Source organism: Thermostichus sp. MS-CIW-36 (assembly GCF_054059035.1).
Map to the genome: position 1 here is coordinate 224,655 of NZ_JBSSBR010000001.1, position 47,216 is coordinate 271,870.

The 47,216-nt window shown below is 58.6% G+C and carries 46 protein-coding genes and 2 pseudogenes (1 of these 48 only partly in view); 24 read left to right on the top strand and 24 right to left on the bottom strand.

Features of this window, described 5'->3' with window-relative positions:
* The 8 genes from ACVWVQ_RS01105 to ACVWVQ_RS01140 form a co-directional block, all read right to left on the bottom strand.
* Nucleotides 1–280 carry the 5' portion of a hypothetical protein gene (locus ACVWVQ_RS01105; protein WP_414413414.1) on the bottom strand. 26 nt of this gene lie to the left of the window's left edge, so only the first 280 of its 306 coding nucleotides appear in the window; its start codon is at nucleotides 278–280; the stop codon falls past the left edge of the window.
* Nucleotides 281–308: 28 nt separating this feature from the next.
* Nucleotides 309–1,121, bottom strand: a complete 813-nt coding sequence (locus ACVWVQ_RS01110; protein WP_457506419.1) for a hypothetical protein — start codon at nucleotides 1,119–1,121, stop codon at nucleotides 309–311.
* 110 nt (nucleotides 1,122–1,231) lie between these two features.
* The gene (hisD, locus tag ACVWVQ_RS01115) at nucleotides 1,232–2,545 is read right to left on the bottom strand and encodes a histidinol dehydrogenase (RefSeq protein WP_457506421.1); all 1,314 of its coding nucleotides are present in this window, start codon (nucleotides 2,543–2,545) and stop codon (nucleotides 1,232–1,234) included.
* Nucleotides 2,539–2,712, bottom strand: coding sequence for a hypothetical protein (locus ACVWVQ_RS01120; protein ID WP_457506423.1), 174 nt, complete (start codon nucleotides 2,710–2,712; stop codon nucleotides 2,539–2,541). The genes hisD and ACVWVQ_RS01120 overlap by 7 nt, the downstream gene beginning before the upstream one ends.
* Nucleotides 2,713–2,778: 66 nt before the next feature.
* On the bottom strand, nucleotides 2,779–3,522 hold the full coding sequence (locus ACVWVQ_RS01125; RefSeq protein WP_457506425.1) for a hypothetical protein: 744 nt from the start codon (nucleotides 3,520–3,522) through the stop codon (nucleotides 2,779–2,781).
* Nucleotides 3,523–3,634: 112 nt separating this feature from the next.
* Nucleotides 3,635–4,810: an LL-diaminopimelate aminotransferase gene (locus ACVWVQ_RS01130; protein ID WP_457506427.1), complete on the bottom strand. Its 1,176-nt coding sequence runs from the start codon at nucleotides 4,808–4,810 to the stop codon at nucleotides 3,635–3,637.
* A 49-nt stretch (nucleotides 4,811–4,859) separates the two neighbouring features.
* Nucleotides 4,860–5,444 (bottom strand): TolB family protein, encoded by a 585-nt coding sequence (locus ACVWVQ_RS01135; protein ID WP_457506429.1) that lies wholly within the window; start codon nucleotides 5,442–5,444, stop codon nucleotides 4,860–4,862.
* Between the two features lie 58 nt (nucleotides 5,445–5,502).
* Nucleotides 5,503–5,787, bottom strand: a complete 285-nt coding sequence (locus ACVWVQ_RS01140) for a DUF427 domain-containing protein (protein WP_457441517.1) — start codon at nucleotides 5,785–5,787, stop codon at nucleotides 5,503–5,505.
* 242 nt (nucleotides 5,788–6,029) lie between these two features.
* Here ACVWVQ_RS01140 and ACVWVQ_RS01145 point away from each other — a divergent pair.
* The 10 genes and pseudogenes from ACVWVQ_RS01145 to ACVWVQ_RS01190 form a co-directional block, all read left to right on the top strand.
* A pseudogene (locus ACVWVQ_RS01145) lies at nucleotides 6,030–6,237 on the top strand (hypothetical protein); the annotation flags it as partial.
* Nucleotides 6,238–6,321: 84 nt separating this feature from the next.
* Entirely contained in the window at nucleotides 6,322–7,731 is a 1,410-nt protein-coding gene (locus ACVWVQ_RS01150; RefSeq protein ID WP_457506484.1) for a DUF697 domain-containing protein, read from the top strand.
* A 48-nt stretch (nucleotides 7,732–7,779) separates the two neighbouring features.
* Nucleotides 7,780–8,544: a proteasome-type protease gene (locus ACVWVQ_RS01155; RefSeq protein WP_011431739.1), complete on the top strand. Its 765-nt coding sequence runs from the start codon at nucleotides 7,780–7,782 to the stop codon at nucleotides 8,542–8,544.
* A gap of 52 nt (nucleotides 8,545–8,596) precedes the next feature.
* A complete protein-coding gene (glyQ, locus tag ACVWVQ_RS01160) occupies nucleotides 8,597–9,583 on the top strand; it encodes a glycine--tRNA ligase subunit alpha (RefSeq protein ID WP_457506431.1) in 987 nt (328 codons plus the stop codon).
* Nucleotides 9,584–9,733: 150 nt separating this feature from the next.
* A complete protein-coding gene (locus ACVWVQ_RS01165; protein ID WP_011431737.1) occupies nucleotides 9,734–10,261 on the top strand; it encodes a low amplitude/bright protein LabA in 528 nt (175 codons plus the stop codon).
* Between the two features lie 331 nt (nucleotides 10,262–10,592).
* Nucleotides 10,593–12,404: a translation elongation factor 4 gene (gene lepA / locus ACVWVQ_RS01170; RefSeq protein WP_414328663.1), complete on the top strand. Its 1,812-nt coding sequence runs from the start codon at nucleotides 10,593–10,595 to the stop codon at nucleotides 12,402–12,404.
* Complete coding sequence (gene yqeK / locus ACVWVQ_RS01175; protein WP_457506433.1) at nucleotides 12,397–13,032, top strand: bis(5'-nucleosyl)-tetraphosphatase (symmetrical) YqeK; 636 nt, start codon at nucleotides 12,397–12,399, stop codon at nucleotides 13,030–13,032. The genes lepA and yqeK overlap by 8 nt, the downstream gene beginning before the upstream one ends.
* A gap of 12 nt (nucleotides 13,033–13,044) precedes the next feature.
* The gene (gene rsfS / locus ACVWVQ_RS01180; protein WP_011431734.1) at nucleotides 13,045–13,416 is read left to right on the top strand and encodes a ribosome silencing factor; all 372 of its coding nucleotides are present in this window, start codon (nucleotides 13,045–13,047) and stop codon (nucleotides 13,414–13,416) included.
* A 596-nt stretch (nucleotides 13,417–14,012) separates the two neighbouring features.
* Complete coding sequence (locus ACVWVQ_RS01185) at nucleotides 14,013–14,333, top strand: hypothetical protein (protein WP_011431733.1); 321 nt, start codon at nucleotides 14,013–14,015, stop codon at nucleotides 14,331–14,333.
* A 57-nt stretch (nucleotides 14,334–14,390) separates the two neighbouring features.
* On the top strand, nucleotides 14,391–15,302 hold the full coding sequence (locus ACVWVQ_RS01190; protein WP_457506435.1) for a histone deacetylase family protein: 912 nt from the start codon (nucleotides 14,391–14,393) through the stop codon (nucleotides 15,300–15,302).
* Here the strand turns inward: ACVWVQ_RS01190 and ACVWVQ_RS01195 are convergent.
* The 6 genes and pseudogenes from ACVWVQ_RS01195 to remA all read right to left on the bottom strand — a co-directional run bounded on the left by ACVWVQ_RS01195 (nucleotide 15,299) and on the right by remA (nucleotide 20,750).
* A complete protein-coding gene (locus tag ACVWVQ_RS01195; protein ID WP_011431731.1) occupies nucleotides 15,299–16,450 on the bottom strand; it encodes an NAD-dependent epimerase/dehydratase family protein in 1,152 nt (383 codons plus the stop codon). The two genes, ACVWVQ_RS01190 and ACVWVQ_RS01195, sit on opposite strands and share 4 nt — an antisense overlap.
* A gap of 93 nt (nucleotides 16,451–16,543) precedes the next feature.
* On the bottom strand, nucleotides 16,544–17,482 hold the full coding sequence (locus ACVWVQ_RS01200) for a fused MFS/spermidine synthase (RefSeq protein WP_457506437.1): 939 nt from the start codon (nucleotides 17,480–17,482) through the stop codon (nucleotides 16,544–16,546).
* 119 nt (nucleotides 17,483–17,601) lie between these two features.
* The gene (gene speD / locus ACVWVQ_RS01205; RefSeq protein WP_011431729.1) at nucleotides 17,602–18,060 is read right to left on the bottom strand and encodes an adenosylmethionine decarboxylase; all 459 of its coding nucleotides are present in this window, start codon (nucleotides 18,058–18,060) and stop codon (nucleotides 17,602–17,604) included.
* A 96-nt stretch (nucleotides 18,061–18,156) separates the two neighbouring features.
* Nucleotides 18,157–19,515, bottom strand: a pseudogene (locus tag ACVWVQ_RS01210) (RNA-guided endonuclease InsQ/TnpB family protein).
* Between the two features lie 210 nt (nucleotides 19,516–19,725).
* Nucleotides 19,726–20,373, bottom strand: a complete 648-nt coding sequence (gene gmk, locus ACVWVQ_RS01215) for a guanylate kinase (protein WP_414388593.1) — start codon at nucleotides 20,371–20,373, stop codon at nucleotides 19,726–19,728.
* 107 nt (nucleotides 20,374–20,480) lie between these two features.
* Nucleotides 20,481–20,750 (bottom strand): extracellular matrix/biofilm regulator RemA, encoded by a 270-nt coding sequence (gene remA, locus ACVWVQ_RS01220; protein WP_414330335.1) that lies wholly within the window; start codon nucleotides 20,748–20,750, stop codon nucleotides 20,481–20,483.
* 366 nt (nucleotides 20,751–21,116) lie between these two features.
* Between remA and ACVWVQ_RS01225 the strand changes: the two genes are divergently transcribed.
* The 3 genes from ACVWVQ_RS01225 to lipA all read left to right on the top strand — a co-directional run bounded on the left by ACVWVQ_RS01225 (nucleotide 21,117) and on the right by lipA (nucleotide 23,736).
* The gene (locus tag ACVWVQ_RS01225) at nucleotides 21,117–22,130 is read left to right on the top strand and encodes a phosphotransferase enzyme family protein (protein WP_457506439.1); all 1,014 of its coding nucleotides are present in this window, start codon (nucleotides 21,117–21,119) and stop codon (nucleotides 22,128–22,130) included.
* 46 nt (nucleotides 22,131–22,176) lie between these two features.
* Nucleotides 22,177–22,674 (top strand): DUF4079 domain-containing protein, encoded by a 498-nt coding sequence (locus ACVWVQ_RS01230; protein WP_414355504.1) that lies wholly within the window; start codon nucleotides 22,177–22,179, stop codon nucleotides 22,672–22,674.
* Between the two features lie 207 nt (nucleotides 22,675–22,881).
* Entirely contained in the window at nucleotides 22,882–23,736 is an 855-nt protein-coding gene (lipA, locus tag ACVWVQ_RS01235) for a lipoyl synthase (protein WP_457506441.1), read from the top strand.
* Here lipA and ACVWVQ_RS01240 read toward each other — a convergent pair.
* Nucleotides 23,733–24,977: an Era-like GTP-binding protein gene (locus ACVWVQ_RS01240; protein WP_457490632.1), complete on the bottom strand. Its 1,245-nt coding sequence runs from the start codon at nucleotides 24,975–24,977 to the stop codon at nucleotides 23,733–23,735. The genes lipA and ACVWVQ_RS01240 overlap by 4 nt on opposite strands.
* A gap of 134 nt (nucleotides 24,978–25,111) precedes the next feature.
* Between ACVWVQ_RS01240 and ACVWVQ_RS01245 the strand changes: the two genes are divergently transcribed.
* The 3 genes from ACVWVQ_RS01245 (at nucleotide 25,112) to aroQ (ending at nucleotide 28,361) form a co-directional block, all read left to right on the top strand.
* Nucleotides 25,112–25,261, top strand: a complete 150-nt coding sequence (locus tag ACVWVQ_RS01245; RefSeq protein WP_011429585.1) for a hypothetical protein — start codon at nucleotides 25,112–25,114, stop codon at nucleotides 25,259–25,261.
* Nucleotides 25,262–25,636: 375 nt separating this feature from the next.
* On the top strand, nucleotides 25,637–27,625 hold the full coding sequence (locus ACVWVQ_RS01250; protein WP_457506443.1) for an acetate--CoA ligase family protein: 1,989 nt from the start codon (nucleotides 25,637–25,639) through the stop codon (nucleotides 27,623–27,625).
* 238 nt (nucleotides 27,626–27,863) lie between these two features.
* A complete protein-coding gene (gene aroQ, locus ACVWVQ_RS01255) occupies nucleotides 27,864–28,361 on the top strand; it encodes a type II 3-dehydroquinate dehydratase (RefSeq protein ID WP_049749607.1) in 498 nt (165 codons plus the stop codon).
* Between the two features lie 17 nt (nucleotides 28,362–28,378).
* On the opposite strand, the gene ACVWVQ_RS01260 is transcribed toward aroQ, so the two are convergent.
* The 3 genes from ACVWVQ_RS01260 to ACVWVQ_RS01270 all read right to left on the bottom strand — a co-directional run bounded on the left by ACVWVQ_RS01260 (nucleotide 28,379) and on the right by ACVWVQ_RS01270 (nucleotide 30,953).
* Nucleotides 28,379–29,389 carry an alpha/beta fold hydrolase gene (locus ACVWVQ_RS01260; RefSeq protein ID WP_457506445.1) on the bottom strand — a complete coding sequence of 337 codons (1,011 nt, stop codon included), beginning with the start codon at nucleotides 29,387–29,389 and terminating at the stop codon, nucleotides 28,379–28,381.
* Entirely contained in the window at nucleotides 29,386–30,312 is a 927-nt protein-coding gene (locus tag ACVWVQ_RS01265) for a fatty acid desaturase family protein (protein WP_414399867.1), read from the bottom strand. The genes ACVWVQ_RS01260 and ACVWVQ_RS01265 overlap by 4 nt, the downstream gene beginning before the upstream one ends.
* A gap of 104 nt (nucleotides 30,313–30,416) precedes the next feature.
* Entirely contained in the window at nucleotides 30,417–30,953 is a 537-nt protein-coding gene (locus ACVWVQ_RS01270; RefSeq protein WP_457506447.1) for a thioredoxin domain-containing protein, read from the bottom strand.
* Between the two features lie 191 nt (nucleotides 30,954–31,144).
* Between ACVWVQ_RS01270 and pheT the strand changes: the two genes are divergently transcribed.
* Nucleotides 31,145–33,622, top strand: coding sequence for a phenylalanine--tRNA ligase subunit beta (gene pheT, locus ACVWVQ_RS01275; RefSeq protein WP_457506486.1), 2,478 nt, complete (start codon nucleotides 31,145–31,147; stop codon nucleotides 33,620–33,622).
* A gap of 295 nt (nucleotides 33,623–33,917) precedes the next feature.
* Here the strand turns inward: pheT and ACVWVQ_RS01280 are convergent, their stop codons facing one another.
* Together ACVWVQ_RS01280 and ACVWVQ_RS01285 are read right to left on the bottom strand one after the other, a co-directional pair.
* The gene (locus ACVWVQ_RS01280; protein ID WP_457506450.1) at nucleotides 33,918–34,646 is read right to left on the bottom strand and encodes an SDR family oxidoreductase; all 729 of its coding nucleotides are present in this window, start codon (nucleotides 34,644–34,646) and stop codon (nucleotides 33,918–33,920) included.
* Between the two features lie 84 nt (nucleotides 34,647–34,730).
* On the bottom strand, nucleotides 34,731–35,966 hold the full coding sequence (locus ACVWVQ_RS01285) for an anion transporter (RefSeq protein ID WP_457506452.1): 1,236 nt from the start codon (nucleotides 35,964–35,966) through the stop codon (nucleotides 34,731–34,733).
* A gap of 301 nt (nucleotides 35,967–36,267) precedes the next feature.
* On the opposite strand from ACVWVQ_RS01285, the gene thrB reads away from it, so the two are divergent.
* Complete coding sequence (gene thrB / locus ACVWVQ_RS01290; RefSeq protein WP_414355493.1) at nucleotides 36,268–37,194, top strand: homoserine kinase; 927 nt, start codon at nucleotides 36,268–36,270, stop codon at nucleotides 37,192–37,194.
* 24 nt (nucleotides 37,195–37,218) lie between these two features.
* On the opposite strand, the gene ACVWVQ_RS01295 is transcribed toward thrB, so the two are convergent.
* The 3 genes from ACVWVQ_RS01295 to eda are packed head-to-tail and all read right to left on the bottom strand — an operon-like array spanning nucleotide 37,219 to nucleotide 38,978.
* Nucleotides 37,219–37,764, bottom strand: coding sequence for a diacylglycerol kinase family protein (locus tag ACVWVQ_RS01295; RefSeq protein WP_457506454.1), 546 nt, complete (start codon nucleotides 37,762–37,764; stop codon nucleotides 37,219–37,221).
* Nucleotides 37,748–38,239, bottom strand: coding sequence for an rRNA maturation RNase YbeY (gene ybeY / locus ACVWVQ_RS01300; protein WP_457506456.1), 492 nt, complete (start codon nucleotides 38,237–38,239; stop codon nucleotides 37,748–37,750). Before ybeY ends, ACVWVQ_RS01295 begins: the two co-directional genes overlap by 17 nt.
* A gap of 25 nt (nucleotides 38,240–38,264) precedes the next feature.
* Nucleotides 38,265–38,978 carry a bifunctional 4-hydroxy-2-oxoglutarate aldolase/2-dehydro-3-deoxy-phosphogluconate aldolase gene (eda, locus tag ACVWVQ_RS01305; RefSeq protein ID WP_457506458.1) on the bottom strand — a complete coding sequence of 238 codons (714 nt, stop codon included), beginning with the start codon at nucleotides 38,976–38,978 and terminating at the stop codon, nucleotides 38,265–38,267.
* A 462-nt stretch (nucleotides 38,979–39,440) separates the two neighbouring features.
* Between eda and ACVWVQ_RS01310 the strand changes: the two genes are divergently transcribed.
* Nucleotides 39,441–40,565 carry a murein hydrolase activator EnvC family protein gene (locus ACVWVQ_RS01310; protein WP_457506460.1) on the top strand — a complete coding sequence of 375 codons (1,125 nt, stop codon included), beginning with the start codon at nucleotides 39,441–39,443 and terminating at the stop codon, nucleotides 40,563–40,565.
* Here ACVWVQ_RS01310 and ACVWVQ_RS01315 read toward each other — a convergent pair.
* On the bottom strand, nucleotides 40,556–41,206 hold the full coding sequence (locus ACVWVQ_RS01315) for an ABC transporter ATP-binding protein (protein ID WP_457506487.1): 651 nt from the start codon (nucleotides 41,204–41,206) through the stop codon (nucleotides 40,556–40,558). The genes ACVWVQ_RS01310 and ACVWVQ_RS01315 overlap by 10 nt on opposite strands.
* A 168-nt stretch (nucleotides 41,207–41,374) precedes the next feature.
* On the opposite strand from ACVWVQ_RS01315, the gene ACVWVQ_RS01320 reads away from it, so the two are divergent.
* From ACVWVQ_RS01320 to ACVWVQ_RS01340, 5 genes are all read left to right on the top strand, one after another.
* Complete coding sequence (locus ACVWVQ_RS01320; RefSeq protein WP_414352125.1) at nucleotides 41,375–41,557, top strand: DUF3285 domain-containing protein; 183 nt, start codon at nucleotides 41,375–41,377, stop codon at nucleotides 41,555–41,557.
* Between the two features lie 300 nt (nucleotides 41,558–41,857).
* Nucleotides 41,858–43,039, top strand: a complete 1,182-nt coding sequence (locus ACVWVQ_RS01325) for a histidine kinase (protein ID WP_457506462.1) — start codon at nucleotides 41,858–41,860, stop codon at nucleotides 43,037–43,039.
* 236 nt (nucleotides 43,040–43,275) lie between these two features.
* The gene (locus ACVWVQ_RS01330) at nucleotides 43,276–45,774 is read left to right on the top strand and encodes a peptidase U32 family protein (protein ID WP_457506463.1); all 2,499 of its coding nucleotides are present in this window, start codon (nucleotides 43,276–43,278) and stop codon (nucleotides 45,772–45,774) included.
* 164 nt (nucleotides 45,775–45,938) lie between these two features.
* Nucleotides 45,939–46,463, top strand: coding sequence for an acetolactate synthase small subunit (gene ilvN, locus ACVWVQ_RS01335; protein ID WP_011432604.1), 525 nt, complete (start codon nucleotides 45,939–45,941; stop codon nucleotides 46,461–46,463).
* Between the two features lie 74 nt (nucleotides 46,464–46,537).
* Nucleotides 46,538–47,119, top strand: coding sequence for a hypothetical protein (locus ACVWVQ_RS01340; protein WP_457506465.1), 582 nt, complete (start codon nucleotides 46,538–46,540; stop codon nucleotides 47,117–47,119).
* Nucleotides 47,120–47,216: the final 97 nt, after the last annotated feature.

Genomic DNA, 47,216 nt, shown 5'->3' on the forward strand with positions numbered 1-47,216 from the left:
GATCGCTGGGCCCTGCCGGCGAGATCAGCTCAATGCGCTTTTCGCCAGGGTAGGTGCTGGGATCGATCTCGAAGGTAACCGTCAGGTGCTCGGCACTGGCCTGCACCGGTTCCTTAGAGCGTCCCAAGGGATCCCCAAAGCTGACTCGGATCCCTTTACCCGCCGGGCTGACCCGGATCTCCGTCACCTGATCCAGATGGGATCCCTCTAGGGTACAGACGATTACATCCCCGACAAAGGCCTCCAGAGGCCAGCCCCGCCGCACCACCGGTTTGGACATGGTTGTCGCTCCCACAGGCTTCTGCATCTCAGTTTAATTTTTCATTTTCCCCTCCCTGCTCCAGCCCAAAACGGCTTTGGTGGCAGAGAGGCTCTCCCCCCTTGGGCCGGATCTCCTGCCACCCCTGTAGAGAAGAGGGAGTTGGGGAAAGGGCAACGGCAGGCGCTCGCAGCAACACCTGGCGGTCTGGGCCCACGCTCACCAAGCGGGGCATCTCTCCAAGGCTATCGGCCACCGCAAACAGCACCCGCTCTCGCGCCTGGGGATCCCAGCCCAGCAGCTCAGCATACCCCAGCGCCGGCGGCGGATCCCAGATTTGCACCGGTGGGATCCCTGTCGAGCCAGTGGGCAAAGGCCAGACCACCGCCCGATCCCAGCTCAAATCGGTTTGGAACCAGCCTTCGTACTCCCGCGCCAGCAAAGTGTTCCCCTGCCAGGCCAAAGGCAGGATCATGGCAAAATCCAATGGCTCGGCAGGGTCGTACACAGACGCCGAGGCTTGATAAACGACTTGCAGGGCTTGAGTACGGGTGTTCTCGGCAAACAACACACTGGTCAACCGACCAGCCTCGGGTGTAGCCACCAAATCCAGCCGTGTGTACACCTGCCACTGGGGATCTGGCGCCGGCAGGGGATCGCTGCGCAACAGGCCAACCACCGTGCATTGCCGTTGCCGGGCTTGCTCCTGCAACCCATACACCCAATCCCAAGGGATAGAAACAGCAGAAGAAGAACTCCGTTGCACCGACAGAGCGGCGTCCTGTTCGCGACAGCAGTGGGGAGAAGGGATCCTGCCGGAGGAAGACACTGCCGGATTCGCCAGCAACAGAGCCCAGCTCATCCCAACTGCCGCAAGCCCCCACTGCCCCTTTCGCCTGACCCAACCCGTCATCCTGCCCTCCGGTACGCGACCACGGCTGTAAGGCTTGAGACAAGGCTTTTGCAAACCCTCTAGCCTCCTTCTGCCAACCGCACCTGCACCGACTGGCCATGGGCAGGCAACCCCTCCGCCTGGGCGAGGGCCTGAATTGCGCTGGCCACCTCCCGCAAAGCCGCTGAGCCGTATTGAATCAGACTGGAATGCTTTAGGAAAGTTTCTACCCCCAGAGCCGAGGCGTAGCGGGCTGAGCCTGCCGTAGGCAGGGTATGGTTGGGGCCGGCCAGGTAATCTCCCACCGCCTCTGGGGTATGGTGGCCCAAGAAAATGGCCCCCGCATGGCGAATGGGATCCAACAAAGCCCAGGGATCTGCCACCTGCAATTCCAAATGTTCTGGCGCAAACAGGTTGGACAAAGCCACCGCCGCCGTCAGATCCGGCACCACCGCAATCAGCCCGTAATTCACCACCGACTTTTCCACCATCAGACGGTTGGGATGGGCCTCCATCTGGGTGGCCACCGCCTGCTGCACCTGCTGGGCCAGCTTGAGATCGGTGGTCAGAAGGATGGCCGCCGCCAGGGGATCATGCTCGGCTTGGGCCAGCAAATCGGCAGCCACATAAAGGGGGTTGGCGCTCTCGTCGGCGATGATCAACACCTCCGATGGCCCGGCCAGCGAGTCGATCCCCACCGTGCCGTACACCAGCTTTTTGGCCAAAGTTACGTAGATGTTGCCGGGGCCGGTGATCACGTCCACCTTGGGGATGGTCTCGGTGCCGTAGGCCAAAGCCCCTATTGCCTGAGCCCCTCCAACGCGATAGATGGTGTGGATGCCTACTTCTTGGGCGGCCACCAAAATGGCCGGGCTAATCCCCTTGCCCCCCGAGCCGTCGGATCCCGGTGGCGTCACCATCACAATCTCGGGCACCCCCGCCACCTGGGCCGGGATGGCGTTCATCAACACCGTGCTGGGGTAGGCGGCCCGCCCCCCCGGAATGTATAGGCCGGCGCGATCCACAGGGCGGTATTGCTTGCCCAAAACGATCTCAGGGCCGGGAAAGCTTACCCAACTGCTGGGCACCCGCTGCCGGTGAAAAGCCTCAATGCGCTGCTTGGCCAGCCGTAAGGCTGAAAGCAATTGCGGAGACACCGCCTGGTAAGCCGCCTCCAGCTCGGCCCCAGACACCTTCAGTTCGGCAACGCTCAGCTCCACCTGGTCAAACTCAGCCGTATAGGCCAGCAGGGCACGATCCCCCTGACGGCGTACCGCTTGCAGGATCTCCCGCACGGTTGCTTCACGGTGCAGGTTCTGGTCAGCCTGAGTGCGCTCCGAGATCCGTCTAAGCTCGGCTTCAGCCTCGGCTAGCTGGGTGACGATTCTCAGCATGGCAACTCCTTCGCATAGCGCGCCGTAACCCCATAGTAACGAGGGATCCGGCGGCATCGCGGTAGCAAATGCAGATCTTCGGCTGCACCGGTTTCGGCGACAAGAGGAAACATCTCCAAGCAGGGATCCCGTCTGCACCTGGCGCGATCCGGGTTGATCATGGTCATAGCTTAGCCTGGATTTTCCTCGACCAAGCGCCGATAGCCCTACTCAGGAAAAAGACTGGCCCCTTTTCATAGGCGCAGTTCTGACGATTTGATCAAGTTGCGAAAATCGTGGATCACCTCCTCACAGCGACGGAAAAAAGCCAGCACCCAATCCCGTAGCACCCTTTGCTGAGATTCGTCCAGTTCCTTGAGGGATCCCCGGTAGTGGATCTGGCCGCTGCGCTCGATCTCGAACTGGTTCAGCCATTCTGCTTGGGATCCCTGGCGTTCCACCACTTCCTGCCGTGCTGCCTTCCAATAGTTGACGATCACTGCCTTGCCCAAATAGCCGGTTGTAATCTGGCAGAGACGGTTCAGAGATTGCACGAAGACATCCATCTCCATGCGCGGGCCCGCCGCAGGAGCGGAACTGGGCTGGGTAGCGTTCCGGCCTGCCTCCGCCTGGCTGGTAAATAGACGAAAGGTGGCCAAGCCCTTTGGCGTATCCTGCTGCAGCTCGGCTCGCAGGCGGTTCACGGCCAAGGTGTAAACCGGCATCACCAGCTCGTCATTCACCGCCACCAGCAGCGCCCATTCCGGCCCAAGGGGGTAAACGAAAACCCGCTGCTCGGCAAACTGAAAGTCAAAATAGTCAAGTCCTGGGGGCATGGTCTGCAAAACTTGAAACAGCCCTTCGGTGAGGGCCTGTTGCTGTCGGCTATCCAAATCCTGAAAAGAGCGGTAGAAAAAAGGGCGACCTGTCCGACTCAAGAGCGCCACCCCCATCACCCCGCGGATGGACAAAAAACTGTCGAGCGTTTCCTTCTCCATGCCCACTCAACTTGGGTAACACTCTTATCCTGACTTAGATTGCCCGAGGATGGACGAGCACAACCAACCGCAGTTGCGAGAGGTGGATGCTCGATTTTGGGATTTAGGAAATTCACTGGGACAAAAACGCCTCGATCCGTCCCACTGCCTCCTCCAGACGGGATCCCTCGACCACCAAAGCAAAGCGGACATAGCCTTCCCCACTGGGGCCAAAGCCAGAACCCGGAGACAGGGCAACCCCTGTGGCTCTCACCAAGTCCAGACAAAACTGGGCAGAAGAGCCGCGATAAAACTCCGGCAGAGGCGCCCACAGATACATGGTGGCTTCTGGCAAGGGCACAGGCCAACCGATGCGGTGTAGAGCCGCCACAGCTATATCCCGTCGCTCTCGGTACACCTGCCGCCAGCGCTGCAAAAAACTATCGGGAACTGCCAAAGCCGCTGCTGCCCCCCGCAGAATGCCCTGGTACTGATGGAAGTCGATGGTGGATTTCACCCATCGCAGGGCTCGGATCAGCTCTCGGCTGCCAATGGCGTAGGCCACCCGGAACCCTCCCATGTGATAGGACTTGGAGAGAGAAAAAAACTCGATGGTGCGGGTTTTATCGGGATCCGCCTGCAGCGCAGAAGGGGCCACCTGGCCGTCGAAGCGCCAGTCCACATAGGGAAAATCGTGGGCCAGAACGATGTCGTACTGCTGACAAAACTGCAGGGTTTCTTGCCAAAACTCCGGGGTGACGGTGGCAGTGGTGGGGTTGTGGGGGTAGTTCAACACCAGCAGCCGCGCCTGCCGGCAGATCGCTGCCGGGATCCGATCCCAGCGGGGCAAGAAGCGGTTTTCCGCCCGTAGGGGCAGGTAGTAGGGGATCCCGCCCGCCAGATGGATCCCGCCCGCATGAGAGGGATAGGCCGGATCGGCGACCAAGGCAACATCGCCAGGATTGAGCAAAGCCAGGGGCAAGAGGGCCGTCCCCTGCTGGGATCCGATCAACGGCAGCACCTCTGTTTCCGGATCGATCTCCAGGCCGAACTTCCCCATGTACCACTTGGCGCAGGCAGACCGAAAGTCCGCCGTGTCGTGAAACAGCGTGTAGCCATAGGTAGAGGGATCCGACAGAGCCGATTGAATGGCCGCCAAGGAGTCTGAAGGTGGGGGCAGATCGGAGGATCCCAGAGACAGATCGATCACATCCAGGCCAGAGCGACGAGCCTCTCGCTTGGCTCGATCCATTTGGTCAAACACATTGCCGCCGAGGGGCTGAAGTCGCTGGGCGAGGGGAATCGACATGCAACAACTCTTGCAAAGCAGGGGGGTCTATCCTAGCTTGAGGATCCCCTCAGGGATTGTCGTCAGCATTGGGGGAAGAAGGTGAGGTTGGACGCGTGCTGGCCGCCGGCCCCCGGTCGAAAATCTCGATGTGCCACTGTCCTTGGCCGTTGCTCTCAAAAGCGATAAACCGGCCATCGCCGCTGATGGTGGGGTTGCGCACATCTCCTGGCACCCGGCTGCTGATGTTTTCTATCCTGCGAGTTTCCCGGTCGTAGAGGAAGATCTCAGACTTGCCCAGAGCATTCGACACGTAGACGATGTAGCGGCCATCAGCGCTGATGTCGGGCGAGGTAGCCGCCACGTCGCTGGAGTTGAGGCCGGGCAGATCCACCAAGCGACGTTCCACCGTGTCGTAGAGAAAAATATCCTGGCTGCCGCTGCGGGCCGAGGAAAACACCAGGTAGCGACCATCTCCGTTGAAGGCAGGCTCCCCATCGGGGAAGATGCTGTTGAGGCCACTGTTGGTCAGGCTGGGACGCGGGGTGCGAAAACCTGCGGGGCTGCAGCCCAACAGCACCAAGCTCAATCCGGCCAGGCCCAGCTTTCCCGCCCATCGGGCCGGGCTGAATGGGATCCGGCCATCGGTCAGCATGGCATCGCTTCTCCAACCCACTTTTCCCATCATACCCAGTTGACAAACTTGGCTCTGGCTAGGTTTCCACCTTGACACCCTTCCAGAAGGCCACATAGCCGCGGATGTTGGCGGCAGCGGGTTTGGGATCCGGGTAGTACCAGGCGGCATCTTTGTTCTCCTGGCCGTTGACCACGAGGGTGTAGTAGCTGGCCTCCCCCTTCCAGGGGCAGGTGGTGTGGGTAGAGCTGGGCTGGAAGTATTCCCGGCGCAGAGATTCCGGCGGAAAATAGATGTTGCCTTCTACGGTTTCGTAGCGGTCTGTCTCCGCCACCACTACCCCATTCCAGATAGCCCTGGGCATGGAAAACCTCCTCTTGCCAAGTTTTGGATATCGGATTTTTGAGTTGCGGATCCCGGCGGCTGAGGCCGCCTTGCTTTGAGCTTAACTCTTCCCTTCCTCTTATGATCGTCTTGTATTGTCCCTTGTATTGTCCGATGAGAAGCTCTCTGTCCGGTGGGGAAGCCTGCCGATCCCGAGAGCAAAGTGGAGCATGACTCTAGTCAATAATAAGCTCAACTATACTGAAAATAATGTATAATATGTTCAGTACGGATTACTACCAGTTGATCTTTCTGTTTACTTTCGAGTCTGCCAACATGGTAACCAAAGCAAAGCAGAAAATTGGTAGTAAGAGGACACGGAAACTGCGCTTTGGGTATTCTACTCAAAGCTTTGCGGGATACCGCCATTCTGTTTGGACTCCGTCCCGCTAACGCGAATGGAAACAAACAGAATGCTATCGCTGCATAGTTGAACAGTGATGTTCAGCAGTGTTCAGCGTAAATGTATCAGTCTTTTAAGGGCTGCTTCCTACCGCTATTGAGCGCTACGGCTATGGCTCGCCGCAACACCCTACAAGATGACCTCAACTACCAACAAGCCAAGCGCAGCCTGCGCCAGTGGGTGGCCCAACTGGATCTGCGCCCCCAAGAGGTCGCGGGCTTAGAAGGGGAGTTGGAGAGCTTGCAAGCGCTCTTGGACAAGCTGGAAACCGAGGTCATCCACATCGCCGCCTTTGGTCTGGTGGGGCGAGGCAAGTCTTCCCTGCTCAATGCCCTGCTGGGCGAGCCAGTCTTTGAGACGGGGCCCACCCATGGCATCACCCGTACCCAGCAAGCGGCAACTTGGAACATCAGCTGGGAAACCCGCCCCCAGTCCTCCTTCTCTGGCACATCCCTGCAGGGATCCCGCCTCCCCCCTTCCTCGGTGCAGTCGGTACAGGTCGCCCATTGGCAGGGATCCCGTCTGGAGCTGATCGACACCCCCGGCCTGGATGAAGTAGACGGCGAAGAGCGGGCGCGGCTGGCCCGAGAAGTGGCCCAGCGAGCGGATTTGATCCTGTTTGTCGTCTGCGGGGATCTGACGCGGGTGGAGTTTGAGGCCCTGGCCACCCTGCGGGAGGCGGGCAAGCCTATGCTGCTAGTGTTCAACAAGATCGACCAGTACCCAGAGGCGGATCGCCAGGCCATTTACGACAAGATCCGCAACGAACGGGTGCGGCAGCTCCTTTCTCCCAACGAGATCGTCATGGTGGCGGCCTCCCCTCGCGTACCCCGCCTGGTGCAAAGGCCGGATGGGAGCTTTGCTGCCCAGATGGAAGTGGGATCCCCGCAGGTGGACGAGCTGCGCCAGAAAATCCTGGAAGTGCTGCATCGGGAGGGGCGCTCGCTGCTGGCGTTAAATGCCCTCTTGTTTGCCGATCGCGTTAACCAGCAGGTGATCGAGCGCAAGCTGCAAACCCGCGCCCAGCAAGCCCAAGATCTGATCGCCTCAGCCGCCCGCACCAAAGCGCTGGCGGTTGCCCTCAACCCCATCACCCTGCTCGATACCTTGGGAGGGCTGGCCATCGATGTCACCCTGATCCTGCGCCTGGCCCGCCTGTACGGCTGGCCCATGAGCACTGCAGGAGCCACACAACTGCTGCAGAAGATCATCCTCAGCATGCTCAGCCTGGGCGCCGGCGAGTGGGTGGCGCTGTTGGGCCTGGGATCCCTGAAAACCTTGCTGGGGGGATTCTCTCTGGGAGCCTACGGTTCCGTGGCCCTGACGCAGGCGGTGTTGGCCGGGTTTTCCTGCTATGCCATCGGCGAGTCCGCCCGCCGCTACCTGGCCCAGGGAGCCAGTTGGGGGCCAGAGGGGCCCAAAGCCGCCATAGCCCAGATTTTGGCCGATTTGGACGAAGCCTCGATTACCGCCCGCCTGCGAGAGGAAATCCGCCACAAAATCGGATTTGCTTTCCCCTGAACCTCTACAATCGCCTCTACCATCAGAGAGCCGAGCCGCATCGTTCGCATGACCTACTGCCTTGGCATCATCACCCGCTTTGGCTTGGTGATGGCGGCAGATTCCCGCACCAACGCCGGGGTGGACTACGTCTCCACCTACCAAAAGCTGTTCGATTTTTCCGTGCCCGAAGAGCGGGTGATCTTGATCTGCACCTCCGGCAACCTGTCCATCACCCAGGGCGTTTTGACCGAAGTGCAGCGGGATCTGCGCCAACAGGAAAGTTCCAATCTCCACACCTTCCCCCATCTCTACGACGTGGCCCGCTACCTGGGATCCAAAATTCGTTACATCCAGGAGCAAGACCGACCCTGGCTGGAAAAGGACGGTATCGACGCCCAGTGCAGCCTGTTGTTGGGGGGACAGATCCGAGGCGAGGAGCCGGCCCTCTTTTTGATCTACAGCCAGGGCAACTGCATCCAGGCCACCCCGGAAACCCCTTTTTTGCAGGTGGGGGAAACCAAATACGGCAAGCCAATCTTGGATCGCACCCTCTCCTACGAAACCTCGCTAGCAGATGCGGCCAAATGCGCTCTCCTCTCCATCGACTCCACCATGAAATCCAACATCTCCGTCGGCCCCCCCATCGATTTGGTGATGGTGCAAGCGGATCAGTTCAAGGTCACCCACCGTCTGCGCCTGCGCACCGGGGATCCCTACCTGGCCAAGATGCGCAAACTGTGGGAGAGCGCCCTCAAACAAGCCTTCGACCAAATGCCCCCCATCGAGTGGGACTACTCGGATCCAGCTGATCGGGAAGAGCTGCTCGACTGAGAAGAGGAGATTGGTAGGATAGGGGTTAATCCATCTCTGCCCAACCCCTGCCATGTCAGCCCACACCTTTCAAGACTTGATCTTTCGCCTGCAACAGTTTTGGGGGGAGCAGGGCTGCTTGATCCTACAACCCTACGACCTGGAAAAAGGCGCCGGCACCATGAGCCCCCACACGTTTTTGCGCGCCTTGGGGCCGGATCCCTGGCGAGTGGCCTATGTCGAACCCTGTCGCCGCCCCACCGATGGACGCTACGGTCAAAACCCCAATCGCCTGCAGCACTATTTTCAATACCAAGTGTTGATCAAGCCCTCCCCCGATGACATTCAAGATGTGTACCTAAATAGCCTGCAAGCTTTGGGCGTGAACCCGGCAGAACACGATGTTCGCTTTGTGGAAGATGACTGGGAATCTCCCACCTTGGGGGCTTGGGGCGTGGGCTGGGAAGTGTGGCTGGACGGCATGGAAGTAACCCAGTTCACCTACTTTCAGCAGGTGGGCGGACAAGATTGTCGCCCGGTTTCTGTAGAAATTACCTATGGGCTAGAGCGCCTGGCCATGTATCTGCAGGGGGTGGATTCGGTTTTCGATCTCTGCTGGAATGAGCATCCTTCTCTGGGACGGATTACCTATGGACAAATCTATTTCCAAAATGAGGTCGAGCAATCTTATTACAACTTCGAGTATTCCGATCCGGAGATGCTACTGGAATTGTTCCGGCTCTACGAAGCCGAGGCCAAGCGTTTGATCGAAACCACCCAACAGAAACTGCAGAAACAGGTGTTGCCGGATCGGTTGGCCGTGTCTCTGCTCCTGCCCGCCTACGACTATGTGCTCAAGTGCTCCCACACCTTTAACCTGCTCGACGCTCGTGGTGTCATTGCTGTAGCCGAGCGCACCCTCTACATTGGGCGCATCCGTAACCTGGCTCGACAATTGGCGGAGCTGTACGTTAGCCAAGCCGATCGACCGGGATCCAGCTATGCCCTGCGGCAACCGGAGCCTACCTTGGTCTACGGGGGTGCCTCTCCCCAGAGTTAACCCTTGAGAAAAGGATCCCACCTTTGGCTATGATGAGAGATTGGTGTCAGCAAGGTGCTGGCTGCCCAAATGGCTCTTGTGGAAAGTCAGTGACCTCGTTTTCATCCTCTTTTTCTGACCAGTTCACCTTACTTTTTTCGGAAAAGCTTTATGTTTTACCATCATCCCGTCACTCGGGTTTCCATCTTTATTGATGGCAATAATATGTTTTATGCTCAACAGAAAAATGGCTGGTTTTTTGACCCACGCCGGGTGCTGGATTATTTTGTTAGATCACAGCCGAATGTTGAATTGGTCAACGCCTTTTGGTACACCGGCATCAAGGATCCCCATGATCAGAGGGCCTTTCGAGACGCTCTGATCAGCATGGGCTTCACTGTGCGCACCAAGATCCTCAAAGAATATCGAGATGAAGACTCCGGTCGGTACTCCCAAAAAGCAAATCTGGATATCGAAATAGTAATCGATATGTTCAACACCGTTGGCCAGTACGATAGGATCATTCTATTTAGCGGCGATGGAGATTTTGAGCGGGCCGTCGAGCTGTTGCGTTCCAAAAACACGCTGATTACAGTTGTCTCCACCGAAGGGATGATCGCCCGCGAGCTGCGCAACGCCACCGACCGCTACATCGACCTCAATGACATTCGCCCCTACATTGAGAAGTTAGACAAGTAGTGCTTTGGGCAGGGTTCTGGACTGCTTCCTCTGCCGTCGGGTCAGACCCATAGCCTCCTGGCGAGCTTGCGACAACACCGCCCAAGCTCGTTCTGGCTTTTTCCCCTTCATGGGATCCCATCCCTGCCACACAAGCGGCACGTCTGTTGTACCGGCTCTAGTCAGCGCTGCCGGAAAGGAGCTGTCCCGGCCAATTCCAGTAGGGTGCTCTGGTGTCCGGCAGAAGAGCTGTGTCTTCTCCCCTTGGCAGCCAACTTCTGGGCAACCTCAGTTCAGGCAGGGGAGCAGAGAGGCTAGCATTGTAAAAAATCTTTGCCCTGATCAGGTTTTTATGACCGGCGTTCCTGTCTCCCGTATTCGCAACTTTTCCATCATCGCCCACATCGACCACGGCAAATCCACCCTCGCCGATCGCCTCCTGCAGGAAACGGGCACCGTTTCAGCTCGCGAGATGAAGCCGCAACTGCTGGACAGCATGGAACTGGAGCGGGAACGGGGCATTACCATCAAGCTGCAAGCGGCCCGCATGAACTACCGTGCCCAAGACGGCCAAGATTATGTTTTGAACCTGATCGACACGCCGGGGCATGTGGACTTCACCTACGAAGTCTCCCGCTCCCTAGCCGCCTGTGAAGGGGCGCTGCTGGTGGTGGATGCCTCTCAAGGCGTGGAAGCCCAAACCTTAGCCAATGTGTACCTGGCCCTGGAGAACAACCTGGAAATTATTCCGGTGATCAACAAAATCGACCTGCCGGGGGCCGAGCCGGAGCGGGTCATTGCGGAGATTGAGCAGGTAATCGGCCTCGACTGCAGCGGGGCAATCCTGGCTTCTGCCAAGGTGGGTATTGGCATTCAAGAGATTCTGGAGGCCATTGTGCAGCGGGTGCCCCCCCCACGGGATACAGTGGCGGATCCCTTGCGGGCCTTGATTTTCGATAGCTATTACGACGCCTATCGCGGCGTGATCGTCTATGTGCGCATCATGGACGGGGAGGTGAAAACGGGGGACAAGATTTGCTTTATGGCCTCTGGCCGAGAATACGAGATTACCGAGCTGGGGGTGATGCGTCCCAACCAAGAGCCGGTGGATGCCCTACATGCGGGCGAGGTGGGCTACATGGCCGCCGCCATCAAGAGCGTGGAACACGCCCGTGTTGGGGATACCATCACACTGGTGAATCGCAAAGCTCCTGAGCCCCTGCCCGGCTACAAAGAAGCCAAGCCGATGGTGTTTTGTGGCCTGTTCCCCAGCAGCTCCGATCAGTACGCCGAACTCAAAGAGGCTCTGGAAAAGCTCAAGCTCAACGATGCTGCCCTGTACTTTGAGCCGGAAATTTCCAGCGCCATGGGCTTCGGCTTCCGCTGTGGTTTTCTGGGCCTGCTGCACATGGAGGTGGTGCAGGAACGCCTAGAGCGGGAGTACAATCTCGATCTGGTGATCACAGCTCCGACGGTGGTGTACCAAGTTACCCTCAACAACGGCTCTGTGATTCGGGTGGACAATCCCAGCAAGCTGCCTCCCCCCAACGAGCGCACCAGCATTGAGGAGCCGATTGTCAGGGTAGAGGTGATTCTTCCTGAGGAATTTGTCGGTACCGTGATGGAGCTGTGTGAGACCAAACGCGGCACTTTTAAAGACATGAAATATCTGGCGCAGGGTCGGACTACGCTGGTGTATGAGCTGCCCCTGGCGGAAGTGGTCACCGACTTTTTCGACCAATTGAAATCGCGCACCCGCGGTTATGCCAGCATGGACTACCAAATGATTGGCTATCGCGCCGATGATTTGGTGCGTTTGGACATTTTGATCAACGGCGATGTGGTGGATTCTCTATCCACAATTGTGCATCGGGACAAAGCTTTTTATGTAGGCCGTTCTCTAGTGGCCAAGTTACGAGAGCTGATCCCGCGCCATCAATTTGAAGTGCCCATTCAGGCGGCAATTGGCTCTAAGGTGATTGCTCGTGAAACCATACCGGCCCTGCGCAAAAACGTCTTGGCCAAATGCTACGGAGGAGATGTGACCCGCAAACGCAAGCTTTTGGAAAAACAAAAAGAGGGGAAAAAACGCATGAAGGCGGTGGGAACGGTGGATGTGCCCCAAGAAGCGTTTATGGCCGTGCTGAAGCTGCAGAATGACTAGGGCGATGGGCACTCAACTGGGGCGGGAAGAGGTGTTGGCCTGGCTACAGGAGCGGGTGTCTCCTCCTCGCCTCCGCCATATCTTGGGGGTAGAGGGGATGGCCCGACAGCTGGCGGCCCACTACGGGCTGGATGAGCAGAAAGCTGCTTGGGCAGGGCTGATGCACGACTTGGCCAAGGCTTTCCCGCCGGAGCAACTGTTGCAAAGGGTGGCTCAGGAACGGGAGCTGGATGAAATTGAGCGGGCCGAACCTCACATCCTGCACGCTGAGGTGGGATCCCTGGTGGCGCGGGAGCAGTTTCAGGTACAGGATCCGGAGATTTTGGCGGCCATTGCCAACCACACGCTAGGGCAGCCCGGCATGGATCCGCTCAGTTGCGTGGTTTTCGTGGCCGATGCCCTGGAGCCGAATCGGGGCAGCAACCCAGAATTGGAGCGGTTGCGGCAGATGGCTTTTGTAGATTTGTCTAAAACCGTAGTGGGAGTATGTGACTTGAGCCTAAAATTTTTGCTAGACCGGAATCAGGTGGTTCATCCGCGCACACTCATGACTCGGAATCATTTTTTGTTACATCCTTTAGAAAAAGCTGTGTCTCAAGTTAGCTCAGTCGTTTCAGGAGGGTTTTAGTTGCTACATCTCATGCCTGCCCCCGCTGGGGATCCCATCTATTGCATGGCGCTGAGTGCAGCTCGCGCGGCAGAAGAGAAAAAAGGTGGCGATATCGTTCTGCTGGATGTATCCCAAGTCTCCACTTTGGCAGATTACTTTCTTCTGGTCAGCGGCTACTCGCTCACGCAAGTCCGCGCCATTGCCCGAGCAATTGAGGAAAAGGTTTGGGACGAGTGGAAACAAACTCCGCGCCGCATCGAAGGGCAGGAATCGGCCTCTTGGATACTGATCGACTATGCCGATCTCATTGTCCATGTGATTATGCAACAGGAAAGGGACTACTATGACCTAGAGTCTTTCTGGATCCAGGCTCAGCGAGTCGATCTGCCCATAGCAGGCTAAATCTATTTGTTTTGGATCCCTGGATTTGGCAGTTCTTCAGGTCTTGGAGCCAAGGGAAGAGTTGCTCTTTACAACTCTTTAACTGCCTTCCAGGGCCTCCTTGACAGACAGAAGTTTTAGTCAATTGTCAAGAAATATGTAAGTTTCTTAATATTCCCGCAATTTCTTACACAGTCACGTGTTAGGGTAGTGAATGACAAATAGCTGAGTAAGATCTTCCTGCCTTTTGCAGTCGAGTTTCTATAGTCTTTGTTAAACGCTCTACCTTGTTTCTCTTGAACGCTGATAATTCTTTGTTGGTACTGAATACCAGCAAAAAGATTTTCCAGCTGCTGATGGCTCCTATTGGCTGCTTTCAGCGGCAAGTGGAAAGGCAAACGAGGCGAATAGAGGAGGCAAGGATTGGCTGCACAAGAGGATCTTACGAACGAAACCGCAACTTCTTCCCGACGGCAGACTTAACTGCAACCGGCTTAAATGGTCGGCCTGTAGGCAAAATCCGGTGCCAAAAGCAGCGGAGGAAGATGGGGAAGCAGCGTTTTTTGTTTAATGTCTGTTTTTAAGAGCGACAGGGATTTTTAGGAGGGACATTCATCATGGAAAAGATGTTGGTTAATATCGTCGAGTACCTGGCATTGGGAGAACTGGAAACTATCCTCTCCACTGAGCACCCCCATCAACAGGTGTTTTATGACGCTAGGGAGCGGGAAGCGATGATGCAGCAGATCCTAAACCGGGTCCCCGCCATCTACATGTGGCTGGCTGCCGATGAGTGTCCCAGCCGCGATCAACTCAATTCCTCTGAGCTGGAATTGCTGCGGTCGGTAGTGCGGGATGTGGTCAATCAAAAACTCCAACAAGCCTCTTTTGGCCTTGACCCCTATGCGGGATCCATGTCAGAGGTCTTCTACGGATAGAGGGGGCGGGCTTAAGCTACACTGCAAAGGCGTTGCCTTAGCTTGTTGCCTCTGCCCATGTTGCCTGTTTACTATTCTGATATTTTCCTCAGCCACGATACTGGGCCATTTCACCCCGAGCGTCCGGCTCGCTTGCAGTCCATTGTTAAGGCGCTGCGTGGTGCCCCTTTTGCCAACCAGTTGGAATGGCGGGATCCCCCCTTGGCGGAGCTGGCAGAGCTGGAGCGAGTACACTCGCGTCGGCACATTCAACAGGTGGCTGAGTTGGCAACAGCAGGTGGGGGACACATTGATGCCGACACTGCTCTCTCGGAGAGAAGTTTTGAAGCGGCGCGCCTGGCTGTGGGGGCTTGGGTGGCCGGCTCTGCCTCGGTTTTGACCACCGCTCAGCCAGCGCTGGTGCTGTGCCGTCCACCTGGGCATCACGCAGAGCCAGAACGGGCAATGGGGTTTTGTTTATTCAGCAACGCAGCCATTGCGGCGCTGTGGGCGCTGGATCAGCCGGGGGTGAAGCGGGTGGCGATTTTCGATTGGGATGTTCACCACGGCAACGGCACGCAGGCGGTGGTGGAGCGCTATCCCCAACTGGCCTATGCCTCCATCCATCAGTTTCCCCTCTACCCCGGCACCGGCTCCGCTCGCGAAACCGGGATCCACGGCAACCTCTGCAACGTGCCTTTGCCTGCCGGCTCGGATTGGTTGGCCTACAAAAAGGCCCTCGACGAGAAGATCTTGCCCTTCTTGCAAGCGTTCCAGCCGGATTTGCTGCTGGTGAGCGCCGGCTTCGACTGTGCCAAAGGGGATCCCCTGGCCGGTATGCAGCTAGAGCCGGAAGCCTTTGGCCGCATGGCCCGCCTTTGCCTGGAGCAGGTGACCCGCAAAACCCTCTTCGGCTTGGAAGGCGGCTATAACCTGGACAACCTGGCGCGCGGCTGGCTGAGCCTGGCCCAAGCTTGCCTGGAGAGTTAACCTTTCCACTTCACCTTGGGTAAAATCTGCCGCACATCCACCCGATCCTTGTACTTGAGAGCAAAGTTGAGCAGCGAATCCAAGAGGGAATCGGACAGATAGTGGGGCTGGAGGCCCAGGTCTAGGAGCTTGGTGTTTTTGGCGTTGTAGTAGTGCTCTTCCAGCTCGACGCGGGGGTTCTCCAGGTGGTTGATTTCCACCTTCAGGCCCATGGTGGCTCCCGCCTTTTGCACCAGCAACGCCAGTTGCTCAACACTAAATTGCTCGGTGAACTGGTTCATCACCCGGAATTGGCCCGGCTCGGCAGGGTGAGCAATGGCCAGCTCCACGCAGCGCACCGTGTCGCGGATATCCAGGAAACCGCGGGTCTGGCCGCCCTTGCCATACACCGTCAGCGGATGGCCCACGGCAGCCTGAATGCAGAAGCGGTTTAGAGCCGTGCCGAATACACCATCGTAGTCAAGGCGGTTGATCAGCACCTCGTCCATGCCGGTTTCTTCTGTGAGCACGCCGTATACCACCCCTTGGTTGAGGTCGGTGGCCCGCAGGCCCCAGACGCGGCAGGCGAAGTGGATGTTGTGGCTGTCGTGTACTTTGGAGAGGTGATACATGGATCCCGGCTGCTTGGGGTAGGGCAGGGTATCCTTGCGGCCATTGTGCTCGATGGTGATGTACCCCTCCTCGATGTCGATGTTGGGGGTGCCGTACTCGCCCATGGTGCCCAGCTTCACCAGGTGGCAATCGGGAAATTCCTCCTTGATGGCGTAGAGGATGTTCAAGGTGCCCACCACGTTGTTCACCTGGGTCATCACCGCATGCTCGCGGCTGATCATCGAGTAAGGGGCAGAGCGCTGCTCGCCAAAGTGAACAATGGCCTCCGGCGGGAAGCGGCGCATGCAGGAGATCAGGGCTTCGTAGTTGGTAACGTCGCAGACAAAGATGGGAATGTCCTTGCCGGTTAGCCCCTTCCAGCGATCCACCCGTTGCTCTAGCTGGGCAATGGGGGTCAGGGTAGAAACCCCCAGTTGCAGATCCCAGAGGCGGCGGACGTAGGAATCGAGAATGGCCACCTCATAACCCCTGTTGGATAGGTGCAGGGCTGTCGCCCAGCCACAGTATCCGTCACCACCAATAACCAGGACTTTCATCAGGGAAGCAAAATTCGGCTGCTCACGAATCTACCAAGTTATGGCACCAAAGACAAACTCTCCTGGGATCCCTTCGGGGTGCTGGATAGCCCCTTATTCGATGCGAGGCGGGTTGTCCAGGGTATAAACCGTGGTCTCGGCGGCAATGGCACGGCGCAGGTGAGCTGGGACTTGGTAGAGGCCCAGAAGGGTGATGCCATCGATGAATTGCAGTGTCCCTCGCTCGGGATCCAACTGTTGGCTCAGAATCTGGTCGATCTGCTCCGGTTCTGGCCTGGGGGAGATGGGATCCTGAGCTGCCAGGGCAAAACCCAGTGGGCCACCGTAGGTGGGGGCATAGATGGCGTAGGGCTGCACAGCGGCAAACACCGTTTTCAGGGTGCGAACAATGCGGGTGTGTTGATGAAGCTCAACCGGCCCCGTCGGCCCGGCTTGGATGGTGAAAGCCCCATCGGGCTGCAACTTGGAGCGAATCTGGCGGAAAAACTCCTGGGTGAAGAGGCGATAGGCAGGGCCGGACTCAATGGGATCGGAAAGATCGGAAAGGATCACATCCCAAATGGGGCCTGTTTCCTGGAGAAAATCCAAGGCATCGGCAATCACCACCTCCACCCGCGGATCTTCAAAGGATCCCTGGTGCATTTCCGGCAGGTGCTCTCGGCAGGCTGCCACCACCTCCCCATCGATGTCCACCATCACCACCTGCTCCACCGAGCGCCAACGCAGCACCTCCCGCAGCGTTGCCCCTTCTGCCCCCCCCAACACCAGTACCCGCCGGGGGATCCCGCCCGCTTGGACAACCTGCACCATAGCCGGATGAACCAAAGCCTCGTGGTACAGAAACTCATCCACGGTAGTGGATTGCCAATGCCCATCCAGCATCAGACCCTTGCCGAAGGCCCCCGTCTCGGCGATCAGCATCTCCTGGAAAGGGGTTTTTCGGTAGGCCAAGATGCGCGTGACGGCACGGGCGGTGTAGTCCCAAGGGGTAAAGTACTCCTGAACCCAGAAGAAACTTCTCGGGCTGCTCATAAGCACCTCGCTACAGCTTTTTCCAGCAACATAGACTGACCTCTGGGGTGAATCGGATCCCACCCAGCCTACAGATGGCCCCCATGACAGTTTGGAAAAAGCTGCGATTGGCGAAGATCTCAGCGCCTTCGTCGGGTCGCTTCACAGGTGAGCACCTCAGCCGAGTCTGGGGCCTCTTCCAGGAGTGTCGGTTGCGCGGTGCGGCGGGGCACCTTGCGCAGGGAATATCGTCGCGCTTGAAACACGTCGATCAGATATTCACAGGCCGCTTCCGGTCGGGTGTGGCGACCACAGGTGAACACATCCACCGCCGCGTAGCCCGCTTCGGGCCAGGTGTGAATGGAGATGTGGGATTCCCCCAAAAGAGCGAGGGCTGTAATCCCCTGTGGCTCAAATCGATGGCACAGCTCTCCCAAAAAGGTGGAGTTGGAGCGTCTGGCTGCCTCTCGCAAAGCCTGTTGCACCAGAGAGGCATCATCCAAAAGTTTGGCCGGGCAGTCGTAAAGCTCCAGGATACAGTGGATCCCGATCAGAGCTGGAGACCTATCCCCTAATTGGCCAGATAGTGTGTGCAGCATACTATCCCCTAATTGGCCAGATAGAACTGATTAGAACCAGAGGCTGCACAGAAAGCGCAGCTTTACCATTGTCTCACAATTGTCATACTCCCCTGCCTAAAGACAGGGAATTCTGGTTCCTGGTTCTGCGACAGCACTTACCGTGTCAGGTTGCCCCTCCACGGCAGCGGCGCTCATCGCGGCAGCGGGCCGTAGGCCTTTCTCCCCAGGCGTTCCCCCTTTCGGGGCAGTTCCCTTTTGCCCAAAGTACCGTTGTTCCACTTCTCACCCAACAACTCCAACCCTTTGCGCAGGATGTTGATGGCCGCATTCTCATCCCGGCAAAGTACCACCCCACACTGCGGGCATTGATGGGTGCGAGTGGACAGCGTCTTCTTCACCCGGTGGCCACACCGAGAACAGTCCTGACTGGTGTACTGGGGCGGCACGGCCACCACCACCTTGTTGAAGACCTTCCCGTAGGAGTCGAGCCACCCGGTGAATAAACTCCAGCTCGCATCGTGAATAGTGCTCCGCACCGCTTACGCGAGCGACTTGGCCAAGTGGTGATTCCGCACCAAGTTGCGCACCGGCAAGTTCTCATACGCCACGATGTCGCTAGACAAAGCGCTCCGCGCCGCCGTAGGCGAGCACTACGCACCGGGCCAACTTCACAGCCCAGTCTCTACGCTGGCGTTGGACTTTGAGATGCACCTTGCCCAGTCGCTTCCTCTGCTGGTGGTAGTTCTTGGATTGGGGTTTGGCCCCTCTCCGAAACTTCCGACTCAGCCTGCGTTGCTCTCGCTTTAACCTCCTTTCGGCACGACGCAAAAACTGGGGGCACTCTACCTTGTTTCCGTGGCTGTCGGTGTAGAAGTGCATCAAGCCCACATCCAGCCCCACCACCTGGCCGGTGTACTCCACCTGCTCTTGGCGTTCTACATCCAGGCAGAACTGGGCGTAGTACCCATCGGCCCTGCGTATGACCCGCACCCAGTTGATTTTCAGGGTGAGGATGTCCCGCCGTACCTCGCCGTTGCAGTAGAGGGCAAAAGTACCCGCATAGTGCTACGCACCGCTTACGCGATGGAAGCCGTCCGTGAAGGTGAGGAACATTCCATCCTGGGAGAGCTTCCAGCCGGAGATTTTGTACTCCACGGAGCGGCAATATTTCTGGAACTTGGGATAGCCCTTCCGGGCTGCCTTCTCCTTGCAGCGGCGGTAGAAGTTGGAGATGGCAAACCAGGCTCGCTCCGCACTGGCTTGCCGGGCAGAGGAGTTCAGCTTCTGGGCGAAGGGGAACTCCTGAGCCAAGTCCTTGCAGAGGGAGTACAACGTGGCCCTGTTCACCCCCTGATGATCCATCCAGTGGCGCAGGCACTTGTTGCGCACGAACTGGGCAGTCCGAATGGCCTCATCCAGGGCTTGGTACTGCTGGGCTGTGCCGTTGAGGAGCTTGGCTTCGAGGACGCGCATGAGCCTACTTTATCAAAGGTCTGGCAAGATAAAAGCCGCCCTGGTCGCGTCAGCGGGCCGTAGGCCTTAGGGCGGGGCTTCAGACCCAGTTTTTTGGTAAAGCCAAACTACCCTCCCCAGCAGCTTTTTTCTTAACCGAAAGTTAACCCTAGGCCCAATCTGGAGCCACTGCACCACCGACACCAGCGTTCCGGGAAGGGGCTGGAGAAGCTAGGGCTGCTGCTCCTTTGAAGAGGGAGAGGGGGGATAGAGCAGAGCTTCCAGCTCCTGCAGCGCTTGCTCCAGGTTGTCGTTGACAATCACGTAGTCAAATTCATCTTGGGCATCCAATTCCTTGCGGGCCTGCTCCAGGCGGCGCTCGATGCTGGCCTCTGAGTCTTGTCCGCGCTCGCGGATGCGACGTTCCAGCTCTTCCAGAGAAGGTGGACAAAGAAAGATGCGAATGGCATCTGGGTACTGCTGCCTCACCTGACGGGCCCCCGCCAGCTCAATTTCCAGCAGCACATCCTGACCCTGGTTAAGTTTTTGGAACACGATCTCGCGGGGAGTGCCGTAAAAGTTGCCCGCATACTGTGCCCATTCCAACAGCTCGTTGGCTTCAATCAAGTTGAGAAATTCCTCCCGACTGCGAAAGTAGTAGTTGACGCCTTCCTGTTCGCTGGGGCGGGGGGGGCGGGTGGTGACCGAAACCGAGAGATACAGCTCGGGGTGGCGCTGGCGCAACTGGTTGACCAGCGTACCCTTACCCACTCCGCTGGGCCCTGTCAAAACCACCAAGCGACCGCGCGGGGTAGGAGCCGGAAGGGATCCCTGCTGCTGCGTACACTCAGAGGGAACTGGGGTAGGAGAGGCTGGCATAGACAGAGACCGACGCAAGACGGCTGGGCAATTGACCAATTGACTTGTTTGGGTTGGTTTTAGGATATCTCACTCCTGGTTCCTCAGACGGCTCACAGCGATGGCTTTCACTCGGTTTCGTCTGGCAAACCGGGCTTGGCCGTGAGGAAGCGGTTGGCAACGGTTTCGGGTTGGATGGCGGAGAGGATGACGTGCCCGGAATCGGTGATAATGACAGCGCGGGTACGACGACCATAGGTAGCATCCACCAACTGGCCCCTCTCGCGGGCATCGCTGATGATGCGTTTGATGGGAGCTGACTCGGGACTGACAATGGCGACCACACGTCCAGCGGCGACGATGTTACCAAAGCCAATGTTGATTAGGCGGGTATCCATGGGGTGATGAGGGAACCTAACGGTTGTCCGGCCAGCAACCTTCATTAAGGTAGCAAATGGGGCTCTTTCGCGGGTTTGCTACAACGACACCTGAGTTCTCGGCCAATGGGGCAGTGGGTTTCGGCGACAAATCCCGTTCGGGTGAGCCGCAAAAAGGCTGTGGTCCCATAAAAAGCTGCACCCTCCCAAACAGCCTGCCCTGTTTATCGAGGATGGTAAAATCGCCAACGCCAAGCAACTTCAACAGAACTTTAAGAGAACTTTAAGCCTCAAAGGCGGTAAGTGTGATAGGCAGTTTGAGTGGGCTCGGAAAACAGTAAAGATAAAGATCGACCCAGCACCCCAAGCTTGAATGGTTCCTCGCCTATGCTTGACCTGACTTGGCTGGATCCCCTTGTCCAGCACTTTCAACTGGGGGATCCAGAGCCACCCGAAGCCATCCGAGTGGGCCTCATTCACCAAACTTGGAAACTCAACACCTCTGAGGGATCCTTCATCGTCCAGCGCCTTCACCCCCGATTTGATCCTGCTGTCACTGAAGATGGTCAAGCCATCGGCCAATGGTTGAGACAACACGGCTTCCCCGTCCCCCAATTCCGCCGCGCTCGCGATGGATCCCTGCACTTGTCCTGGGCAGAAGGGCTGTGGCGGGTCATGGATTGTCTGCCGGGATCCTGTCACCCAACTCCTCCCAATTGGGGCTATCTGGAAGAGGCGGGGGCAGCCGTTGGACGCCTGCATCGACTCTTGGCCCAGCTGGACTATCGTTTTCGCTTCCAGATCCCGCATTTTCACGATACGGCTCACCTTTGGCAACAGCTACGCCAGTATGAGCCGGCCCCAGAAGTGCAGGCAGAATGGCAGTTTTTAATCGAAACTGTGCCCAATCTTCTGCTGCCCTCAGGGATCCCAACTCAAATCATCCACGCCGATCTCAAGTTCAACAACTTTTTGTTCGATGAGCAGGGGCGATTTGTGGGCCTGGTGGATCTGGACACCTTCATGTATCACAACCTCTATGTTGAACTGGGGGATGCCCTGCGCTCCTGGGGTAAACGAGGAAATACCCTTCAGCCCGAGGCAATCCTGGCCGGGTTGCGGGGCTATGCCCAAACCGGGAACCTGCACGCCCTACAACCAGAACTCATCATTCAAGGGATCCAACTGATTACCCTGGAATTGGGGATGCGCTTTTTACAGGATTGGTTTGAAGACGCCTACTGGAATTGGGATCCCCAACGCTACCCCAGCCGCAAGGCCCATAACCTGGCCCGCTGCCAACAGCAAATTTGCCTATATCAAGACCTCACCCAGAGGGTGCCTCAACTGTTGGAGTCCATGCGCGCCCTTTGGTCTCATGAGCGGCAAAAGAGAGATTAACTTATGTTAATTTAGGGGCATCTTCCTCTTTCTTCCCGCGGTCTCTATGAGCATTCAACTTCCCCGCTGGCTAGAGCTGGCCTTGCCCTTCTTTCATCCTGTGCTGATGATTTTGGCGTTTGCGCTGGCCTTGTATGCCCTTTACCTGGGTCTGCAAGCGCGACGGGTGCGCACTGCCTCGGCAGAAGAACGCAAGGAGCTGATCAAAGGGAAGTTTGGTCAGCGGCATTTCCTTGCCGGATCCCTGTTCTTGTTGTTGATGGTGTTCGGAGCCCTGGGCGGCATGGGGGTTACCTACCTGAACAACGGCAAGCTGTTTGTTGGGCCTCACTTGCTGGCCGGGTTGGGCATTGTGGCCTTGGTGGCCAGCTCTGCGGCTCTGGCACCGCTGATGAAAGACGGGCAAAAAGTCTGGGCGCGCAACGTGCATATTCTATTGAACGTGGTGATCCTGGCGATCTTGGGTTGGCAGGCGGTGACCGGCTTCCAGATTGTGCAGCGCATCGTCGACCAAATGCTGACCACACCTCCCCAGGTGGCCTAGCCTCCCTGAAAACCCACTGAACAGGGCTGAGCGCTGTGAGGACTTTGATTCGCGGGTGCAAACCGAGAAGCTCACAGACTCAGTCCTGCCCTTTTCTAAATTCGGGGCTTCGTCATGTCAGAATGGCAAAGCAGGCGCTGCATCCTTCGACTGTAGAAGGGCGCTATCTTGCTGCTGCTACCCAGCTTCAACGCAATGGTTCTTCCCATGTCGGTTAGCCCTCTTCCCAATTGGGTCAAGCGTTCCATCGGCAAAGCCAGCGAGACTTCAGCGGTGCAGCAGGTGATCAAGCAGCGGGGCCTGCACACCATTTGCGAAGAGGGGCGCTGCCCAAACCGAGCCGAGTGCTACAGCCAAAAAACCGCTACATTTCTGTTGATGGGAGGGATCTGCACCCGCGCCTGCTCTTTTTGCCAGGTGGCCAGTGGACGGCCCGCACCATTGGATCCCGCAGAACCGGAGAAAGTGGCCGAGGCGGTTGAGCTGCTTGGGCTCCGCTATGTGGTGCTGACCTCGGTGGCCCGCGACGATCTGCCCGACCAGGGATCCGGTCGCTTTGTGGAGGTCATGGAGGCAATTCGGCGGCGCTGCCCCGGCACCCAGATCGAGGTGCTCACCCCCGACTTTCGCGGGGATCGCGAGTGCATTGCCCGTGTGGTGGCTGCCCAGCCTGTTTGCTACAACCACAACATCGAAACGGTGCGACGCCTCTCCCAGGCAGTACGGCGCAGCTCCGGCTACGACTTGTCCTTGCGGGTTTTACGAACGGTCAAGGAGCTGAATCCTGGATTACCCACCAAGTCTGGGCTGATGCTGGGGCATGGGGAGACCCGCGCAGAAGTGCTGGAAACTTTCCGGGATCTGCTGGCGGTGGGATGCGATCGTCTGACTCTGGGGCAATACCTACAACCTTCCTTGGCCCATCGCCCTGTGGAACGCTACTGGACTCCGGAAGAGTTTGCCGAGCTGGGCCAGATAGCCCGCCAGATGGGGTTTCGCCAGGTGCGCTCAGGGCCATTGGTGCGCAGCTCCTACCACGCTGCCGAAATGGTTGAGAACTAGGCCAGGGAGCTTGGCAGAGAGGCTGTGCAGTCTGTCATAGCCAACCTTTCCCGTCCGATCAAGGCACGAAGGCCCGCTTCCAGGCCGAACGCTCGGGCTGCAAACCGGCTGAGCACCTGTGGCGCCAGGGATCCCAGGCGATACAGGCTGACCCCCGCCACCAGACCCGGCAAAAGGCCGTTGCCCCAGTCTCCCCACAGCCAGGAACTCACCCCTTCCGCCAGCAGCAGCAGAGCCCCATTGAGCAGCAGCGGTCGCCACAGCCCCTCGCGAAAGGAGACTAGCCCCCTCCACAAGGCCGTCCGGGGTAGGTGAAGCCGCACTCCCAAGCCCAACAGCCAAAGGCCATCCAGCAGTGGGGCCAACAGCAAATCCAACCCCAGCGGAGCCAAGCCCACCACAATCCCCTTGCCGAGGGCGACAGCTTGGCCCCATTGCTCCACAAAGCGGGCATGATGCTGCCACTGTTTTTCCAAAATCTGAGCCTGAACCCGATCCAGCCGCTTCAACACATTCAAAGCCAGAAGGGATCCCGCCTCGGTTTGCAAAATCTGCAGAATTCGCCCCCGCAAGGCTTCAATTTGGGGTGCAGGCCGTTCCCATTCCAAAGTAATGCGGCCATCCGGCCAGTGGGTGCGGACTTTCAGGGGTTTTGGGCAAGCGGCCACGGTCAAAATCTCCTGTGGCGATACCCAGCCCAGGTGGCGGCTGATCTGGGCACAAATGGCCTGCAACTCCGCTTCGGAGTAGAGATCGCACTTGTTCAACACCAGCAGGATGGGCTTGTATAGAGTGCGCAGCTCCGAGAGAGCTTGGTATTCCAACTGGGTCAGGTCGGTGGCGATGACAAACACGATCAAATCCGCCGAGCGGGCCACATCCCAGGCCAACTGTTCGCGGGCTTCTCCTTCCACTTCGTTCAAACCCGGAGTATCCACCAGCTTCACTCGCCAAGGGATCCCTGGCCCCGGCTGCCACAGCAGGGATTGGGGCTGCTGAGTGACCCCATTGAGGGGGCCCACCTTCAATCGCTCCTCGCCGGTTAGGGCGTTCAGGACGGCCGACTTGCCACGGTTGACCAGCCCAAACACCGCAATGGAAAACAGCCGCGCGGTGAGGCGCTTGCGCAAAGTGGATAGAGCCCTGAACTCCGGTTGTAAATCCCGACGGCTGGCCAGAGATTGCCAATGATCCCAGCACCTTTGCAAAACGGTTTCGGCTTGGGTCAAGGGAGTGGTCATAGACAGGGGCAATGGACTAACCCTCACTCTAGAGGGAATTGCCCCTCAGGGCTAGCCGTTTCTCCCCCCCAGCGTGGGGAATCCAAACCCCACAAAATAGGGCATGATCACCCTAGGGTTCCGCCGAATCTCCTATGCTGTACCGCCTTCCCCAATCTCTGAAATGGCTTCGTGTGGGTGGATCCCATCGTTCTAAGCAAGAGCGCCAGATCGTGCGCAGCCTGCTGGCCTTTGCTGGGGCGCTGCTGGTTATGGATGTTGTGCTTCTGAGCGCCCTTCGCTAGTCCAACTTGGCAAGCCCATCGTTAGGTGATTCCGAACAAGTCTAAGTCTGAGGCATTCCTCTAGCACTGCTACAGGCAAGCACTCTCAGCCCCTTGCCCATTATGAGGAGAGGGGATCCCAGAATTGGCAAACAGTTGCACTGCAACTCGAAATAACCCTAACCCGATCAGAGGGTGGGAAGGGTTTTCCAAGTTACCAAGTTGCCTGTCAGGCAACTGTTAATTACCAGCAAAAGGCTAGCTGGGATCCCTTGTGCTGCGAGGGCAAGCCGCCGGGGATGGGGGCCGGATCGGGAATAATGGAAGCGGCCCCAGCCGGGAGAGCTGGGTTTTCCCCGCGCTGAGGTCGTTGTTTCCCTTCTCTTGAGGCCGGCTATGGTTTTGCAGGAGGCGGCGGGCGTGCCCCGCATCAACGCGCGCGAGTCGGATGTTTTCGACATTTTCAACCTGAAGCATTATCTCGGCCCTAACCCCTATCTCAATACAGCCGCTTTCACCTTCGACTTTGCCCTTACCCAGTGCCCACAGCCGCTGCCCATTGATGTCTACCTGTCCAAGGTCTGCTTCCATTTCCCCCAGTTGCAGGAGGGATCCTATCCTTCCTACGCCCACTTGTTTGCCCGGCTGGTGGCGGAGGTGAACCGGTTGCAGATGGATCTCCACTTGCAGAAGTGGAGCTGTCACCTGTTTCCAGAGTATGTGCGCATCGCGGTGCAGACCTTGCATGGCCGTACCACTCGTGCCGCGGTTTATTTTGCTTGGGATTGGCTGGAAGCCATCGCCCAGGGGCAGCCCTTCGACGTTGAAGGGGAGATGCGCCGCCTGCAGCAATTGTTTCGCGACTCAGTGTACGGCGGGCCGACGGTCTATGCCCTCTTGCGGGCTGCTCACGAACGCGGGATCCCTACCTACTACCTATGGGATGAAGGGGTGATGCAGTATGGCTATGGTCGCAACCAGGTGCGAGGGGTGGCCACCACCTTTCACTGCGACAGCCATCTCGACTCTGACTTCACCACCCGCAAAGACGATTGCAAAGCCTTTCTGGCGGCGCAAGGGTTCCCCGTGCCCCAGGGAGAGGTGGTCGCCTCTTTGGCAGAAGCTTTGCAGCAAGCGCAAGAAATCGGCTATCCGGTGGTGCTCAAGCCGGTGGCCGGCCACAAGGGGATAGGGGTAACAGCAGGCATTCAAACCCCGGAAGAACTGGCCTTTGCCTACGAGGTAGCCGTGGCAGCCCTTCCCCCTGAGGAGCCCATCCGACTGATCCTGGAAAAGCATCTGCAGGGCACCGATTTTCGCCTGTTGTGTGTGGGAGGCCGCTTTGTGGCGGCTACAGAACGACGCCCCGCCTCAGTGACGGGAGATGGCCAAAGCACCATCGGGCAGCTCATCGAGCAGGCCAACCGGGATCCCGTCCGTTGGGATACCCCCACTTCTCCCCTGGGGCCGATCCAATGGGATGAGGCAATGGAGCGCTTTCTGGCGGAGCAGGGCTTGACGGTGGACAGTGTGCTGGAACCGGGGCGGACGGTCTATCTGCGCAAGGTATCCAATCTCTCGGCGGGAGGAGTGAGCCGCGATGTCACGGCCACCGTCCATCCCGACAACGTGGTTTTGGCCCAAACCATTGCCCAGCAGTTCTCGCTGGTGTGCTTGGGCATCGATGTCATTGCCCCCAGCCTGGAGCGCTCCTGGAAGGAGGGATCCCTGGGGATCATCGAGATCAATGCTGCGCCAGGTGTGCTCATGCACCAAAAACCTGCCATTGGCGCGGGAGTGGATGTGCCGGGGGCAATCCTCGACCATCTGTTTCCCAAGACGGCCCGCATCCCGATTTTGACCTTTAACCGCCTCACCTTGGCGGAGGCGCACACCTTGGTGGAGCATATTTTGTCCCACCGCCCCAACGCATGTGTGGGATCCGTCTGTCGGGAGGGCGTGCTGCTAAACCACAGCTCTAGACCCCTGCAGGGCAGCCTCTTTCGCCAGGTGAAAACCCTGCTGCGCCATCCCCAACTGGATCTGCTTTTGGCGGAAGCCGACGAAGAGACCCTGGAGCGGGAGGGCTTGGCCTACGAAGGCAGCGATCTGGTGGTGCTGCGGGATCCCTCCGATCAAGAGCTGCAAACCCTGAAACGGGATCTCAACCCCGGCGGCGCCCTCTTCCTGCAGCGGGGATCCACCCTAACTTTGACGGTGGCGGGCCAGGCGGAGCGATTTGAATTGCCGGGGACAGACCTTCAGATGGGGATCCTGCTGCGCTCCATGACCCTGCGGATCATCTGCAGAACCATTAGCCAGATGCTGAAGAACTGGTCTGGCCGAGGGGTTTTGGATTTTCTTCAGATTCTTGTAAAAGGGTAGGCAAAACAAGGGATCCCTGCTGGGGAAAAAGGCCGGCCAGCCAGTCAGCTCTACACCCCTCGGAAAGAAGCGCTATCATAGAAGTCCGTCGAATAAGCTCCCTTGGTCAAACCTTGCGAGGCAGATCGGATGGATTGGGTAGAAAAAGTGCTAGAAAAGATCCGGGAATGGGTGGAACGTGTGATCGACACCCTGCTGGGGAACCCCCAGCCTCAACCTGCTCCCATTCCGGTAGAAGATGGATCCCATCGTCGTCGTTAATCCGACTGCCATTGCCCCCGGCGGCGAGCCTCTCAGCCTCTTGGTACTGCATGGCCCCAACCTCAACCTGCTGGGGGTGCGAGAGGTGGGCATCTACGGCTCAGTATCCCTAGAGCAGATCGATCAGGCTCTGCATCGGCAGGCAGAAATGCTAGGGGCGAAGCTGGAGATTCTCCAGTCCAACCATGAGGGGGTGCTCATCGATGCCATTCACCGTGCCCGCCAGCAGCATGTCGGCATTCTGATCAACCCTGGGGCCTATACCCACACCAGCATTGCTCTCCGAGATGCCATTGCAGCCGTGGGATTGCCCACCGTGGAAGTCCACCTGAGCAACATCCATCGCCGCGAGCCATTCCGCCAGCACTCTTACATTGCTGCCGTAGCGGTTGGGCAAATCAGCGGCTTCGGGGCACAAAGCTACCTGTTGGGACTACAGGCTCTGGTGCAACACCTGCGCCTGCAATCTGTGTAGGATCTGTGTAGGTGCCCTCAGCTCTCCAGGAACTCCTGCACGGCTGTGCGAATAAAAGCTTCATCCTCGGGGTTTTGATGAGGATTACCGGCCCGGTGCCCCCAAATGGAGGGGATGATCTTGTAAACCGCGTTCGGGATCCATTCTGCCTCAGCCCGACAATCTTCTGGGGTGAAGTACAGATCCGTTTGGGCGGGCATCACCAGTGTTTTGGCCTGGATTGCCCTCAAAGCAGCCCGATAATCTCCCCGGTGAATGGGGTTGTCGCTGATATCGCAGCGAATCCAGGTTTCGATCATCGATAGCAAATTCTGCGGATCCCGGCGGCGGTAATTGGCCTCCCAGCCTCGCTCTAGATAATCTTCGAGAGAGGCATACCCCAAGGATTCATAGCATTTTTGGTTGAAAAAAGGTTGGGAAACAGCCCAACTGGCGTAGATGTGGGCAAAAGCTCGCAGACCCCGCTCTGGGACACCCGTAAATCGACGACCGTTCCAGGCGGGATCGGCAGTTAGGGCTGAGCGCAAACTCTCCAGAAAAACCCGATTGTGAACTGTGGTCTTGGCGGTGCCACAGAGGGCTACGATCCGTTCCACCCGCTCAGGAAACAGGGATCCCCAGTGATAGGCTTGCTGAGCCCCCATCGACCAGCCGTAGATCAGGCGGATGCGTTCGATCCCAAAGTGTTGGCGAATCAGGCTCTCCTGCAGGCGCACATTGTCCCAGTGGCTGAACCAGAAGCCATCTTCCCGCAAGCCACAGGCTGGATCGTTGCTGGGGGAAGTGGAAAGGCCATTGCCCAGCATATTGGGAATGAGGATAAACCACCGCTCCGGGTTGAGGATGCCGTCGGGACGGATCAGCCACTCCAGGTCAGGATGCTGAGCCCCATAGGAGGTGGGGTAGAGGATCAGGTTGTCTTTTCGGGGGGAAAGAGTCCCGTAGGTGGCGTAGGCGAGCGTGATTTGGGGCAGTTGGATCCCGCACTGTAGCTGAAAATCGTTCAGGCTCCAGGTGTAGTGAGTCATGCCTGAAATTGTTCAATCACCTGACGATGAACCCGCACATACCCCTGCCCTAGATGAGCCAGATGGGGCTTGAGGTATTGATGGGCATCGGCCAAAGCATGAAATGGAATGGAGGGGTAAAGGTGATGCTCAGCATGGTAAGGCATATTCCACATCAAAAAGCGGATTGGCCAAAGGGTAAGGGTGGTACGGGTATTGGAGAAGGGATCCTCGGTTTGGCTACAGCCTGTGTGCTCTGCCAGCAAAATGAAGCGCAAGATCGGCTGCCCTACCGCCAAAGGCAACAGCCACAGCCACACTATCCAGGGATCCCCCAGCAGAAGGGAGAGCAAGCTCCCAAGGCCGTAGACCCCTAGCTGCAACCGCACCGAACGAATGACCTCTTGGCGGGCCGATTCAGGAATGTAGGGATAGCCTTGCAACTGGCCGCTGGCTATGCGGATGTAGGTCTTCACCTTGCCGATCCACCAAGTCAAGCCGCTCAGCTCGAGCAAATACTCCGGCCAGCTCTGGGGTTTGGGATCCTCCAGCTCCGGATCCTTGCCCGGAATCTGGGTATAGCGGTGGTGCCATTTGTGGTATCGGCGATAAAAAGTGCTGTTGTAAAACGAGAGCAAGCCCGCCACCCAGGCTACCCCGTCATTCAGTTTTGGGCTGGCAAAAGCGGTGCGGTGTACACATTCGTGCAAAGCAGCAAACATCGTCGCCAAACTGGCCCCGTAAACCACCAGCGCCGGCAGGGCAATCCAGCCATTGACACCTTTCTGGGTCACCCACAGGCTGCCACTCACCGCCATCACCGCCAAATGTCCCAAAAGCTGCCGGAGCCCGGCTGAATTGGAGCGGACATTCAGTTGTCTGAGGCGCTCGCTCGGGATCAACCGTTGCGGATCCGGCAAAATCGGTGTTGTCTCGACAGCCATGGCCTGTTCTTGTGAGCTACGAGAATGGATAGAAGTTATCCAATATCAAACCGAGGTCAGACCTTTTCGCCTGTGTCCAAGACAACAAACCCTGGACCAAACTCCTAACCATGACTGCGGGGATCCGGCTGATTGGGGAGGATAGGCCCGCTCCGCTCCAGCTCAGACACCGGCCCGATGTTGGTCAACTGCAGGGGCTGTCCAGTTGCCAGAGCCAACACATTGGCCCGCAAAATCGACGGCGGCTGTTCGCCAATCGCCGATCCCAGCACTTCTCCCTGCCGATCCAAAAACAGAAAATGAGGGATGCCGTTCACCCGGTAGCGGCTCAGTTCTGGCAGCCACTTCGGATTGTCCACATTCAACATGACGAAGTTGACTTGATCGGCAAATTCCTGTTTCAGGCTGGCCAGGAGGGGCGCCATCGCTCGGCAGGTGGTGCACCAATCGGCGTAGAACTCCACCAAAGAAGGCTTGCCATTGGCCTGAGCTTGCTCCCAAGGTATGGCTTCTTGGGCTAGAGCCTCTAGGTTGCTGCCCGCCTGACGACCCTGGCTGGCCAAAAACAAACCCACCGCTAAGAGCACAGCTGCCGCGGCAATCAACCCGTTGCGCAACCGTTTTGCCCAGTCTTTCTTCATCCTTCCTCACCTTGCTAGGCGCTGGATCTGACCTCAGCCCTCGCCTTCACTGTTTTAGCATCCCACCCTGTCCCACCGGTTCCGGCCAGAACCGGGTCTATGCCATCCCACGATCTTGGGCCGGGATCCCGGCTGGAGAAGAGGGCCAGGTGAGCGATAATGGGTGCGGCGTTTGCACCGATGGCTCAGCGATGCGCATCTCCTTGAAGTGGCTGCGAGAACTGGTGGATTTCCAACTTTCACCCGAAGAACTGGGAGAGGCCCTCACCCTGGCGGGGTTTGAAGTGGAAGAGATTGAAGATCGCCGCACCTGGGCAGATGGGGTGGTTTTGGGCAGGATCCTGGCTGCCGAGCCTCACCCCAACGCCGACAAGCTGCAGGTTTGCCAGGTGGACTTGGGATCCAATCGGCCTGCCACCATTGTCTGTGGAGCTGCCAACGCCCGCCCTGGGATCCTGGTAGCAGTGGCCACGCCCGGCACCCATTTGCCCGCCCTCTCCCTCACCATTGCCAAAGCCGACAAGCGGGGGGTGATCTCGGAGGGCATGATCTGCTCTCTGGCAGAGCTGGGGCTGGAGAAATCTTCCGAAGGGATCCACGAATTCCCGCCCGACTTGGATCTGGAGGTTCATCCGCTTGGCTCTGATGTGCGCCCCCTTCTAGGCTTGGACGATGTGGTGCTGGATCTCACTTCCACCGCCAACCGGGCCGATGCCCTGAGCATGGTGGGGATCGCCCGCGAAGTGGCTGCCCTCACCCGCAACCCGCTGCGCCTGCCCCCCGTCCAGCCTCTCCAAACCAAGCCCATCCCCAACTTTCAGTTGCGCATTGCCGACGCCAAAGCCTGCCCCGCCTACAGTGGCGTGTTGATCGAGGGGGTGAAAGTCGGCCCTTCCCCCGACTGGCTAAAACACCGACTGGCCGCCGCCGGGATGCGCTCCATCAACAACGTAGTGGATGTTACCAACCTGATCCTGCTGGAATGGGGCCAGCCCTTGCACGCCTTTGACTGGGAGCGCCTGCTCCAGGTCATGGGCAAGAAGAAACCCACCATCGAGGTGCGCTTTGCCCAGCCGGGAGAAACCTTAAAGACCTTGGACGGCCAAACCCGCACCTTGCAAGCCGACAGTCATCTCATTGTGGCCGGCAGCCAACCGGTAGCCCTGGCCGGGGTCATGGGAGGGGAAGAAACCGAAGTCAGCTCGACCACCACCCGCATTTTCTTGGAAGCAGCCGTATTCGATCCGGCGGTGACGCGGCGCTCGGCCCGGTCTCAATCGCTACGTACCGAGGCTTCGACTCGCTATGAGCGAGGGGTTAACTTTGCCACCCTCGATCAGGCCCGAGATCGGGCGGTGCAGTTGATCCTGGAACTGGCAGGGGGAGCAGTAACCGGCCTTACCACCTTTGACCGGCGGCCCCCCCTGGAACGCAGCCTGAAATTGCGGCTGTCGCGGCTGATCGATGTGTTGGGGGACGAGGTGCAGGCGGCGGATGTGGAGGAGATCCTATCTGCCTTGGGCTTTCAGCTCTCCCGTTGCGAAGGGGCCAATTCCCAGAGTGCCCTCTCCCCCGCTACCGAGACGGCAACCGTGGCCCGCTGCGTCTGGCAGGTCGCCGTTCCCCCCTATCGCCTGCGGGACATTGAGCGGGAGATCGACCTCATCGAGGAGTTTGCCCGTCTCTACGGCTATGACCGCTTCTCAGAAACCCTACCCACCGAGCCGCAGGTGGGATCCCTTTCGGCGCGGGAAACATTCACCCGCCAGATCCGAGAAGTGCTGCGGGGCATTGGCCTGACGGAGGTGTATCACATCTCCCTCTGCCCAGCGGAGGAGGATGGATCTTTGGTGAGGATTGCCAATCCACTTTCGCCTGAATATTCAGCCGTGCGCAATGCGCTACTTCCCGGCCTGGTGGAGGCCTTCCGCTTCAACTGGGATCAAGGCAACGGCCCGCTGCAAGCCTTTGAAATCGGTCGTGTTTTTGCCCATGCCCTTCCCCCCAACCCCCACCCTTACCGGGAAGCTGAGCATATCGGCGGTATCTTGGGCGGGGATCCCAATCCCCACGATTGGCAGCACCGCAACCGACCCATGGACTGGTTCGAGGCCAAGGGACTGCTGGTCTCCGCTCTGGAGCGGCTGGGATTTGGCCCGGAGTTTCGTCTGGATCCCCCTGAAGAGCAATCGCCGCTGCTGCACCCCGGTCGCCAGGCCAGTTTGTGGATTGAGGGATCCCGCATCGGTTTGTTCGGGCAACTGCACCCCCGCCTCTGTCAGGAAAAGGGGCTGCCAGATCAGGTCTATGGGTTTGAGCTGCAGTTGGATCCCTTGCTGGAAAGCCTGGAGAGACGGGGCATTGTGCAATTTGTCCCCTTTTCGCCCTTTCCTGCTGCCGATCGGGATATCGCCTTCTTTGCGCCACTCGACCTTGCCGTTGGTGAGATCGAGAAGGTTATCCGTCGAGCGGGCGGAGCACTTCTCCAATCGGTGCAGCTTTTCGACGAGTACCGGGGCCAAGGAGTACCTGCAGGGCAGCGCAGCCTTGCCTTCCGCCTGGTGTACCGTGCTCCCGATCGCACCCTCACGGATGCGGAGGTAGAAGCTCTGCAAAACCAGGTGAGGGCGCAGTTGACAACACAATTTCCGGTTACCTTGCGCAGCTAGCCGACCACTTTACCCCAGCCGCGGCGGGCTGCCCTTCTCTGGCAGCATCTTCATCAGCAGTTTGGCCCGGCGTTGCTTGCTTCTGTGCCGGACGAATGGCTAGGACGGTTGGTGGGGGTGTCGGGAGATCTGATCCAACGTTGCCGTCGAGAAATGAGGATCCCCGCTGGCGCTTTGGGCTGCGGAGAGCAGAATTGAGACGGGGGGAGCCTCGGAGAGAAACTCGAGCGCTTGTCTCGCCAAAAGACAGGCTGCTGCCGCCTCAACCCCAGCAAAAGGACAGCAAAACACTTGGTCAAAGGAATTGGTGGCTTTCAGGCTGCAGCACGATCTCGCTCGGTACAGCACCGGCGGGCGCTGTGAGGGCAAAGTGGATGGCTTCCGCAGCCGTGGCAGGGCTGAGCATCTTGTCTCGCTGCACCTTCAGGCTGATGGGATCCCAGAAGGGTGAGTCGATGCCCCCGAAGTAAAACAGCGTAAATCTGACTCCAAAGCGCTTCAGCTCATCGGCCATGCACTTGCTAAACCCGACCACCCCAAACTTGGCCGCACAGTAAGCAGAGGCCATCGCCATGGGATGACGTCCAAGGACGCCGGGGAAATTGAGGATGTGGCCGGATTTTTGCTCCCGCATGGGGTTGGCAGCCAGTTGGCTGGTGTAGAAGCTGCCCTTCAGGTTGACCGCTATCATCCGCTCTAGGTCTGCGGGGGTTAGTTGCGGAGCAGGTTTCAGGATCCCGGCCCCGGCCAGGTTGATCAGCACGTCAATGCGCCCATGCGTTTGCACCGTTTGGTTGACCAGTGCCTCTACCTGGGCATAGTCTGTCACATCGGTAGGGATCCCCACTCCAGAGGCAGCCCCCAGAGAGAGCGATTTCTCCACCAGAGTTCGCAGAGGCTCCTCTCGCCGAGCGGCCAAGACCAGATGGGATCCAGCCTGAGCCAGCATGGGCACAAGGGCACTGCCGATACCCCCCGTTGCCCCCGTGATCAGAATGACCGCCTGCGATAGTGGAGAAGACACGTTACGTTTCTTAAACTCTCTTTCCCATCATACACAGGGATCCCGACAAGCCAGTCACAGCCCCACTGGATCCCTCGACAGAGGTCATCTGAGCGGTGGAGAAGACAGGAAAGGCTGGTACAGCCACAACCCACTGAACCCCAGGGTTAGGAGAGTGAGGGGCAGGCCAAAGCGCAGATGTTCCCCAAACGAAAGCACATAGCCTTTTTTGGCCGCTGCCTCAACCGTGATCAGATTGGCCACCGCCCCAAATAGTGTCAAATTGCCTGCCAAAGTGGAGCCAGCAGCCAGCAACAGCCAAGCGGTGGTCTCCTGTCGGGGCAGGAACGATTGCAGCAACAGCACCGCCGGCACATTGGAGATGAGGTTGGATAAAACGGCCACACTACTCAGCAGGGCAAGAGGGGATCCCGCCAGACTCTCTGCCAAGGATCCCAAGCCCATCCCCCAAACAGTGACCAGCTCTCCCGTTGCCCGCGTTAGGATGAACAGCCCGGAAAACATCACCAGCAGATTCCAGTCCACCTGCCCCAAAAATCGCTCCGGCTTCAGCCTGCGGGTAATCAACAACAGGGCCGCCGCCACCAAAGCCGATTCTGCCAAGGGAAGTCCGGCTACAAAGGCCACAAACAGCCCCCCCGTAATCACCACGCTCTTGCGCAACAGGGGCGGGTAGAGCCGCAGCGGCAGCCAAGGCACCCGAGCAAAGGGTTTCAACGAGCGCACCTCAGGGTAGTACAACCACAGCAACCCCACTTCCAGCAGCAGCCCTACCACGGCAATGGGGGTCATCTGGGCAGCAAACTCCAGATAGCCGATCCCAGAGAAGGAGCCGATCAAAATATTCTGCGGGTTGCCGCTCAGGGTGGCGACGGATCCCAGGTTGGTGGCTGCCGCCAAGCCCAGCAGATAGGGAATCGGGTTTAACCCCAGCACCGTTGTGACCTGCAAAGTCAGGGGAGTAAACACCAGCGCCAGCGTGTCGTTGAGCAGGAAAGCCGAGAGCAGCCCGCTGCCGAACACCAGCATGATCAACAGACCAAAGGGGCTGCGGCTCACCCGAATCAAGCCCAGCAAAGCCAACTGAAAAGCCCCCCCATAGGACAAGCTGGCATTTACCACCATCATGCTCAGGAGAAACACAATCGTGGTCGGGTCAATGGCTTCCCAAGCCTGCCGTAGCGACAAGGTCCCCAAGCCAATCAACAGGGCGGATCCCACCAGGGCGATGGTGGCCCGGTTCATACGCAACCTAGGCAGGGATCCCAGTCCCAACCCGACATAGCTCAGGCCCAACACCAACCAAGACAGCTCCCGCACCCCCCGATCCCTCCCGCACTTCTTTCAGGATCCCTGATGGGTTCAGCCAATGGCAAAGGCTGGAGTTGAAACAGGCCCAACATTCCCGATACTCAATGAAGTCACAAATAAGTCACAAGAACCAATCATGGTCAGAAACCTTTCGGGATAGTCCAACAGCTCCGCTGGGCCAGCGCGTTCGCCTCGGCGAGCTGCAGACCGAGCAGAGGTGGCGAGAATATCCAAGGTCTGGCCATCGTTCGTAGGATAATGGGAGCCCGCAGACATTGAGTTACCCACCGTTCACTGAGGAGTTGTCCCCTTGGTCAAAGAACGCGTAGAGGTCATCGTCCCGGCCACCACCGCCAATTTGGGGCCAGGGTTCGACTGCATCGGTGCAGCCCTAGAGCTCTACAATCACTTCTATTTTCGCGAGATCCCTTCTGGCCTCAGCATCCACTACCGCGGCAGCGACCACATTAGCCAGAGCAAGGACAACCTGGTGTACCGGGCTTTTTGCCGCGCCTTTGAGCTGCTGAGTAAGCCTGTGCCGGGGGTAGAAATCGAAATCACCCTCAACGTGCCGCTGGCGCGGGGGTTGGGCAGTTCTGCTACCGCCATTGTCGGCGGCTTGCTGGGGGCCAATGCCATTGGGGCGCTTAACTTAGCTCCCGAAACCCTCCTACAACTGGCCATTGCCCTAGAAGGCCATCCAGACAATGTGGTGCCCGCCCTGCAGGGCAGTTGTCAGCTTTGTGTGCAGGGACAGCAGGGGCAGTGGGTGTTCTGTCCGGTGGAGTGGCATGAGAGCATTGGCATCCTGGCTGTGGTGCCCAACTTTAAGCTTTCCACCCAAGCGGCCCGCGAGATCCTGCCCAAATCCGTCAGCTTGGCGGATGCAGTTTTTTCCAGCAGCCATCTGGGCCTACTCATCCGCAGCCTGCAGTCGGGGCGGGTGGACTGGCTGAAGGTGGCCCTGCAGGATCGGCTGCACCAGCCGGCGCGTATGGAGCTGATCACCGGGTTCAAAACGGTTCAAGCTGCAGCCATGGCTGCCGGAGCCTATGGAGTGGTGATCAGCGGAGCCGGGCCTACCCTTTTGGCCCTCTGTGCTCCCGAGAATCGGGAACGGGTGGGATCCGCGATGGTCAGCGCTTGGGCGCAGTTGGATATTGAAGCAGAGGCCAAACTGCTCAATCTGGATCGGCAGGGGGGGCGGGTGGTGATCCACTCCCAGCAATCTGGATAGGAAACTTCCTGTCCAATCGGGGAGCTACCCTGCTGCCGGGAAGCCGTCTTGCAGCAGCAACACCAAAGGCGGAAGAAATAGCCAAGCCGCCACCATCAAGGACGCCACTGCCGCCATCAACACCGCTGCCGCCGCGCAATCTTTGGCGATCTCGGCCAAGAGGTGATACTTGCTGCCCAGGGTGAGATCCACCACTGCTTCCAGAGCGGTATTCACCAGCTCCAGCGCCATCACCAAACCGCTGGTTAGGCTAATCACGGCCATTTCCAGGGCGCTCAGCTGCAGGCCCAGCCCAAGGCCAAAGGCCATCACCGCCATCACCATGTGGATGCGGAAGTTGCGCTGGGTGCGGATGGCATAGACTAAGCCCTTGCCCGCGTAGTAAAAACTTTTGCCCAGGTTGTCGGCCACTTGCCAAGAGGGGGGGCGTCGCCAGGGATCCCTTCCCAAAGGCTCGGCACTGGCTGCCCGATCCGCCTCAGATGGCTGCGCTGGGTCTCTGGAATGGACGCGCCGCCGGAACACCGCCAGGCGAGAACGCTCCGGCAACCGACTAGGGCTGTTGGCCATGGGCCACCTCCCCATCCAGTTGGATGGCGGCGAGCAACTGTCGCTGTTGCTGCAACATGCGCTGCAGGGACAGTTCATCCGGGTGATCCCACCCCAGCAGATGGAGCAACCCGTGGCTGGCCAACCAGGCCAACTCTTGCGAAAGACGATGCCCCTGCGCCTTGGCTTGTGCGCGGGCGGTGGGCACCGAAATCACAATATCCCCCAGCAGGCGTACCCCCGTTATGTCTTGGATCTCAAAGGGGGCAAGCATCTCCTGTGCGGCAAAGGCCAGCACGTCGGTAGGCTCGTCGAGGTGGCGAAACTCGCGGTTGAGCTGGCGGATGTGTTCATCGGAAGTGAGGCAAAGGCTGAGCTCGCATGGCTCCTGGACTCCCAGCTCTTTCAGCCAGATCTCAAACCAATGACGCCAAGTGGCTTCTTCAACCGGGCTTGGGATGTTGAATTGCAGATAGAGATCTAAAAATCCATCCATGCGGGCCTCACTCACACCACGCCCCTTATTCTACTGGTTTGCCCAGATTGGGCCAGGTTTTGCTTCTTTGCTCCGCAAGCTGCTGCAGCGCCTGTCGTAGTCGATTCTCCAACAGATGGCAGCCTGAGTCCAAATCCTCTGTCGGGAACAGATCTCCGGCAACGCCGACCGCCCAGGCCCCTGCTTGCAGGTATTCCGCTGCCCCGGCCAAGGTGACTCCCCCGGTGGGGATCAACGGCAGGGATCCCAGCACCGATTGTAGATGGCGCAGGTAGCGGGATCCCCCCATGCTCTCCACCGGAAACACCTTCACTGCCGTTGCCCCCGCCTGCCACGCCCTCCAGATCTCGCCGGGGGTGAGGGCACCGGGCACGATGGGCAGCCCTACTTCCCGACCCCAACGGATGACTTGCTCATCGGTGAAGGGGCAAACGCAAAACTGGGCTCCTGCCTGCCAAGCCTGCTCCGCCATCTGTCGATTGAGAACAGTGCCCACCCCTATCCAACACTGCGGGTGGTCTTGCCGCAGTTGGGCAATCAACTCCAGGTATTGGGGAACTTGCGTGGTGATTTCAATGTGGCGGATCCCGGCCCGGATGGCCAGCATGGATCCCTCTAGGGCCTGGGCTGGGCTGGCACAGAGGCGGATCACCGCGATCAGCGGCTGCTGCCACAGATGGAGTAGCCAGGGGTGCTGTGACCCTTTCCCGAAACCGCACTCAAAATCCTCGAATACCATCTGTGGGGAAATACCCTCTCATCGGTTTCTCATCTTTGCCAGATGTTGAGGTCGCTGTCGCTCGCCGGTGGGTTGGGCTGCCCACCATCAGACCCATGAGATCCAAAGGTTAGTACGAGCCTAACAGCGGTGTGGTTATTTCAAACAGGTTTGAGACAGTTCCCGGTTGCCCCTCGCCCCTAACCCTTCTTTCCCTGGGAGAGGAAAGTCAAAACAAAGAAACGAATAGTTTCACTGCTCCTGAGAGTGACGCCGCTGTGTCGCTAGGGTCTTTTTCTTATGTCCTGTCGCTTCTTTCTATTTCTTGTCAAGCAGCCATAACCGGCAATAGCCAGCTCAGGCTCGATCAGATCCGTGGGGATCTTTGTATCCTTAGGGTCGATGGGTCGGTTGCAGAGGGTGTGAGGAGTGACGAGTCTGAGTCGTGGGGCACGCAGGCTAAAAGGGTGGATAGCGCTCGGATTGCTCACCCTCTTGCTGTTGGGGGGACTGGGGGGGGTTGCCCCGTCTCAGGCGCAGAATGTCAACCAATTGCAACAGCGGCAGCAGCAGATCCAGCAACAAATCCAGAGCACTCAGCGCCGCCTGGGAGAACTGCGCCAAGCAGAAGAAGAAGCCCGCCGCCGCATGGGATCCCTGCAGCAAAACATTCGACAGACCGAATCCAGCCTTCGCGACAATCAGTATCGTCTGGAACAAGCCCAGAAAGCCCTGGAGCAAGCTCAAAAGGAGCTACAGGAGCTGGAAGACCGCCTGAGACGGCAGCAACAGGGCACGGCTGCCCGTTTGCGCTACATGCAGCGACAGGGGGCCGAACATTGGTGGGCTTTGCTGCTCACCAGCCGTGACTTGAACGAGTTTTTCGACCGCCGCCACCAACTGCAACTGTTGATCGAGGCGGATCGGCAGTTGATCCAAGAGCTGCAAGCAATGGCCAAAGAGGTGGATCAACAGCGCATTGCCCTGGAGATGCAGCGCAACGAGATTTCCTTGATTTTGCAGGAGCTGGCCGCCCAGAAGAATCAACTGCAGCAGCAGGCTGCCGCCCAAGAGCAACTGGTGGGCCGCTTGGCCAACGAACGCGCGGCCTATGAAGCAGCCCAACGGCGGTTGGAAGCCGATTCTCGACAGCTCACCAGTCTGATCCAGCAACTGATCGCCCAGCAGGCCCAACAGCAAGGGGGCAGGGATCCCGTTCAAGGGACGGGCCGATTCATCGCTCCGGTGCGCGGGCCGATCACCAGTGGCTTTGGCTGGCGGGTTCACCCCATCTACCGCAGTCGCCGCTTTCATGCGGGGATTGATTTTGGTGTGCCCACCGGCACTGCGGTGAGAGCCTCCGACCGGGGCACCGTCATCTACGCCGGCTGGTACGGCGGCTATGGCTACACGGTGATTGTGAATCACGGGGGCGGCATCACCACCCTGTACGCCCACAACAGCCGCGTTGCCGTTGGGGTAGGCCAGCAGGTACAGCGGGGGCAAGCAATTGCTGCTTCCGGCTCCACCGGCCTCTCCACGGGGCCCCATGTTCACTTTGAAGTGCGCGTCAACGGCCAACCGGTCGATCCCCGCCGCTACCTCTGAAGCAAAGCCTCCGCCGCCACCGGCCTCAGGGATCCCGCCTGCAATGTCCACCGCACATCGGCAATGGAGGACAGCTCCTCCGGGTCGTGAGAAACCACCAGCACCGTCCAGGTGGACTTCAGCCGGGCCAACAGCTCGATCAACTGCCGCCGCACCGACCAATCCAATCCCGCCGTCGGCTCATCCAGCAACAGCAAAAACGGGCCACGGATCAACTGGACGGCCAGGGCCAAGCGCCGCTGTTGCCCGCCGCTGAGGCGGTTTGGGGAGGTATGTAGAGGGATCCCTTCCAATCCCACCTGTCTGAGGGCGTTTTCGATCTCTTTTCTCTGTAGCTCTGGATAACCAAAGCGCATTTCCTCCAGCACCGTCAAGCCGCAAAAGTGGCGCTCTGGAAACTGAAACACCAACCCCGCCATGCTGCGCAAGCGGTTGGGGGAAAGTTCTGCCCCTCCCCAGGTAATCCGTCCTTGGGTGGGCCGCGCCAAGCCAGCCAAAATCTCCAGCAGGGTGCTCTTGCCCGCCCCACTTTTGCCCACGATCAGCCCCAACTGGTTCAGGCCCAACTCAAAGGAAAGATCGTTGAGAATGGACTGGGAAACGCCTGCCGGATGGTAGGAAAGATGCTGAACTTGCAACATGGGGGGCAAAAGAGGGGGATGCTGTCGTTATTTTGGCACCGGAAGATCCCCGCGCGACAGCTATGGCCCTTCTTCAGCAGGAAGGTCGAAGCTTGGGAAACACCTCTATCCGGAGGAGCAGATTAAGCTAGCCTGAAGGTAGGGTAAATTATCGCTCTGGTTATCCTGATGGCGCAGCCTTCTTCTGCAGATTCTCCTTCGGTTGGGGCGGGATCCCCCCCCCAGCTGAGTTACACCCGCCTGGCCATGCGCAACATGGTGCGCAAAGGCAAGACTTCCCTGCTTCACTTCACCCTGACAGCGGTGGGGTTGGTGGCCCTGCTGGTGGGGCTGGCCTACCTGTTTCACTAAGTTTTCACTGAGTTCCGCGAGAGTGTCCTGGCTATACCCTCTTGCAGTTGTTCCTAGGGCGGGAAAGCCACACCCTGAAAGGTCTTTCTTGTTACACTCCATGTCGCTTCTTAAGCTTTTCCCAAGATTAGGTGTTAGGAAGGAACAAGCAGCAATGGCTCCTACGGTTGGACCTACGGTCCGCTTCCGCGAACGAGCGCACGGCAATCCCGGCTGCTGAAACGCCAACCTTTGGCTTTAATGCTACGCAATGTGCTACGCACCGCTATCGCGAGCGCTAACGCGACTGGATTTTGGCCTATGCAGACTTCGCCAGACCTCACCTCCGCTCGTTCTGTCATTCGCCTGCTGTTGTTTGCCAAGAGTCGAGCTGTCGTTGCCGAACTTGAGGAACATCTGCGCCAGCACATCCAGGGGTTGCCTGGTCAATACCCTGCCCAACTGGAAGTGGTGCCACTGGAGGAGCACCCCTACCTAGCAGAGCATTACAAGCTGGTGGCGACTCCGGCTCTGGTCAAGGCTGAGCCCTTGCCTGCTCAGGTTTTGGCGGGCGGAGACTTGGCGACGCAGTTGGAAGTGTGGTGGCCCCGTTGGCAAGGCCAGGCGGCTAAGGCCTCCGGCCCGCTGACGCGAATGGCTTCCCATGGACCTACGGTCCGCTTCCGCGAACAAGAAGGGGCAGGACAGGATCCCACCTCCCCTCCGACCACCGAGGCGCTGTTGCAAATGTCGGAAGAGGTGTTTTTGCTGCGGCAGGAGCGGGCCCAATTGCGGGAGCAGTTGGACTTCAAAGATCGCGTTCTGGCCATGCTGGTGCATGATTTGCGCAGCCCCCTGACGGCCACGGCTTTGGCGGTCGAAACCCTGCAACAGGGGCGCGAGGGATCCCTGGACAAAGCGCTAGAGCGGCAGTTGTTCGACCACGCGCGCCAGCAACTGCGCAAGATGGACAGCATGATCACCGACATTCTGGAGTCGGCCCGTGGCGCTGCCTCAGAGCTGAGAATTCGAGCCGTAGAAACCCAGTTGCCCGGCCTCTGTCAGGCGGTGATCGAGGAGCTATGGCCGCGCATTCAAGGCAAGCGGCTGCAGTTTCAAGCGGATATTCCCGTGGATCTGCCCTCCGTCCATGTGGATCCCGACAAGATCCGCCAAGTTCTGTTCAACCTGCTGGACAACGCCATCAAGTACACCCCTGCCGAGGGATCCATCCGCCTCGATGTCCTCCATCGCACCAGCCAAAAGGTGCAGGTGACCGTCAGCGATACCGGCCCTGGGATCCCGGAAGCCGACCAAGAGAGCATCTTCTCCGATTCCGTCCGCCTGTCCCGGGATCAGCAGCAGGAGGGCTATGGCATCGGCCTTTCCCTCTGCCGACGGATTGTGCGTGCCCACTACGGCCAGATTTGGGTGGAGTCTTCCTTGGGCAAAGGCAGCAGCTTTCATTTCACTTTGCCTGTATATCGGCTCTGCAAGCGCTAGCCGAGAGCTGGCTCCCCAGTGGTGCAAGCCCTCAGAGACTGACGGTTTTCCAGCATCAAGGAGTTGCCAACAGCCGGCAGAATAGGCACGTACGGAGTCCTGGGTTTACTGCTCGCGCTGCGCGACGCTTCCGCGTTGGAGCGGTTCCGTCTTTCAGGTCTTTTGCGTTTGAATGGGTTAAGGATCCCTTGGCTTTTTCCTCTTCATCTTCTTCATCTACAGTAAAGTGCTTCTCGATGAGTGCTTCTGGGATGAGCCCCGTAGAGACGAGTCGTTGTGCCGCTGAGCTGCCCCTACTGCTGGCTCCGGCAGGGGATTGGGAGTGTGCCAAGGCGGCAGTGGAAAACGGAGCCGATGCCATTTACTTTGGGCTGGAGCGCTTCAACGCCCGGATGCGCGCCCGCAACTTTACGGAAGCGGATTTGCCGGAACTGATGGCCTGGCTGCACCGGCGGGGGGTACGGGGCTATGTTACTTTGAATACTCTGGTTTTTCCAAGAGAGCTGACGGAAGCCGAGGGATACATCCGCTCGATGATTGCGGCGGGGGTGGATGCGGTGATTGTGCAGGATATCGGCATCGCCCGCCTGATCCGGCATCTTTCCCCCGATTTCCCCATCCATGCTTCCACGCAAATGACCATCACCAGTGGAGTGGGAGCGGAGTTTGCCGCTGAGCTGGGCTGTGAGGTGGTGGTGCTGGCGCGGGAATGTTCCCTCCAGGAAATCGCCCAGATCCAGGCCTATCTGCAAGAGAAGGGATCCTCCCTATCTCTGGAGGTCTTTGTGCATGGGGCGTTGTGCGTGGCCTACTCGGGGCAATGTCTGACCAGCGAGGCGCTGGGGGGGCGTTCGGCCAATCGGGGGGAATGTGCCCAAGCCTGCCGCATGCCCTATGAGCTGGTGGTAGATGGGATCCGCCGCGACTTAGGCGAAAAGCGGTATCTGCTCAGCCCTCAAGATTTGGCCGGGCTGGAGGTGCTGCCGGAGCTGGTGAAGCTGGGGATCCGCTGTCTGAAAATTGAGGGCCGACTGAAATCCCCAGAATATGTAGCCAATGTAACGCGGGTGTATCGGCAGGCGTTGGATGCGCTGGGAGCGGGGCAGCCGTGGCAGCCTTCGCAGCAGGAACGCTACGAGCTGGAGATGAGCTTTTCTCGCGGGCTTTATACGGGCTGGCTGCGGGGCATCAACAACCAGGAGCTGGTGCACGCGCGGTTTGGCAAGAAACGGGGGGTTTACCTGGGGCAGGTGGTGGGGATCCAACAGGATCAGGTGGTGATCCGGCTGGAGGCACCCCTCAAAGCCGGGGATGGCGTGGTGTTTGACCAGGGGCAGCCGGAGTTGCCGGAGCAGGGGGGACGGGTTTACCGCGTGCAAGAGAAGCAGGGGCTGGCCTGGATCAGCTTTGGAGAGGGGGCCATTGACCTCAAACGTCTGCGGGTGGGGGATCGCCTCTGGAAGACCAGCGACCCGGAACTGGAAAAACGCCTGCGCCAGAGCTACGCCGGGGATCACCCCCGCTTTCAGCGGCCCGTCCACATGGAGGTTCACGGCCAAGTGGGATCCCCGCTGACGTTGATCGTGCGGGATGAGCAGGGACACACGGTGCGGGTGGATTCGCCGCTGCCTCTGGAGGCTGCCCACCACCAACCCCTCACCACGGAAAAACTGCAACAGCAACTGGGCCGTTTGGGCTCCACCCCCTTCAAATTGGAATCTCTGCACAATGCCCTGCAAGGGGAGGTGATGCTGCCGGTGAGCATGCTCAACCAGATGCGCCGACAAGCGGTGGAACGCCTACAAGCTCTGCGGGCCCAGCCCCCGCGCTGGCAACTCAACCCTGAAGCTCGCTGGCAAGATCTGGTGCCTTCTCAGGAGGAGCCCGCAAGGGGATCCCCGCAGTTGGTGGCGTTGGTGCGGGATCCGGCGCAACTGCCGCCGGTGATAGCCAGCGGTATCCGGCAGATCTATCTGGAGTTTGAGGATCCCCGCCGCTATCGGGAGGTGATCCGCACAACCAAAGCCATCCATCCTGAGGTGGAGCTGTGGGCTGCCCCGCCCCGCATCACCAAGCCGGGAGAAACCTGGATCCTAAAGCAAGTGTTGGCCGCTGGGGCCGATGGCTACTTGGTGAGAAATTACGATCATCTCCGTTTCTTTGCCGGGCAGCGCTGCATTGGGGATTTTTCGTTAAATGTGGCCAATCCCATCACAGCCTACTATCTCAAAACCCGCTACAACCTAGAGCGCTTGACGGCTTCCTATGACCTCAACCATGAGCAACTGGGATCCCTGCTGCAAGCCGGCCCCGCCCATAGGTATGAGGTTACCCTTCATCAACATATGCCCCTGTTCCACATGGAGCACTGCGTCTTTTGCGCCTTTTTATCCAGCGGAACGGATTACACCAATTGTGGTCGCCCATGTGAAAAACACGAGGTGAAGCTGAGGGACAGGGCCAATGTCGAGCACATTTTGAAGGCCGATGCCGGCTGTCGGAATACCCTCTACAACGGCAAGGCCCAAACGGGGGCAGAGTATGTGCCGAAATTATTGGCCTTGGGCCTGCGCTATCTGCGCATCGAATTTTTGCATGAATCCCCCGCCGAGATCCAACAAACCCTGCACCGCTATCAGCAACTCCTACAAGGTCAACTCAGCGGATCCCAACTGTGGCAGGAGCTGAAGCTACACAGCCAATTGGGGGTTACGCGCGGGTCTTTGGAGAGTTAACGGCTGCGCTGTCTTTCTCTAGGGCGCCGGCTCTGCAGCTGTGCTCCGACCGGAGCAATGCGAAAAACATTCCGGCAAAGTTGGCGTAAAATTTCCTCAGGGTATTGTTATTCCCAGGTGCTTCCCCAACCTCTTCTCAGCTTTTTCTCTATCCTCTGGTTGCCGTGAAACACACCCTCAGCGCCCTCGTGCAGGATCAGCCTGGCGTTTTAACCCGCATTGCGGGGATGTTTGCCCGTCGCGGCTTTAACATCGACAGCCTTACCGTTGGCCCCACCGAACGACCGGGGATCTCTCGTATCACTATGGTGGTGCAGGGCGATGAACACGATGTGGAGCAGATGACGAAGCAGCTCTACAAGCTCATTGACGTGCTGAAAGTAACCGACATCACCCATGTTCCCTGTGTGGAACGGGAGCTGATGCTGGTCAAAGTTAACGCCAGCCCCGATACCCGCTCCGCCATCATGGATGTGGCCCAAATGTTTCGTGCCCGGATTGTGGATGTGGCAGAGGAGTCTTTGACTCTCGAGGTAACCGGGGATCCCGGCAAAATGGTGGCCATCATCAAGATGTTGACCAGCTTTGGCATCCGTGAGATCGCCCGTACCGGCCTGGTGGCTCTCACCCGCGAGTCCGGCGTGAATACGGAATACCTGAAGCAACACCCCACCTTAGTTACCGTCTGATGGCCTCAGGGGAAGCGATGCCAAAACTGGGGTGGAGTTGTAGGGGATCGGTTCTGCGGGGCACGATTAGCCTTGTGGCTATTGTGCTGGTGGGGCTGCTGGTCGGCTGTGGCCCCAGGCCGCCAAAACCGATTGTGCAGCAGGCCCTCGCCTATCAGATCGCTCATTTGTCCGGGCCGGTGGGATCCTTGGTGGGCAGTGACCAGCTAGCAGCCCGCCTGCAATTGCAGGATGTGAAAATCCGCCAGGATCGCCGTGAACCCTTGCTGTTGGCCTCAGGAGAAACCCTGGAAGGCCATCACCTCAGCGGTACCTACACCCTAATCGTGCATCCGCCGGGATCCCGCCGCCCCTATCGCCGCAAAGGGGATCCCTTCCAGCTCACCCTGGCCCACCAAAAGGCACAAACTGTTGCTACACAACGCTCGCCCGACCGCGTCAAAACCGTGCCCGAACGGTGGCTGCTGGCCTACAGCTCACCGGATTCCAAGACTTGGGAGGTCATCGACTTTCTGCCTCAGCCCGCACCGGCACCGGAGTTGCCTCCTGCCGGGCCAGAACCTACACTGCCGGCAACTGCACCTGCTGCCGCCGACGTTGGCAGGACGGAGTCCGATGGAGCTCCCAGCCCTACCAATACTTCCACTCCCACCTGAAGTAGAGCATGACTCTAGTCAATAATAAGCTCAACTATACTGAAAATAATGTATAATATGTTCAGTACGGATTACTACCAGTTGATCTTTCTGTTTA

Excerpts from the sequence above, each read along its gene's own strand:
- ACVWVQ_RS01110 (WP_457506419.1), bottom strand. The coding sequence starts at position 1,121 with ATGAGCTGGGCTCTGTTGCTGGCGAATCCGGCAGTGTCTTCCTCCGGC.
- hisD (WP_457506421.1), bottom strand. The coding sequence starts at position 2,545 with ATGCTGAGAATCGTCACCCAGCTAGCCGAGGCTGAAGCCGAGCTTAGA.
- ACVWVQ_RS01120 (WP_457506423.1), bottom strand. The coding sequence starts at position 2,712 with ATGACCATGATCAACCCGGATCGCGCCAGGTGCAGACGGGATCCCTGC.
- ACVWVQ_RS01125 (WP_457506425.1), bottom strand. The coding sequence starts at position 3,522 with ATGGAGAAGGAAACGCTCGACAGTTTTTTGTCCATCCGCGGGGTGATG.
- ACVWVQ_RS01130 (WP_457506427.1), bottom strand. The coding sequence starts at position 4,810 with ATGTCGATTCCCCTCGCCCAGCGACTTCAGCCCCTCGGCGGCAATGTG.
- ACVWVQ_RS01135 (WP_457506429.1), bottom strand. The coding sequence starts at position 5,444 with ATGCTGACCGATGGCCGGATCCCATTCAGCCCGGCCCGATGGGCGGGA.
- ACVWVQ_RS01140 (WP_457441517.1), bottom strand. The coding sequence starts at position 5,787 with ATGCCCAGGGCTATCTGGAATGGGGTAGTGGTGGCGGAGACAGACCGC.
- ACVWVQ_RS01150 (WP_457506484.1), top strand. The coding sequence starts at position 6,322 with ATGGCTCGCCGCAACACCCTACAAGATGACCTCAACTACCAACAAGCC.
- ACVWVQ_RS01155 (WP_011431739.1), top strand. The coding sequence starts at position 7,780 with ATGACCTACTGCCTTGGCATCATCACCCGCTTTGGCTTGGTGATGGCG.
- glyQ (WP_457506431.1), top strand. The coding sequence starts at position 8,597 with ATGTCAGCCCACACCTTTCAAGACTTGATCTTTCGCCTGCAACAGTTT.
- ACVWVQ_RS01165 (WP_011431737.1), top strand. The coding sequence starts at position 9,734 with ATGTTTTACCATCATCCCGTCACTCGGGTTTCCATCTTTATTGATGGC.
- lepA (WP_414328663.1), top strand. The coding sequence starts at position 10,593 with ATGACCGGCGTTCCTGTCTCCCGTATTCGCAACTTTTCCATCATCGCC.
- yqeK (WP_457506433.1), top strand. The coding sequence starts at position 12,397 with ATGACTAGGGCGATGGGCACTCAACTGGGGCGGGAAGAGGTGTTGGCC.
- rsfS (WP_011431734.1), top strand. The coding sequence starts at position 13,045 with ATGCCTGCCCCCGCTGGGGATCCCATCTATTGCATGGCGCTGAGTGCA.
- ACVWVQ_RS01185 (WP_011431733.1), top strand. The coding sequence starts at position 14,013 with ATGGAAAAGATGTTGGTTAATATCGTCGAGTACCTGGCATTGGGAGAA.
- ACVWVQ_RS01190 (WP_457506435.1), top strand. The coding sequence starts at position 14,391 with ATGTTGCCTGTTTACTATTCTGATATTTTCCTCAGCCACGATACTGGG.
- ACVWVQ_RS01195 (WP_011431731.1), bottom strand. The coding sequence starts at position 16,450 with ATGAAAGTCCTGGTTATTGGTGGTGACGGATACTGTGGCTGGGCGACA.
- ACVWVQ_RS01200 (WP_457506437.1), bottom strand. The coding sequence starts at position 17,482 with ATGAGCAGCCCGAGAAGTTTCTTCTGGGTTCAGGAGTACTTTACCCCT.
- speD (WP_011431729.1), bottom strand. The coding sequence starts at position 18,060 with ATGCTGCACACACTATCTGGCCAATTAGGGGATAGGTCTCCAGCTCTG.
- gmk (WP_414388593.1), bottom strand. The coding sequence starts at position 20,373 with ATGCCAGCCTCTCCTACCCCAGTTCCCTCTGAGTGTACGCAGCAGCAG.
- remA (WP_414330335.1), bottom strand. The coding sequence starts at position 20,750 with ATGGATACCCGCCTAATCAACATTGGCTTTGGTAACATCGTCGCCGCT.
- ACVWVQ_RS01225 (WP_457506439.1), top strand. The coding sequence starts at position 21,117 with ATGCTTGACCTGACTTGGCTGGATCCCCTTGTCCAGCACTTTCAACTG.
- ACVWVQ_RS01230 (WP_414355504.1), top strand. The coding sequence starts at position 22,177 with ATGAGCATTCAACTTCCCCGCTGGCTAGAGCTGGCCTTGCCCTTCTTT.
- lipA (WP_457506441.1), top strand. The coding sequence starts at position 22,882 with ATGTCGGTTAGCCCTCTTCCCAATTGGGTCAAGCGTTCCATCGGCAAA.
- ACVWVQ_RS01240 (WP_457490632.1), bottom strand. The coding sequence starts at position 24,977 with ATGACCACTCCCTTGACCCAAGCCGAAACCGTTTTGCAAAGGTGCTGG.
- ACVWVQ_RS01245 (WP_011429585.1), top strand. The coding sequence starts at position 25,112 with ATGCTGTACCGCCTTCCCCAATCTCTGAAATGGCTTCGTGTGGGTGGA.
- ACVWVQ_RS01250 (WP_457506443.1), top strand. The coding sequence starts at position 25,637 with ATGGTTTTGCAGGAGGCGGCGGGCGTGCCCCGCATCAACGCGCGCGAG.
- aroQ (WP_049749607.1), top strand. The coding sequence starts at position 27,864 with ATGGATCCCATCGTCGTCGTTAATCCGACTGCCATTGCCCCCGGCGGC.
- ACVWVQ_RS01260 (WP_457506445.1), bottom strand. The coding sequence starts at position 29,389 with ATGACTCACTACACCTGGAGCCTGAACGATTTTCAGCTACAGTGCGGG.
- ACVWVQ_RS01265 (WP_414399867.1), bottom strand. The coding sequence starts at position 30,312 with ATGGCTGTCGAGACAACACCGATTTTGCCGGATCCGCAACGGTTGATC.
- ACVWVQ_RS01270 (WP_457506447.1), bottom strand. The coding sequence starts at position 30,953 with ATGAAGAAAGACTGGGCAAAACGGTTGCGCAACGGGTTGATTGCCGCG.
- pheT (WP_457506486.1), top strand. The coding sequence starts at position 31,145 with ATGCGCATCTCCTTGAAGTGGCTGCGAGAACTGGTGGATTTCCAACTT.
- ACVWVQ_RS01295 (WP_457506454.1), bottom strand. The coding sequence starts at position 37,764 with ATGGCCAACAGCCCTAGTCGGTTGCCGGAGCGTTCTCGCCTGGCGGTG.
- ybeY (WP_457506456.1), bottom strand. The coding sequence starts at position 38,239 with ATGGATGGATTTTTAGATCTCTATCTGCAATTCAACATCCCAAGCCCG.
- eda (WP_457506458.1), bottom strand. The coding sequence starts at position 38,978 with ATGGTATTCGAGGATTTTGAGTGCGGTTTCGGGAAAGGGTCACAGCAC.
- ACVWVQ_RS01315 (WP_457506487.1), bottom strand. The coding sequence starts at position 41,206 with ATGTTGCAAGTTCAGCATCTTTCCTACCATCCGGCAGGCGTTTCCCAG.
- ACVWVQ_RS01320 (WP_414352125.1), top strand. The coding sequence starts at position 41,375 with ATGGCGCAGCCTTCTTCTGCAGATTCTCCTTCGGTTGGGGCGGGATCC.
- ACVWVQ_RS01325 (WP_457506462.1), top strand. The coding sequence starts at position 41,858 with ATGCAGACTTCGCCAGACCTCACCTCCGCTCGTTCTGTCATTCGCCTG.
- ACVWVQ_RS01330 (WP_457506463.1), top strand. The coding sequence starts at position 43,276 with ATGAGTGCTTCTGGGATGAGCCCCGTAGAGACGAGTCGTTGTGCCGCT.